The sequence below is a fragment of the Chlorobiota bacterium genome, assembly GCA_016710285.1.
Lineage (GTDB): Bacteria > Bacteroidota > Ignavibacteria > OLB7 > OLB7 > OLB7.
Genome location: JADJXR010000001.1, coordinates 1,730,143 through 1,787,813, shown reverse-complemented (window position 1 = coordinate 1,787,813; position 57,671 = coordinate 1,730,143). Strand labels below are relative to the sequence as shown.

The window sequence follows — 57,671 nt, the reverse complement described above, 5'->3', positions numbered from 1 at the left end:
TTCGGCGGTGTGTTCCTCCACGTTATTCAGAACGCGGAGCAGGTGGGAGAAAAGAAGGGAAAGGGCAGCAACGCCCGCAGCGGTAAGCAGCGCGGCAAGGATGTTCAGCCCCAGCACTTGGCGCACCGGAAGGATGGCGGTGAAGAGCTTCCCCAGCAGGATAATCGTTGGATAGCCCGTTGGATGGGGAACGCCAAGCGTGGCCGCCGCCGCCGCCATTTCCCCCTTGTCCACAAACCCGAACGTGAGGTTCATGGTAAGCAGATAAAGGGCCAACGAAAGCACCGCAGCAACAGACGCAACAAGGCGTGGGGAGGGGTGGGTAGCCGAAGGGGAAAAGGAAAAACCAGCAGTTGTTGGAAGCATTCTGCGTAATGGTTGAAGGCTTGTGCGCCGGTGCCAAGCAAGGCAGGATTGGGCGGCGGCTGCCGGGAAATGCTCCGGCAGAAACCGCCCCACGGCAACGCCGCAAAAGTTAGCAATTTTACTTCCAAAGAGTTTGCTGCCGGGTCCAGCAAAAACGCCACGACCATTGCCGGCCCCAATTCCACTATCAGAATTATCAATTTGCTTGATACGCCCCCTATCCTGATGTTTGCGGTGCGGCTGGCGTACTGGCTCCTTTGCGTGCCTTCCTCATCAACGTCGCGCAACCGCAATCTTGAACGCTTATAACTTCTCAACACGGAGCAGGAACAATGGAACAGAACGGCGATTCCAAAAAACTGACCACGGCCAGCGGCAGGCCTTACGTGGAACACGAAAACAGCATGACCGCCGGACCACGCGGCCCCATCTTGATCCAGGATTATATCCTCCATGAAAAGATGGCCCACTTCAACCGCGAGCGAATCCCGGAACGGGTGGTCCACGCAAAAGGGTCCGGAGCCTACGGGACCTTCACCGTTACCAACGACATCAGCCAGTACACCCGCGCCAAGCTCTTTAATCAAATCGGGAAGCAGACCCGCGTCTTCCTCCGATTCTCCACCGTGGGTGGCGAAAAAGGGAGCGCCGATGCCGAACGGGACCCACGCGGTTTTGCCCTGAAGTTTTACACCGAAGATGGCAACTGGGACCTTGTTGGGAACAACACCCCGGTGTTTTTCATCAAGGACCCCAAGAAGTTCAGCGACTTCATCCACACCCAAAAACGGGATCCACACACCAACTGCAAAAGCCCCACAATGGTGTGGGATTTCTGGAGCTTGAACCCCGAAAGCCTTCACCAGGTGATGATCCTGATGTCCGACCGCGGAACCCCGCTGACCCACCGCCACATGAACGGATACGGGAGCCACACCTTCTCGATGATTAACGATAAGAACGAGCGGTTCTACGTGAAATTCCACTTCAAGACAATGCAGGGAATCAAGAACTTCCTGGATGCCGAAGCGGTGGAGATGAAAGGGAAGGACCCGGACCACGCCCAGCGCGATTTGGTGGCTTCAATCGCCGCGGGCGACTTCCCGAAGTGGGCGCTGAAAATCCAAGTGATGCCCGAGGCCGATGCCAAGAATTACCGCTGGAACCCGTTCGACCTCACCAAAGTCTGGCCACATGGCGACTACCCGCTGATAGATGTTGGCGTGCTGGAGCTAAACGAGAATCCCGACAACTACTTTGCGCACGTTGAGCAATCGGCGTTTGCGCCGGCGCACATTGTGGACGGCATTGGATACTCGCCCGATAAAATGCTGCAAGGCCGCTTGCTCAGCTATCCCGATGCGCACCGCTACCGCCTGGGGACCAACTACGAGCAGATTCCGGTGAACCGCTGCCCGTTTGCCGTCAACAACTACGAGCGCGACGGCTACATGCGCGTTGATGGAAACGGCGGAGCAAGCCCGAACTACTGGCCGAACAGCTTCGACAACATCACCATTGACCCAAGCTACAAGGAGCCACCGATGGAGCTTGACGGCCTTATCGCCGACTGGTACGACCGCAACGCGCCCGGCGAGGACGACCATTACACCCAACCCGGGAACCTGTTCCGGCTGATGGATGAGCAGAACCAGCGGAACACCATCAGCAACATCGTTGGGGCAATGAGCGGGATTGAAGGGCCGAAGCGCGACCAGATTATCCACCGCCAACTGTGCCACTTCTTCCGCGCCGATGTGGGCTTGGGGATGGGCGTTGCCGCAGGGCTTGGGGTGGACGTTAGCGCGTTTGCGGAGATGATGCCGGCACAGCCAGCGTAATCGCTCAACAGATTTTTTTTGAGAGTTGTGGAACAGGGAAGCCCCAATGCTGGGCTTCCCTGTTGTATTTTGGCCGCCGGTTTGTTGGAACGGGCCATGCACGCACCGCCCTTCGGCAACCGCCACGCACGCACACACACGCACAACAGTAAGGACAAGGCCACAATGAATTATCCGCTGAAACTCTCGTTCAAGATCGTCGCGCTGTCGCAGAAGATGAGCGTTACCGATGCGACCGGAGCATTGGTCTGCTTCGTAAAACAGAAAGCCTTCAAGCTGAAGGAAGCCGTCACGGTTTTTGCCGACGAAGCGATGACCGAGCCGCTGTACAAAATCAACGCCGACCGCGTGTTCGATTGGTCCGCCAAGTATCACTTCACCAATGCCGACGGAACAGCCATTGGCTTTATCCAACGCGAGGGGCGCAAGTCACTTTGGAAAGCCTCCTACAAAATCAACGATGGCACCGCCGAGGTGATGAGCATCAAGGAGGAGAATCCGTGGGCGAAATTCTTCGACGCGTTGTTGGGTGAGCTTCCGATCATCGGGATCTTCACCGGGTATCTGTTCCATCCATCCTACCTTCTTTCCCGCACCGATGGCACCGAGCTGGTTCGGATCACGAAGCAACCGGCTTTCTTCGAAGGGAAATTCAACATCGAAAAACTGGCCGACATGACCCCCGAGGAGGAGCTTCGATCCTTGCTTGGCTTGATGATGATGGTGCTGGTTGAGCGTTCGCGCGGGTAATCCCGGAACGGCAGGAATATCGAAAGCAAACCATGGCGGAAGGGTGATGGATTCTTCATTGAGCCATCACCCTTTTTCCAACCTGATAGGCAGGTATCGGGCAATCACATAACAGAGAGCGAGTTGGAAGAATGCGAGAATTGTTCAAGCGAATTCAAAGGGCCGGCATCGGGATTGAGCACGCCTGCGAGGTTGGGGTCTATTTGCCGGAATCATCGAACATCCTGGAGTTTCTGCAGCTTGGGATACGGGGCACCTTGGTGGAGGCAAACCCGGAGGTGGTGGAGAAGATTCATCTCTATTTCGCGGGGCGGGCGGACGTTCGGATTTACCCCTACGCCGTGTGGGATAGCGATGGTGAGATCACCCTTGCCCGTGCGAAATCCTCAACCTTTGTGGCCGCGCTTGGCAGCAGCCCCGCGCTGAAAAACGACAACTACACCATTGCCGAGAACAACAGCTTCACCGTTCAGTGCCGAACCTTCTCGCGGATTGACGATGGCACGATTGACCTGCTAAGCATTGATATCGAAGGTGCCGATTGGTACGTGCTGAAGCATCTGGTTAGCAGGCCCAAAGTGATCTCGGTGGAAACGCATGGCAAGTACTACGTCAACCCATTTCTTGATTCCATCACCAGTTGGATGGAGCGCGAAGGCTACGTTGCTTGGTACAAGGATGGAAGCGACACCATCTACGTGCGCAAAGGCTTGATAACGCTGCGGCTAACCGACCGACTGGCGTTGCGCAGCCGGAACCTGCGCCTTGCAATGCGGCGCGCCAAAGGGAAGTTGAAGCGGCTGGCTCGATTCTGAAAGCAAGCAGCCAGCGGAAGCCCCGGCACGCAGATGGAGGGTTCGCAACAATCCGAGTGGAGTAAAAAAAAGCCGGGGCGATTGCAATCGCCCCGGCAACGTCTTCTGCTGAAGATACTTTCCCACCAGCTTCGCAGCCGATAGGGATTATTTCTTCTTTGCAGCTGGTTTTGCGGCTGGCTTGGTAGCCGTCTTCGCAGCAGGCTTTGCTGCGGATTTGGCTGCCGGAGCAGCGGCTTTCTTGGCTGGGGCCGCAGCCTTCTTGGCTGGTGCTGCCTTTGCTGGTGCTGCCTTTGCTGGTGCAGCAGCTTTCTTGGCTGGTGCTGCCTTTGCCGGAGCCGCAGCCTTCTTTGCTGGTGCTGCCTTTGCTGGTGCAGCAGCTTTCTTGGCTGGTGCTGCCTTTGCCGGAGCCGCAGCTTTCTTCGCTGGTGCTGCCTTTGCTGGTGCAGCAGCTTTCTTGGCTGGTGCTGCCTTTGCCGGAGCCGCAGCTTTCTTCACTGGTGCTGCCTTTGCTGGAGCAGCCTTCTTCGCCGGAGCTGCTTTCGCTGGTGCGGCAGCCTTCTTGGCTGGTGCTGCTTTCTTTGTTACTGCGGCAGCAGCTTTCGCATCCATTCCCGTTGACTTGATGTCGGTACGGCGAGCGGAAGCGGTTCCTTTTTTTGCAGCGGCTTTCTTCGCTGGTGCTGCCTTTGCTGGGGCCGCAGCTTTCTTGGCTGGTGCAGCAGCCTTCTTCGCCGGTGCAGCAGCTTTCTTGGCTGGCGCTGCCTTTGCTGGTGCAGCAGCCTTCTTCGCCGGTGCAGCAGCTTTCTTGGCTGGTGCTGCCTTTGCCGGAGCAGCAGCTTTCTTGGCTGGTGCTGCCTTTGCTGGTGCAGCAGCCTTCTTCGCTGGTGCAGCGGCTTTCTTGGCTGGCGCAGCCTTTGCCGGAGCAGCAGCTTTCTTGGCTGGTGCTGCCTTTGCTGGTGCAGCAGCTTTCTTCGCCGGTGCAGCAGCTTTCTTGGCTGCTGGTTTTGCAGCAGCCGCTGGCGCAGCAGGTTTCGCTGCTGCTTTCTTAGTTGTGGCCATAATGGTCTCCAGAAAAATGGTTATGAATCCCTTACTTGATCGTGCCAACGGCCTTGGGCCGACCAAGCCTTATCCACGAATAGCTTATCCCGGTTAGCCCCTGCGTTGCCGCAGAAGGTTGGGGCATAAGCTGTTGTAGCCATTGAGAATAATGGGGTTATTGCTTCGCGTCGTTTTCGGTTGATTTCCATTCATCATAAAGCCGACGCAGGAGCTGGACATCTTCCCATGTGGAGCGTTTCCACTGTGGGTTGCGAAGCAGTGCCGCTGGGTGATACGTCACCACCATAGTGATACCGAAATAGTCATGAACGCTGCCACGCAATTCTTTCATCGTGGCCTTCCGATTCAATAGCGACAGGGCTGCGGTAAGCCCCACCGCCAGAATAAATTTGGGCTTGATTAAATCAAGTTGCTTGTACAAGTATGGGATGCACTGCTCAACCTCGGTCCGCTCCGGCGTGCGGTTTCCCGGCGGGCGGCTTTTGATGATGTTCGCGATATAGACATCATCGCGGCTGAAGTTGATCGCCGCCAGAATCTTGGTAAGCAGTTGCCCCGCCGCGCCAACAAATGGTTCCCCCGAAGCATCTTCGTCGGCACCGGGTGCCTCGCCAATCACCACAACATCGGCGTTTGGGTTCCCCGTGCCGAACACCAGCTTGTTCCGCGTTTTGCCAAGCGGACATTTCTGGCAGCCGCAGATCATTTGCTTCATCAAATCAAGGGATGGAGCATGAACCCATTCCTCGTTCACCGCTGCAAGCTGTTCCGCAAATCGCGATGCCGGCAATCCAGCTTCTTCGGGTTGCACCGCACTGCCGGATGCTTCGGCCACTGCTTGGCCACGCTTGCCACGGATGATGTCGCCAAACAACGCATCCTGCTGCTTGGCAAACTGCCGCACCTCTTCTTTCAATGATTGGTGCTTCATGGAGTAGCCGCGCCAGTAGTGGATCGTGCGGGAAGCAGTTCGGTGGCCGCGTCAAGGATTGCGGCGGCGCACTGGCGCTTGCTCATCATCGGCAGCGGCTGCTGGGTTCCGCGCCCCACAATCGTAATCCGGTTGGTGTCGGCCCCGAACCCTGCATTGGCTTCGGTGGCTGGGTTGGCAACCACCAAATCGCAGTTCTTCTCAACCAGTTTTGCTTGCGCCGATTCTATCAATCCCTCGGTCTCCAACGCAAAACCAACCAGCACCTGCGCGGCGTGCTTCCGTTCGCCAACCGAGCGAAGGATGTCGCGCGTTGGGCGGAGTTGGATTTGCATTTCCGCTTCGCTCATCTGGCGGCGTTTCAGTTTCTGCTGGGCGGTTTGTGTGGGGGTGAAATCGGCAACCGCTGCGGCGGCAATGATGATGTCGGCATCGTCGCTGCAAGCATCAACGGCAACGGCCATCTGGTCCGCCGTGATAACGTGAACAACGTCCACCCCCACCGGCTGCGGAAGGGATGTTGGCCCGCTAATCAAGGTGACGTGCGCGCCCCGGTCCCGCGCTTCCTCGGCCAGCGCGTATCCCATTTTTCCCGAGGAGTGGTTGGCGATAAATCGAACTGGGTCAATCGGCTCATGCGTGGGTCCGGCGGTGATCAGCACCCGCCGCGACTGCAAGGAGGAGGAGCGCGCAAAGTATGCGGCGATGTGGTCGGCAATCTCTGTCGGCTCGGCCATTCTTCCCGGTCCGGTCAGCCCGCTTGCAAGCTCACCTTCCCCAACCGGGATCACCTCAACACCAAAGGAGCGCAAGGTTTCAAGGTTGCGGTGGAGCGCGGGATACTGGTACATGTCGGTGTCCATTGCCGGGGCAACAAACAGCTTGCCACGCAGCGCGGTGGCGATTACTGTCAGTGCGTTGTCGCTGATTCCAGCAGCCAACTTGGCGATGGTGGAGGCGGTGGCAGGGGCAATCACCATGGCATCGGCCCACAGCCCCCAATCAATGTGCCAAGAACCGCTTGCTGGCTCGGTGCCAGGTGCTGGGAACATGTTCAGTGCAACGGGATATTTGGCAAGTGAGGCGAAGGTGAGGGGGGCGATGAAGTGAGAGGCGGCGGGGGTCATCGCGACCCTGATAGTGGTGCCGCGTCCAACAAGCTCTCGCGCAAGGACTGCTGCTTTGTATGCTGCGATGCTGCCAGTTACCCCGATGATAATGTTCTTTCCGATCAGAGTTTTAACCTCATGGTATGAACGAATTGGCGCGAAGATATGAAAAGGAAAAACGTGATTGTATGATAACTCCGTTTGCGAGCATAAATTTTTTTGAGCACTCCCTTCGGAAGCTGCCTATCGGCACCCATTGCCGACGCTGTTGCCTGCTTCAATCTGCCCGCTTTGGGCTGCTGCGTGTGGACCAAAAAGCAACGAGCGGAAGCATCAACCCTATGGCTGATACTCCCGCTCTTCTACCAGGAAGGGAGACCGCTCGCTCCTGTGATTTGCAGGAAGATAGATGCACGACCTTCCCGCACAACTCTATGCTGTGATTGCTCCGATTCGATGCTTAGTGAACAACAATTGTCAGCGTGGCCGTGTTGTTCGATTCCACTGATTCATCCACTCCATTGGGGTCGTCAACGTTGAAGGTGAAGGTGTTGGGGCCGGTGCTTAACTCAACATCGCTGCTGACCACGCCAACGCCTCCGGCCGGTAACGACAGCGATGATGGAGTAAGCGGATAGCTTGGCGACATGGCGTTTGTGAACACCCCGCTGCTGTTGGCAACGCACAGTATCTCCCAGCGAATTTGGAAGATGTACTTCCCTCCCGATTCCCCTTTTGCTTCCGAGCGATCAACGTGGATGGTTGTGCCAGGGCGGCCCGGGCGTGCGTAGTTGTCGTGCCCCATCACATAAACTTTGCGAACCAACAGGTCCGGCTTCAGCGCGGGCAACTTCACTTCGGGGCGGCTGGTGCCAAGCGTGGTTTGTGCGTGGGCTGCTGCGCCAAGCGTAAGCGTGGCAGCAAGAATCATCAGTCCTTTTTTCATCATGTTCTTCGTACGGTTCTTCGTCGTGTTCATTGGTCTGTTCCTTGTTCAGTGTTGTGTTTGCGGGTGGTGGCAATCGGGGGGCGTGGCCGCCCCCCGTGGTGCCTTTCAAGTGGCGATGCGTTCCTCCTCCAATACGCTGTTCGCCGTTTTCTTTTTATCAGTCTTTTTCCCCAATCATCTCTATCCTCGCGGCTGCTCCCCAACACTCTGCCAACTCACTTTCGTGTGGTGGTGGTGTGTGTGTGTGGTGTTTTTCTGGTTGATTACGGGACAACGCTTAGCGTGAAGTCGCAGCGGTTGTTCCCTTCGTTGGTCTCGGCAACTGCGGCTCCGCTATCCAGAATGATGGTGATGGTGTGAATGCCTGGCGATGCGTAAATCTTTGCTTTGATTGGAACCATCGCCCCTGCCGGAACCATGATAGATGCTGGTGTCACCGGTGCCGGCGCGCCATCAATCAAAATTTGATTGACGAACACAGCCGTGTTGATTGCACCGGTGTTCCGCACGTTCACGTTCACGGTGTAGCCGTAGCGTGGCGGGCCGGCCAACATTCCGTCGGCATCGGCAATCCGCATGTTTACATCGGTTCCGCAGCCAACCGTGCGCAGCGATGCCGGCACGCCCGCGATTGATACTCTTCCAAAGTTGATTTCCGGTTGGGCATACGTTGCGGCCGTTACGGCCACCATTGCTACCACTACCATTGCCAGTGTTGTCATCAGCTTTTTCATTGGTCTTCTCCTGTTCATTCGGTTATTGTGTGTTTGTTGGTTTGTGCGATTCCTCTCTCCGTTGTTTCCTTTCATCTTCTCCGCTCTCGCGTTAATCACAATGCAAACTTGCACCCCTTCGGCAGGGGAATGCCAGCCCGTTTGTGGCAACGGCAGGAACAAGCAAGGGAACGGTGCGGCCCACGAAGGGAACGGTGGGAAGGGAACAGAAGAGAAGGATGGGAACGATGCAAAACTGCTCTTCCGTGGTTGCCGATTTGGGTTCCAATTATCGGAACACCAAGCAGCCACGGAAGAGCAGTGAAAAAAAAGCAGGAATGGCGAAGCGGAGATCGGCTGTTAGTATTTCACCGAGCAACCGTACGGCTGGGTGACGCTAACGCTCACCGGCTGGCCGCCCATGGATTCATCCAACGCTTGGCCAACGTAGTTGGTGGCTTTGGGAACATCCTCAGGGTCCGCCGAACGAATGTTGTCAATGGCTCCTTGATAGATGATGGTTTGGTCCGGAGCAATCACGAACATATGCGGCGTGGTGCGTGCGCCGTACATCTTTCCAACAGATCCATCTTCATCAATCAGCACCGCTGTTGGCAGTGCCCCTTTCTCCTTCATCTGCTCCATTGCTTGTTCCGGCGTTGAGTGCCCTTGCTTCCCCGGGGCCGATGAAATCACCGAAAGCCATATCACCCCTTTCTCCGTGTACTTCTTCTGAAGCGTCTGCATGTTCTTGCTGTTGTAATGTTTCTGCACGAACGGGCAGCCGTGGTTCAGCCATTCAATCACCACATACTTGCCGGCGTAATCGCTCAGTTTATGGGCGCGGCCTTGCGCGTCAACAAGGGTGAAATCTTGCGCTTTGGGGTTGGGATTTTCTGGCGATCCATCGGCCCAAGCATTGCCGATTGGAAGCGTCAACACCGCGCACAACGCCAGTGCCAGTAAGGGGAGAAACGTCCGCTTGTTCATGGTTGTTTTGGGAAGTGATTGTTGAATGTTGGATTCCTGTTTTTACTCACTCCGCCGCCAAAAGCGGAAGATCAAGATCAAGGGATTGATGCTTCGTGATCGCCAGCACGCCGCGCAGCCGCGTGACATCGGCGTTGGGGAATGGGGAGGCAGGGAGCATCACCACAAGCGTCCCGTTCTGCACGGTTGCCGGTTGCTGTCCGGAGTGGTCAATCACCCCTTCCTCTGCTGCGAAAAACCACACGTCGCCGAGGTTGGCCGGCACCGGAACAACAAGCCGAATCCCTTGCGCGGTTCGCTGCGCGCTTGCGCCCTTCAATGCTTCGCCGCTTGTTGGGACCTGTTGCTCATTCTCCTGGAACTGCTGGCTCCACTCCGTTTCCATGCTGGTGCTTGCCACATCTATCGCCACGCTTAGATCCGCTTTACCGGGGATGCAAACATCTTGGCATGCAAGCAGCGTGATGGCGGCCCCAATGGTAATTGTTGGAGTGGTGATGGTGGCTGGGGGGGTAAGGGTGGCCATCAACAGCACGTGGCCATCGTAGCCGTAGCAGACTTCGGGAGGATCCCCAAACAGGTGCGGCTGCGGCCATTCAAGATCGCTGATAGTGTAGCCTTCCGGGAGCTTCCAATCAACGGTGGTGGCCAAGCCCGCATCGCCAGGATTTTTCCAATAGATATGCCAGCTTGAGTCCATCTGCAACCGCACGGCAATCCGGAACGGTTCGCCGGGCTGCAGTGCCGTTTGCTGCGTCACAATCTCGGCATCAATATGCTTGGCAATGCGCGCCACCTTCCCGCCAGCAAGCAGCGGCATGGGAAGAAGAAACGCCAGCAGAAGGAGAGGGACAAGTTGGAGCATGGAAGGAATCGGCATGGATAGTTTTTTGGATGGAACGAAGGCACCATGATGACGAACCGCGCCGATTCCGAAGTGTACGGTTCCTCCTTGCTTTCTTCCCAGCTATCCATCTTCCACGCGCTTGTACAACCACCACTGCGGGGCCACTGGTTTCAGCATCACAACGTTGTGGTTCCAGACGTTCGGCAAGGCGTGGGGGGTGGCCGCGTGCAGGTATCCGTACGAGCTTTCCCCCACCATTCCCCCCACAAAGAAGAGGACCTCAGGATAAGCACTGTCGCGCTCAATCTTTTGGATACCCGCTTGCTCCCGTAGCTCCTGGACCGCGGCGCGGTTCAGGCGGTACATCATCAGTTCTTGCGGGGTGATGTCGTCGTCAAGTTCGCGGTACTCATCAATCGTGCTGAAGTCAAAATCGCGCAGGGCGAAGCTGTCCCATTGCTGGCTTTTGGCCAGGCGTTCGGCAACGGTGGTTGCTGCGGCAAGGTGGTCCCGCAGAAGCTCGGCAAGGATGTGGTCGGGAAGGAGCAAGCGAAGAAGGTCATCGCGAAGGACGCGGTCGTAATCGGAGCGGACATCGAACTTGCGGATGGATTCCTCAATCTGGCGGCGTTGCGAAAGGGTGGGGAATCGTGCAATCCTCTCAATCTTCCAGATAGAATCGCAGACGCAGGTGAAGTAGATATTCTCCGCCCCTTCCCACGACTCCACCGTCACCCACGCTGCCACCCGAATAACTCCATTTCCCGATGGAAGATGGATCAGCGAATCAAGGGTCATCCGGGCATCATAAAACCCCGTCCCTTTGAACCGCACCGGGCTTGTTCGGGCCAACGCTCCCGCCAGCCGTGGGCGGAACGCGGAGCGGTTGATGCTGTCGGACGGGGAAGCCGTTTGGGTGATGAAAACGCGCAGGAGTTCCTCCAGCGATGCGCTTGCGGGAAGCTCCTGGGCAAGGGCCCCGCGCCCGCCGAAGCAGAGCATGATGACCCAGATGGTATGGAAAGAAGAATAGCGCACAGGTGTTGTATGTTTGCGGCATCCACGAAGGGTGAGGCTTGGCAACGCACATCTTTGCTGCCCAGTTGCCACGCCCGGGCAAGATACGGCGGGTTCCGGTGGAATTCCTTCTTTTCTGCATCGTGCTTCTTCCCGATTGTGCGCCAGCAACCAACCATCCCACAAGGTTCAATGAAAGCCTTTAGCACTCTGCTTCGCACCACACTTCTTGCGCCGCCAATTGCCGCAGCAACGTTTGTGCTGGCTTGGTTTGCGCGCCAACCATTTGGCGGAGTTGGCGAATCGTTCAGCCTGTTGTTGGGGGTGCTGATTGTGGCCAGTGCCGCCAATGTGATGCTGACGTTGTTGTTGCTGCTGCTGGGCGAAACCGCACGGCGGCTAATCCCAACCATGGCCAGCCACACCACGTGGCGCGCGTTGTTGTTTGGGGTTGCCGGGGGCGCGGTTGCTGCGGGAATAGCCATGCTGCTGCTGTGGTGGCTCCCTTCTGGAAGCCAAGTTTTCAGCGTAGCAATGCTAAGCGGCGTAGTTGGCGGAATCGTCACGGGATTGGTGGTGGAGTCAATGCTGCACTCCAGATAAAGGAAGAGCGGGCAAAAAATCACCCCGCCAACTCACCCAAATAGGTGAGCCACACAGCAGGCAGTCATCATAGATTGCACAGCAGTTGCCGGTGGCGTGCTGTTGGCAAAACCGCCGAACAATAAAATTCGTAGCCAAGAACAATCTGGCAAACAATTCTGCAATTTGCAGTGCCTGTTCAATAACCAACCAAATTCCTACACAGTATGAACCGTATCAACAAAACTTCCCGCATCGCAATGGCGATGATGGCAACCGCGCTCACCATTGGCGTTGTGGGTTGCGAAGACGACACCACCGAGCCAACCTCGCTGGCAAAAACAATCATGGGCGACACCGCCGACGTTGGTAACGGCAAAGCGATGTCGTGGCTGAAGCTGGACGATGCTGGCAAGCCGACCTCGATTGGAGTCACCTTCACCGAGGCCGCAATGGAGGGTCTTCCAACAAACCCATTCCCCCCAACTGAGTGGGTCCTGACGCTCCCTGCCGAAGCATCCGCCACGGCTTACAACCACCTTGGGGTTGATTGGAACGCGCAGGGGCACGAGCCAATGAACATCTACACCATTCCTCACTTCGACATTCACTTCTACCAGATCACCCCAGCCGAGCGTGCGATGATTACCCCGGCCGACAGCCTTACGGGCTACATCCAACCCGGTGCCGACTACATTGCCAAGGATTACATCCTGCCCCCAGGAATCGTCCCCGGAATGGGTTTCCACGCGGTTGACACCACGGCCCATGAGCTTCACGGAACTACGTTCAACAAAACAATGATCTACGGCTACTTCAAAGGCAATTTGATCTTTACCGAGCCAATGATCACCCGTGATTACTTGCTTACGAAACCCGATTTCTCCGAGAGCCTAAAACTTCCGGCGAAGTACCCGGTAACCGGCAAATACTACGCCACCAAGTACAGCATCAAATACGATGCCGCCAAGAAGGAATACACCGTCTCCCTTGATGGCTTGACGATGCGGTAATCCACCAAGAAGCTCGGGGATACGAACATCCAACAGCGGCGCACCAGCAACGGTGCGCCGCTCTTTTTTTTACCCCCTTCTCCCTGTGAGTAATTCCTGCGTAGTTAATGAGTACTGCCAGCCCCTTTGATTGGCGATACGTTTGCCTGCGTCAACAAGGCTTCCCTGCCAATGGCAGTAGCGCGCACGCCGCCAAGCAGCCGAAGCCACAAGCGAACAACGCAACAAAGCAGAACAGGGGGGGACACCATGAAAATCGAACGAGCAAAAAGGATTGCGGCGGGGGCGTTGCTGGTTATCGGGATGCTGGCCGCAGCAAGCGGCGCACACGCCCAGCGGATCGCTTGGGATGTGATGGGGGCAGGCGGCAGCGTTGGCAGCGGGAACGGAACCCATGCTGTTTCGGCCACCGTTGGCCAGCCGATTATTGGCCCAACCGCCGGCAACCTGAACACCATTCAACAAGGCTTCTGGCTTCCACTTAGCCGCACTTCTTCGGCAGAGGAGCAACCAAGAAGCCAAACCACCGCGATGCTGGCCAACTACCCAAACCCATTCGCCAGCACAACCACCATCAGCTTCCGCCTGCCAGCTTCCGGCACGGTGCGGCTGCGGGTGCTGGACCTTATGGGACGCGAAGTCCAAACCATTGCCGATAACCAAGCAATGGAGGCAGGAGATCATACCATCACGTGGGATGCCCACAACGCTGCCAACCAACCCGTAGCAGCCGGACACTACCTGTGCCAACTTGAATTCCAACCCACTGCATCGCTTACCGGAGGACCAACCCGGTGGACCAGAATGATGCAGGTGAGGGAGTGAGATAGAAGGCAGGGAAGAACAGAACGCCGGTGGCCATAATCAACAGTCCTTACTCCTGTAGGAGGAAGGATGGGATAGCTATTGCCTGCATCCGGCACTTTTGACGCACGACAATTCCAACAACAGACTTCATCAACAACAACTTTAACGAACACAGCCATGAACCGCTTCACAGGACGTTTCCGTGGCGTTCGCAGGATACTTTCAACAACAGCCGTATTCCTGCTTGGGGCCAGCATTGCCTTCTCCCAAACGCCAACCACCATCACCTATCAAGGGCTTGTCACCGATAACGCCGGGTCCGCTCCGGTCCCCGATGGCAGCTACCAGCTGACCTTCCGCCTGTACAATGCTCCAACCGGTGGCACGCCGCTTTGGCAGGAGATCCAAACAACTCCAATCGCCCGAGGATTGTTCAACGTCTATCTCGGGTCGGTAACTCCGTTTGCCACGGCCAATCTTCAGTTCAACCAGCAGCTTTATCTGGGGGTGACGATCAACAATGGGACCGAGCTGCCACGAACCCAGCTGGCAAAAGTCCCCTTCGCCTTCCACGCCGATAACGCCGCCACTGCCGACCTGGCAACCACCGTCGTTGATGGCGCGATCACCGTCACCAAACTTGCCGATGGCGCCGTCACCGCTCCCAAAATTGCCATCGGAGCCATCACCACCGATAAAATCGCCGCCGGCGCAATCAGCAGCTCCAACCTTGCTGATGGGTCCATCACCCTCAACAAAATCAGCAACGCCGGCGCGGCCAATGGCCAGACCATCATCAACAACAACGGCAAACTTGAATGGGGCAACCCCGCCGGCGGAACCAACGATGGCGACATCACCGCCGTCACCGCCGGACCCGGGCTGCAAGGGGGCGGGTTCAGCGGACACGTCGCCCTTGAGGTTGCCCCGCGCGGCATCGTCAACAGCATGATTGCCGACAACGCCATTTCCACCAGCAAACTGGGCGACCGTGCGGTCACTCGCGACAAACTTGCCTTCAACTCCGTTGGCTGGAGCCAGTTGGATGATGATGCTGTGGATGGAAAGAAAATCTTAGATATGAGCATCGGACACCTGGACCTTGGCCTGACCGTGGTTCACACCGAGAACATCGCCGACGAAGCCGTCACCACCGGGAAGATCAGCAAACTGGGGGCGCAGAACGGGCAGGTGCTTTCGATGAAGAACGGGGCCATTGTCTGGGATTTCCCGACGCTTGGGAACGTGGCGGGTGGAGATTTAACGGGGAGCTATCCGAACCCACTGATCGCCCCGGGAGCCGTCAACAGCGCGAAGATTGCCGACGGGTCCATCAGCACTGCCGACATCGCCAACGGCGCGGTGAATAGCGCGAAGATTCTTGATGGAACAATCACCCTTGCCGACCTTGCGTTTGCAAGCCTTCCGCCAAGCGGACCTGCTGGCGGGGATTTGACGGGGACATATCCGGCTCCAACCGTGGCGGCCAACGCAATCACCAGCGCGAAGATTGCCGACGGCGCGGTTGCCAACGCGGACCTTGCCGACAACTCCGTCACCGGCGCGAAGATTGCCGATGGCGCGGTGGCATCGGTTGACATCGCCGATGGGACGATCACGCAACTTGATCTTGGCGCGAACTCCGTGGGGGCAACGCAGGTGGTTGATGGCTCGCTGAGCGGAGCCGACGTTGCCGATGGAAGCCTGAGCGGGGCCGACATTCAAGACGGCTCGGTTGGCCTTGCCGACCACGCCGCGAACTCCGTCAACAGCGCGACGATTGTTGACAACAGCGTGACCAGTGGGGACATCGCCGACGGCACGATCGTTACGGCAGACATTGCGCCGGGAGTAATCCCAACGACGCTTCCGCCGAGCGGTCCTGCCGGAGGCGACCTCACTGGAACGTACCCGAACCCGTCGGTGGCAGCCAACGCCATCACCAGCGCGAAGATTGCCGACGGCGCGGTTGCCAGCGCGGACATTGCCGACAACTCGGTGACGGGCGCGGATGTTCAGGATGGAAGCCTGACGGGGGTGGATATTCAAGATGGGAGCGTGAGCGGGGTGGATGTTGCCGATGGCACGATCGGGACCGCGGACGTTGCCGACGCAGCGATCACCAGCGGGAAGATTTTGGATGGCGCGGTTGCCAACGCGGATCTTGCCGACGATGCGGTCACCGCCAGCAAGATTGCGGCCAACGCCGTGAACGCCAGCGAGATTGGGTCCGACGCGGTCGGGACCAGCGAGCTTGCGCCGAACGCCGTCACCACCGCAGAGATTCTGGACAACACGATCACCACTGCGGATCTTGCCTTCACGAGCCTGCCGCCGAACGGGCCGGCCGGTGGGGATTTGACGGGAACGTATCCGAACCCGGCGATTGCCGATGGAGCAGTCACGGGGGCAAAGATTGCCGACGGGGCGATCTCGGCAGCGGACCTTGCCGATGGCTCGATCACCGGAGCAAAAATCGCCGACGGAACCTTGACCGCCGCCGACTTAGCCGACAACTCCGTCACCAGTGCGAAGATCGCTGACGGTGCCGTTGGAACTTCCGACCTTGCCGACAACTCCGTCACCAGTGCGAAGATCGCCGATGGTGCTGTTGGAACTTCCGACCTTGCTGACAACTCCGTCACCAGCGCGAAGATCGCTGACGGTGCTGTTGGAACTTCAGACCTTGCCGACAACTCCGTGACCAGCGCGAAGATTCTGGACGGAACCATCACCGCTGCGGACATTGCCGCCGGGGTGATCCCAACAACTCTTCCACCAAGCGGGCCGGCTGGCGGTGATCTTACTGGTAGCTATCCCAACCCAACCATCACCAACAACGCCGTCACCAGCGCGAAGATTCTGGACAACACCATCACCACGGCGGACCTTGCCTTCACGAGCCTTCCGCCAAACGGGCCGGCCGGGGGTGATCTTACTGGCAGTTATCCAAACCCAACCATCACCAACAACGCCGTCACCAGCGCGAAGATCGCTGACGGTGCTGTGGGAACTTCCGACCTTGCTGACAACTCTGTGACGAGTGCGAAGATCGCTGACGGTGCCGTTGGAACTTCCGACCTTGCCGACAACTCCGTCACCAGCGCGAAGATCGCCGACGGTGCTGTTGGAACTTCCGACCTTGCTGACAACTCCGTCACCAGCGCGAAGATCGCTGATGGTGCCGTTGGAACTTCCGACCTTGCTGACAACTCTGTGACGAGCGCGAAGATTCTGGACGGAACCATCACCGCTGCCGACATTGCCGCCGGGGTGATCCCAACAACTCTTCCACCAAGTGGACCGGCTGGCGGTGATCTTACTGGCAGTTATCCAAACCCAACCATCACCAACAACGCCGTCACCAGCGCGAAGATCGCCGACGGTGCTGTTGGAACTTCCGACCTTGCTGACAACTCTGTGACGAGCGCGAAGATTCTGGACGGAACCATCACCGCTGCCGACATTGCCGCCGGGGTGATCCCAACAGCTCTTCCACTAAGTGCGGTGGCTGGCGGTGATCTTACTGGCAGTTATCCAAACCCAACCATCACCAACAACGCCGTCACCAGCGCGAAGATCGCCGACGGTGCTGTTGGAACTTCCGACCTTGCTGACAACTCTGTGACGAGCGCGAAGATTCTGGACAACACGATCACCACCGCGGACCTTGCGTTCACAAGCCTGCCGCCGAACGGGCCGGCAGGGGGTGATCTTACTGGCAGCTATCCGAGCCCAACCATCACCAACAACGCCGTCACCAGCGCGAAAATCGCTGATGGCGAGGTGGGGAATGCGAACTTGCTAACCTTGCTGTTTCATCGGGAAAGATGATCGGCACCGGCTCGACTGCGGGTGATGTTTTAACCAGCACCGGCCCGGCAACCGCCCCAACGTGGCAGCCGCTTGGCGCAACCTTCTGGCGCACCGACGGCAACAGCGGGCTTGTTGACGGAACGAACTTCATGGGGACCACCGACAACGTGGCGGTGGATTTCCGGGTGAACAACCAGCGCGCATTGCGGCTTGAGCCAAACGCCACCAGCCCGAACATCATCGGCGGGTTTAGCGGGAACGGCGTTACTACTGGTGTGGTAGGTGGGGTCATTGCTGGCGGTGGGACTATTAGTACTGTAAACACCATAACAGATGACTATGGTGTGGTGGGTGGCGGTGCGAACAACCGTGCAGGAGATGATGCAGGCACAACATCAGATCACGGGTATGCGACCGTGGGTGGAGGGCTGACGAACACCGCATCAGGCTCTAGTGCAACGGTGGCTGGAGGGCAGGAGAACACCGCATCGGGGGATTATTCAACGGTGGCTGGAGGATATTTGAACGGAGCATCAGGCTATAGTTCAACGGTGGGTGGAGGGCTGACGAACACCGCATCAGAGATATATTCAACGGTGGCTGGAGGGCAGGAGAATACAGCATCGGAGCAGTATTCAACGGTGAGTGGAGGATATCAGAACGCCGCATCAGGCTTTAGTGCAACGGTGGCTGGAGGATATCAGAGCGAAGCATCAGGGGCGTATTCAACGGTGGCTGGAGGGCGGATAAACACTGCATTCGTAGAGTATTCAACGGTGGGTGGAGGATCTCTGAACGAAGCATCAGGGGCGTATTCAACGGTGGGTGGAGGGCAGGAGAATACAGCATCAGGCTCTAGTGCAACGGTGGGTGGAGGATATTTGAACGGAGCATCAGGCTCTAGGGCAACAGTGGGTGGAGGGCAGGAGAACACCGCATCGGTGGATTATGCAACGGTGGGTGGAGGATATTTGAACGGAGCATCAGGCTCTAGGGCAACAGTGGGTGGAGGGCAGGAGAATACAGCATCGGGGGATTTTTCAACGGTGGGTGGAGGGCAGGAGAACACCGCATCGGGATCACACAGCGTTATCGGTGGCGGTGAGCTGAACGAAGCCATAGATCAGTACTCAGTGATTGTGGGCGGCACGCTGAATTACGTGGAAGATGCTGGCACCGTTGTTGGCGGTCAAGAGAACGTTGCCACCTCCAACGATGGTGGCTCCGGAGCCTTCTACAGCTTTGTTGGCAGTGGCTTCCAGAACAGCGCAACCGGCAACAGAACAGGGGTGATGGTTGGCAGGGGAAACAGCGTAACCGGAACCAATGGAGCGATTGGAGGCGGCAATGAAAACACCATTGATAACTCCACAGACGCAATGATCGGCGCGGGGCTACGCGACAGCATCCTTGTTGCTCCGCAGAGCTTTATCGGCGGTGGCTCGCGCAACAAAATCGGTGGCGGACCCGGTGGGTTCACCAATGTTAGCCATGGGTTTATTGGCGGTGGCGAGAACAACAAAATCCAATCGGGATTTTTTGCAGGCGCCCACAACTCCATTGTTGGCGGCGAGGGGAACACCCTGTTTGGCGACCACAGCGTCATTGCCGGCGGAAGCAACAACACGAACAGTGGTGGCGGCAGCGGCCTTTTCTTTGGTGCCGGAAGCAACAACAACTCCGTTTCGGGCGGTTCCGACCATGCCATTGTTGCGGGATCAGGGAACCAAATTGGAGGGTCGGCAAGCGTGGCGCGGGGATTTGTTGGCGCGGGCCAGAACAACCGATTGCTGCGTGGGGCCAACAGCTTTATCGGCGCAGGTCTTAACGACTCACTCAGTGGCGACAACTCATTTCTTGGCGGCGGCGAAGGGAACCGCGTTGGCGGCGGTAGCGGCGGTGGCGGATTGCCAACGCACGCAGTGATTGTTGGCGGACGCAACAACAAAATCAACGGCGGATTTTTCAGCGGAGGTGAGTTCAGCATCATCGGTGGGGGAGAAGGGAATGAGCTGGTGACCGACCACGTGGTGATTGTTGGCGGATTCCAAAATCGCGCATTTGGTTCGCACAATGCGATTGTGGGAGGAACGGAGAACAGGATTGGCACAACTGTGGGGACGGCACTCGAAGGTTTCATCGGTGGTGGCTCGCAGAACCACATCGTCGCAAATGCCGATAACAGCGTCATCGGCGGTGGTGATCTTGACACCATCAATGGCGATAACGCCTTCATCGGCGGCGGCTTCCGGAATTTTTCCAGCAGCACCTTCAGCGTTATCGGCGGCGGGAACAGCAACCGTGCCACGGGCACCGGAAGCGCGATTCTTGGCGGACAAAACAACCGCGCAACCGGAACCAGCTCCGTGGTGGTTGGTGGCAACACCGACTCGGCCACAGCAACCGAAGCGTTTGTTGGCGGCGGATTGCGGAACACCGCAAGCGCGGCGCAATCGGTGGTGGTTGGTGGATCCGATAACAAAGCCACGTCAGCGAACTCGGGGGTGTTTGGTGGCGCAAACAACCGCGTGGCCAACACGTTTGCAACCATCGGCGGCGGCCAGAACAATCTGATTGACGCCACCGAAGGAGTGATTGGCGGAGGCTCGGGGAATCATATCCGTTTTAGCAGCGGGCGCGGGGTGATTGCCGGCGGATTGAACGACTCCATCAATGGTTCCTTCGGCGCAATCGGCGGCGGCGAACGGAACTTTGTGAACGGGACGGCATCGGCAATCCCCGGCGGGCGATACCTGGAGGTTGGCGACAACTCCTTTGGCTTCAACGGCTCGACAACGAACACTATGGTTGATGTTTCGGGCCAAGATACCATCGGGATATTCAACGATGTTGATTTGGCAATCGGCAACACCGACGGCCACGCGCAGGTGCTCCGCTTTTACGAGGATAACACCAGCTTCACCTACACCGGTACCAACTTCACGGGGCTGCGTTCGGCAGCCACAACCGCAGCGAACACCATCTACACCCTTCCCGATGCTGCGCCAGCATCGAATGGGCAGATGTTAGTGAGCACCACCGGCGGCGCGATGTCGTGGGGAAATAAAACCACGAAGACTACCGTGACCAAAGATGTTGCCTCGGTTGCTGCTGGCGCATCATCGGTCGAGACGTTCACGGTAACGGGTGCAGGCACAACCGGCGCGGTAAGCATCTCGCCACAAAACGCGTTAGCGGATGGATTGATTATCAGCTACGCGCGGGTTTCGGCAGCCGGCACTGTTGAAGTGAAGTTCCGCAACGAAAGCGGCGCGGCGATTGACCCGGCCTCGATGGACTGGTACATCTCCGTTGTGGAGTAATCCAGCGGAATAACTCAGCGGAATAACCCAGTGGAGTAATCCACCGGAAACTTCGGAAACGAACAGTGGGGCATTTCGGCGCATGGCAACACTGTGAAGCGGGCGCCGATTGAAGAAGGGGAACAAACGCAATCGGCACGTGGGGAAACCTTCGTGCCGATTGTGCTGTTTTTGTGCTGGCCATTCTCTTCAACTCAATTAGGTTATGGCAATGGATAAGACACTTGCCGAACTGCAATCAAGGCTGGAGACAGCACAAAGCCCACAGGAGCAAGTTGGCATTCGCAACCAGATTGCCCAAGCCGCCAAGCGGAAGGCCCCGCAGCAAATGTTGGAGTTCTGCGAGCAAACGCGGCTGATTGCCCGCCGCCACAACTACACCCGTGGCGAAGCCGACACCCTGCTGCTGATTGCTATGATGCTTGCACGGCTTACGCGCTTGCAGGAAGCCCTTGCCGCAATTCTGGAATCGCAAAGCCTGTATGCAGGGCTTGGGGAGATGCTGGGGCAGGCATCAACCTGCCAGATCATGGGGAATATCTACGGCGAAATGGGGCGATACCATCAAGCAATCTCAGCGTTAGAGCAAGGGTTGGAGTGCTGCGACCGGTGCGCAAGGCAAACGGAGCACGTGGCGGAAACGCGAGCGTTGATCGCTGCCGAAATCGCTTGGGTAAGCCTGATGATGAAGGAATACGCAAAAGCCATTGAATTTGCCGAGCAAGCAAAGGAGCTTTACCACAACGTTGCGGCCCACACCGATGAACACCGCATGATGACGATTATCGGAACAGCATACCAGGAGATGGGGCGTGTTGCCGAAGCGTTCGAGTGGTTCCGCCGTGGCGAAGCATTTGCCGAACGCCATAACGATGCCGAATGCACAGCAATCAGCGTTGCAAACATGGGCTACCTGATGCAATTGATGGGGAATTACGACGAAGCCTTAGCATTGCTGATAAAAGCCCACACATTGCTGCACCAAGTGGGGGTGGTAAATAATGAGATCGCCACGCTGGACATGATTGCCACGCTTTACTCCATTATTGGCAACCACGAAAGCGCCTTGCAGCATTACCACAACGCCCTACAGCTAAGCAGAACCACCGGAAGCCTGTACCACCAAGCCGCGTTGCTGAATAACGTTGGCGAATTATACATCACCTTGCAGAGGCACGACGAAGCCATGGATGTCTTGAATCAAGGGTTGAGCATTGCCCAGAAGCAGGGGTACGGCGTGATCTGCGCCGGATTGCGCCGAAATATCGGGGCGATTCGCAAACAGCAAGGGGACATGGCTGAAGCACTTCGTTGGTCCCGCGAAGCATTGCAAGAAATACGTGGCTATCATGTTTGGAAAGAAGAGGTGAACGCGCTGTATGCCGTTGGTTCCCTTTTAATTGAAGCAGGGGAATTTGCCGAAGCGATCGCCACGCTGCAGCAAGCATTAACCCTGATAGAATCGGCGAACTCCATCAGTCATGAACTTAGGGCAAAGCTCCATAAAGCCATAAGCGATGCCCACAAGCAGCAAGGTGAGTTTGATTTGGCATATCACCATTATGTGAGCTACCATCAGGCGCAATCTGGCATGGCGGCTGCCGAGCACGATCGCAACCGCCAGATGCTGATGATGCAATTTGACCTTCGCCAAACCCGTAACGATGCCGAGGTGTACCGCCTGCGAAGCGAGCAATTAGAGCGATTAATGCAGCACCGCCGTGCCGAGTTAAGCGCGCTGGCATTGCAGCTGGTGCAGAAATCCGAATTTCTCCATTCCTTCCGTGAGCAAATTCGGAGCATTATTCTTGCTGATGATGCGGCATTGCGGGAGCGCGTGGTAGAGTTATCGCAGCTATTGGATAGCCAAAATTCCACCAGCGATGAGTGGGAATTATTTGAGAAGCAAATGAACGAGTCGCAAGGCTCGTTCATGCAAGCGGTAACAGCACAATGCCCACGATTAACCCCAACGGAATTGCGTGTTTGTTTTTTAATCAGGATTGGGTTATCAACAAAGGAAATTGCCAGCCTGTGCAACGTCACCGAACGGGATATCGAATCGCACCGGCGAAATATCCGCCGGAAGTTGGAGCTGCCCGCCCACAAAACATTGATAGAATACCTTGATGACATTGCCATCCGAACAGTGAAAACAATACTGCGAAGCGAGGACCCCACCGTAACCGCTCGGTTAAAAGAACGATTTCCAGCACTGAGCGGGAAAGAATTAAAGATTTGCGTTCTTCTGCGAAGCGGATATTCCACAAAGGAGATAGCGGGAATTTTATCAACGTCGGAGCGCACAGTGGAAAATCACCGTTATCACATTCGCCAGAAATTAGGGTTGTCCCCAGAAATTAATTTGGGGACATTTTTTGCAGGGATATAATCAACAAAAGAAACGGGCTGACTTCCAGCGGAAGCCAGCCCGTTTGTTGTTGTTGTTTTGTTGTCTGCGAAGCCGATAATGGATTTACCGCACCACCGACAATTTGCTGCTGTAGGCCTTCCCGTTAGCAAGCATCCGAACAACGTACGCGCCGTTGTTCATGTTGTCCAACGGCAGAGCAACAGTGTAGTTACCGGGGATAAATTTATCATCCACAAGGCGTGCCACATGGTCGCCGCTTACGCTGTACAGATCAATGCTTACGTGTGCTGGCTCGGTCAGCGAGTATGGCAAACGGGCATCATTGCTTACCACTGGGTTTGGCGTGGTTTCGCCAAGCCCTTGGCTGGTTGCATCCTTGCCCAGAACATACTGAACCCCTGATGCAGAGAGATCAACAGTGCCGACCCAGGTCATATCAAAGTTCACCATCGAAGGCTTGCCATTCCGGCTAAGACGTGAGTACACGCTAAACACGCGATCCGTATCGTTCTCAGAAAACATGGCTACGCCAAATGCTTTGTACTGGTCAATTGGGTTGGAGCGTGTGTCAACTAACTCTCCTGTTGCTTGGTTAGTTGTTAATACTCCCGACCTCCATTCCTCATAGCCAATAATCCCTTGATATTCGCGCGGGCTGTTTTGCTCAATGCTGGTTAATGGCGTAGCAAAATCGTTGACGTACATCAACAATGCTGATTCGTCAGCAGTAAACTCCAACGGCTGCTCGAATTCCACAGTAAGCCCTGCAATTCCGCCTTGCCCTGTGATAGTGCTCTTTAAAGTCTGGCCATCAACTTCCACCTCATAGACTTTCAAGGGGTCTAGGGAGCTACGCATTGCCCGGAAACCACTTTGACGATATGCGGAGCTGGTATAATCCACATTTAATTTGTGGACGGATAGGACACCAATGTTCAGCTGATCCGCAGGTGTAGTGTTATTTGGGTTATGGTAGATCAATGCACGGACGGCATTCAGGGTCCATCCCCGCGCGCCTTTGAATTGCTCAATGTAAGCTTGGTCATCGGTGATAACGTTGGTATCACCATACCGCTTGGTTTTGCCTTCGGACGTATAGTATTGGTCGTAAAAACTATACAAGTATTTCATGGGAAATATCTGGCCAACACCACGCTGAATAGCTTGCCCCCCGCCTTGGATAGAATAAGCAAATGGCACTTCAAAGTCATTGCGGTTCGTGTCAACACGGAACCCTTCATCATTGATGGCTGAGCGCTCAATAATCTGCGAATTAAACACGTATTCCTTTTCCTCAGATACGCGCCATTCAGGGCGGGCAATTACCGGAGGAATTGTTTTGTTGACGATCGGGATCTCAATCGTAGGTGCTTTTGTGGAGATGTCGAGCTGCTGCGCTGTTGCAGCCGAGCCAGCAGCCAGTGCAGCTGTGGCAAGAAGTAGGAATCGTCTCATGGTACTTCCCTTGGTTTTAGGTTGGTTTGAACAGGTTTATGTTTATGAGGATGCAGTTGCTTGTTGATTGACTCTACAGAATTCGCAAGAGTTACAGCTGGATTTTTGGGCGGTTATTGCACCGCAACAGCTGTTTGCGTAATGCTTCTACGATTATTGTGCTTATCAATAACTGTTAGTCGGCAGAGATATATCCCTGAGGCTAACCCCTCTTTTTTTAATTCAATTGTGTGATCTCCACCCAGATTATTATTCGTATAAGACCGCGCCACGCGACCCAGATGGTCAATAATATCAACTTCTACCGCTGCCGCTTCGATCGGTACTGAATAACGAACCGTTGTGTTATTCATGAATGGATTTGGCTCAATACTTAGATGCATTGCCGATAATTCCCATGCTGTTGGTGCGGCTGCGCTGTTTGTCTTCTGGCCATACAGTTTTATCTGTTTTGTTCCAGCACCACCACTATTCAGCACCCGAATCACCGCCGAATCCATCCCTTCTGCCGAAGGGCGATACACCACCGTGAACTGCAGGCTGTCCCCACCAAGAATTAGGTAGGGATATTTTACTGCGGGCGATACTCGGAAAGCGGATGCCCCGGATCCGGTAATCGAAAGGTTATTCACCCGCACGGTGTCCAGCAATGTGGCGTTGCGCACAACAATGGTTTTCGTCACTGCCGTGTCACCCAATCCAGCAATGAAATTTGCCTCGGTTGGGGTTATCACTGCCGGGCGCACGCCGAACCCCGTTGCCGTGAAGGATGTTGTGAAACTCCCCCCCTTTCCCCGCTGGTACTGCAATGCCACAAGCGCGCCAATGGTTCCATAAACGGAAGGCCGGCAAGTGACAATGACTCCGATCGAGTCCCCGGGCGGCACTGTTGCCGGGAAAGAACTACCCAACAACTCAGCGGAGAAATCGGCGGCATACGTTCCATGGAGACTGATGGCCGCCACCGTTAAGTCGGAGGAGTCAAGGTTCTGCACCCACGTCGTGTCGCGTAGCGGCTCGAACCGAAAACCGGAATCTATGGCGACCACGGCCTGGGTTGGGCGCATCAACATCCGCAGCCGCATTTTGGGGTCGCCAATCACTACCTGCCGCCATGCAAGCCACGGCGATGCGGCCCAATAACTTTCGGCCATGTTGAACCCGCTGGTGTAGCGGTCGAACAAGATATGCGGGCGGGCCATCACTTCCAGATATGGTTCGTCGGTGTAGCCTTTGATTCCGCAAACCCCTTCGGCAATCCAATCGGCAATCAGCGATTGCCCATATCCTGTTCCTGGCTTAAACGAACGCCCCCCGGTCGAAACGTAGGTTTCGGCGATTGATCCATTCAGCCACGTGTTCCCGGGCTTTGCCTTCTCGCCGCCACCGCTGTGGCCGTCGTTGCTTCCCCACGATGCGTACCCGATAACGTTCTGCTGGCCATGCAGATATACCGTGTCGTTGTTCCGAACCACCGTTTGCCCTTTTGCTTGCAGCAGCGTATCGCTCCAACGCATCCAATCGTTCCCAACTTTATACCCGCCTCCGTCCCGCCACGGGTCAATATCAAGCACCCAGTTTCCTTCCCCCAACAACGCCGGTTCTTCCGCACGTTGGATATAGGATTTGACTTGCTCCACCGTGTAGGCATCCAGCCGCGTGACCAAGTACATCGGCAAGCTGACTGGGTCGCGCTTGAAGTGCTGGGTGGAACCGTAGTATCGTGAGATAGGGATGTTGAGGTTGATTTTCACCGCCAACATCGCCGAGGAATCTTTCCCGTTGATTAAGGCCAAGCAATCTTCAAAGGAGCATTGCCCACCTTGGACGTACGCTTTTAGCACCACCGAATCCACATAGTCCCACACCGAAGTCCGAATCCGCAGCGGGCAACCCTTTGTGGTGACAATGTAGTTGATGGAATTCACCACGTTCTGCTTCTGCATCCACTCCTGAATCTGCCATTTCAATGGGATGAATGTTGCCGAGTCCATCGTCTCGGAAGTGTCAACATTGATGCGGCAGATGTTCCGCTCAGGGATGTTGCGCCGCGCCGCAAAGTATGCCCCAATCTCGCGCGAGCTCCAGCTCCGCTCGTTGATGACCAGCATCACGTCATCATAACTCTCGGCCGTTTGTTGGGCAACGGCCGGAAGCGTGATAATGGCGATTAGAACTGCATAGAGAAGGTAGGTCATCGCATAGACTCTCAGGAAAGATGCGTTCTTGGGCACAGCACCCATGCTTCTTACAAGACACCGAACAGGGGAAAAGTTCTCACCCCCCATTGAGATTTTTTTCAGCAAGAGCAGATGGAATGCGGCAACGGTTGCAAGCAACTCTATCAAAGTAGGTACGCCGGAAGGACGCGGCGAAGATAGCGCGAAATTCATTTCATAGGAAAGAGTTTTTCCTTGCGGGGAGCATCTTGTTGATCAGTCCTTTGGGAGGGCCTTACACCCCGCGCCTATCTGGCTCCCAGATAAACTTGTGCATTTGCAGCTGGAACCGCACGTTCAGCCCGTCGGCAAGGATCCATTCAACAAGGCGCACCGGCTCGATGCTGGAAAACACTGGCGAGATCAGCACGGCCCCCACACGCTCGGGCAAACGATGCTGGACGATAAGCTCCCGTGCCCACTCATAATCACGGCGCGAAGCGCAAACGAATTTGACTTCATCCTGCTTTGTGAGCAAAGGGATGTTCTCCAGGCGGTTCCGCTTCGCCATGCCGGAGTCGGGCGTTTTCAGGTCCATGATGCGGATAACGCGGGGGTCGCACAACCCAATGTCCATGTGCCCTCCGGTTTCCACCGCGACGGTGTAGCCTTCGTCCAGAAACTGCGCCATCAGCGGGTGCACCTCCGACTGCTCCAACGGCTCCCCCCCGGTGAACTCCACAAACTGAGCAGGGTGGCGTTGGACCTCCGCCCGTATCTCCTCAAAACTCATCCACGTTCCGCCTGTGCGGTGGTCCAAAGCGTAGGGGGTGTCGCAGTAGCTGCACCGAAGCCCGCAGCCGTGAAGCCGCACAAACACGCAGGGCAACCCAGCGCGGGTTCCTTCGCCTTGGATGGAGAAGAAGACCTCGCTGACTTTCAGCATTCCGGGTGCGATTGGGCGGATCATTGTGGTTAGAACTGCTCCAGCAATCGGATGTCGTTTTCGTACAACAGCCGCAGGTCGTTCAGGCCAATTTTCAGCATCAAGGTCCGCTCGATGCCCATCCCGAAAGCGTAGCCGCTGTAGATTTCGGGATCAATCCCGCAGTTGCGGAGCACGTTGGGGTGGACCATTCCGCAGCCCAGAATCTCTAGCCATCCGCTCTCCTTGCAAATCCGGCATCCCTTCCCTTTGCAAAGGAAGCAGGTGATATCTAACTCCGCCGAAGGCTCGGTGAACGGGAAGAAGGAGGAGCGGAAGCGGATGTTGACATCGTTGCCATAGTAAGCGCGTGCGAACTCGCAGACGGTTCCTTTCAGCTGCGCCATCGTCACCCCTTTATCAATGTAAAGGCCTTCCACTTGGTAGAACTCGGCGCCAGCGCGTGCGGTTATCGCCTCGTTGCGGTACACCCGGCCCGGCATAATGCAGCGGATCGGGGGCTTCTGCGATTGCATCACCCGGATTTGCACCGGCGAGGTGTGGGTTCGCAGCAGCACATCGGCGCGGTCCTCGGCTTCCACAAAGAACGTGTCCTGCATATCGCGTGCGGGGTGGTCGGGGGGGAAGTTTAGGGCCTCGAAGTTGTGGTAATCATCCTCAATATCTGGGCCGCTGGCAATGCTGAATCCCATGCGGGTGAAGATTTCTTCCATTCGTGCTTTTGCCCGCATCAGCGGATGCTCGTGGCCGTGGTAGAAGGTTCGGCTGGGCAAGGTGACATCGGCGCGTGGGTTGCTTGGTGCGTCGGGCGATGCGTCGGCGTAGCGTGCTTCGGCATCGGCAAAGGCCGCTTCGGCAGCGGTGCGAAGCTCGTTCAATGCTTGCCCAACTTCCCGCTTTTGCTCCTTTGGAACTTCCCGCAGCCGGTCGAACAGCCCGGCGATTGTTCCTTTGCGAACAAGGTGCTTCAGGCGGAAGGCTTCGGCATCGGTTGCCGAGGCAATGGCTGCGCAGTCGGATTCAATCTGCAGGCGAAGTTGGGCAATGGCTTCAAGCATACGGCGTTGGAAGTAAAAGAACGGAAGAGTGGGACGTTGCGTATCGGCTGGGGAAGGAACTTCCCCCTTGCAAGCGGTCGCATGATAAACAACAAATCCCCTTTTTCGCAACTATGCGGAAAAGGGGATTGCTGATTTTGCTGGTGGCCGCGCGTGGTTTTCCGCTTAGGAGTTGACGTGCGCCACAATCTGCTTGAACATCTCCGGCTGGTTCATGGCGATTTCTGCCAACACCTTCCGGTTGATTCCAAGCCCTTTTTTGTTCAAGCCATCAATAAGGCGGCTGTAGGTGGTGCCGTTCAGGCGTGCAGCAGCGTTAATGCGCACAATCCAGAGGCGGCGATAGTTCCGCTTTTTCAGGCGGCGGTCGCGATAGGCATGGGTAAGCCCTTTCTCGACGTGGTTTTTGGCAATGGTCCAGACCGCCGAGCGGTCGCCCCAATACCCTTTGGCTAATTCAAGCACGCGCCGGCGGCGTTCCCGCGAGGCGACTTTGTTTTTTGAACGTGGCATGGTTAGGCTTTACAGATTTTGTGTTGATAAGATGGACGCAGGCAAGTATCTGTCCGGTGTTCCGGTGTCCGCGCTGTGTGGGCGGGCACTGTGCCATGCGTGTGGTTTTGAAGCTGGCGCGGGCGTAAGAAGCTGGCCAGAATTACATACCAAGCATATGCTTGATGCGCGGTTCATCAACCGCACCAACCATTTGGGCTTTGCGAAGCTGGCGCAAACGCTTTGGTGCTTTTTTGGTGAGGATGTGGCTGCGGTTGGCGCTTTCGCGCTTTAGCCGCCCCGACCCCGTCACCTTGAAGCGTTTTGCCGCCCCGCGGTTGGTTTTCATTTTGGGCATTGTGTGTTCCTCCCTGTATGAACGTAACGTTGAAAATAGGACGAGAGAGCTTAGGCCGTGGCCTTTTTCTTCTTGCTATCTGGAGCAAGGGTCATCCACATGTTTCGTCCTTCCATGCGGATCGGTTGTTCCACTTTGGCATCATCGGCCAAAGCGTCAATAATTCCCTGTAACAGGTCGCGCCCAATTTGCTGGTGCGTCACTTCGCGCCCTTTGAACACCACCACAAACTTCACCTTGTTCCCTTCCTGCAAGAACTCACGGGCATGGCGGGTTTTGAAGTCAACGTCGTGGGTGTCGGTGCGGGGATGCAGCCGAACTTCCTTCAGTTGCTGGACCTGCTGGTTTTTTCGCTGAACTTTGTCGCGCTTCTGCTGCTCGTAGCGGAGCTTGCCGTAATCCACAATTTTGCACACTGGTGGATCGGCGTTTGGGGCAATCTCCACAAGGTCAAGCTCCCGCTCCATTGCAAGCTGCATGGCTTCGCGCGGGTGCATCAATCCTAACTGATCCCCGTTGTCATCAATGACACGAACCAGCGGAGCGCGAATCTCGCGATTGACACGAAGTTGGCCTTCACGCACGGGACGGCCCTGTTGAAATCTTCCTATTGCGGTACCTTTTTTGAGTTGGTAAATCATGACCCAGCCAACAGAGGCTGGGAAAAGAACTTGCAAAGGTACGGCAGGGCACGCTATTCGGCCAACAGGATTATGGGGCTTGTGTATGTGAAAACGTAAATTCTTGGCGGATCAGGCCGCGCTTCTGTTGTGGTATCTTTGCCACCATGACCGCTCCCGCCATGCTGAAACTGCACGCCCCGGCAAAAATCAACTTGGGGCTGGAAATCCTTCGCCGCCGCCCCGATGGCTACCACGACCTGAACACCACCTTCGCTTCGCTGGCGTTGTTCGACACCGTAATCCTTACCCTCCGCTCCGATGACAAGCTCACCCTTCAGATTGCTGGCAACGACGCGCTGTCGGCGGGCCAGGACAACCTTTGCCTGAAAGCCGCGCTGCTGCTGCGGCAAGCCGCCAACACGCCGATGCTGGGCATGGATATCCACCTAACAAAACGGATACCTACCGGAGGGGGATTGGGGGGCGGAAGTGCCGATGCGGCGGCGGTCTTGATTGGCGCGGCGCACCTCTGGAAGCAAAACATCTCGCCGGAGACGCTCCATCGCCTAGGGCTGATGCTGGGAAGCGATGTCCCATTTTTTTTAGAGGGAGGCGTGGCCCACGCAACGGGGCGGGGGGAGGTGCTTCTCCCTGATTCCATCACGCTGCCGTGGTGGGTCCTGCTGGTGAACCCGGGGATTCATGTGCCAACTCCGTGGGCGTTCCGCGCGGTCAACCGAACAACGGAACGGGCGGCCACCAACATCATGGCGTTGCTTCGGGATGGGGTGGCCAACCCGGTGATTCTTCGCGACCGAATGGTGAATGATTTTGAGGAAATTGTGATGTTGGAACACCCAGCAATCGGCCAAATCAAAGCGGAGCTGTACGCCGCCGGCGCAGCATTTGCCTTGATGAGCGGCAGCGGATCCACGCTGTTCGGGCTGTTCCCAACCCAGGAAGCTGCCAACGCTGCCAGCACCCACTTTCTGGAATATTGGACCGCTGTTGTGCGGTTTCACCGTGGCGGAATCGTGGTGGAGGAAGGATGAGCCAAGCAATCCCAAGGATCAAAAGCTCAAAAAAAATTCAAAAAATAAGGACAGGGAGGTTCGCTCAAACCAATCCATGCGATGAACCTCCCTGTCCCCGGACCGCATTGTCGTAACCGGCCAGTGGGGAAACCCAGGCCGATAATTTGCTGCTGTTACTTTTGCTTCACCACCCAGACGTCACTGTATCCGGCTCGCTCGGCTGCGGCAATCGCCTCCTTCTTGCTTCCCGCAAACTCAAACCGAACCCGATGCAGTGCGGTGGAATGGTTATCGGCCTCCATTACCGAGACTGTTGTGATCCCAGTCTTCCGCAGTTTTCGCGCAATTCGCTTTGCTTCCACCGGGTCGGGGGTTGCGCGAACCTGCACCACCACCATCGAAGCACCCGTTGATGATTCCGCCACCACCGGCGTTGTGTCGGCCGCTGGCTTCTGGGGCGGTTGCGATTCTGCACGAGGTTCAGCCACCACCGGAGCTTCCGTTGGGCGCACCGGAGCCGTGGCTACCGTTGCCGCAACGGTGTCGTTTGCCACGCTTCCCCCCGCTTCTGATGAAGCCAGAGTTCCGGTGTCGCTGCTTCGTACTTCAATGGCTGCCGTTTGCCCAAGCTGGGGCGGCGGCGTGGTTGGTTGAAGAGTTGAGGGAGCCGCCACAGCCGGGGGTACAGCCCGTGATGCTGTTTCGGCCCCCTCTTGACGATGCGCAAACCATGTGGAAAGAAGATCGGCACCTCCGGCATAAAGGCCCAACCCGGTCAGTGCTCCCAACGCAACAACGGTGGAAAGAGCCACCTTCCCGATCCGTTTCCGTTCCCGTTTTGGGCGGCCAATAAATAGCGATTCTTGCTTTTTTTCGCCGATAGCAGTCTTTGCTTGCTCAACCGGGGTGAGCGGTTGATACCCCTGTTGTGCGGCTGTTGGGAACGGAGTGGTTATCTCTTGATGCCCATTTTTGGCTGTTTTCTCAACCACATCGGCGGTGGCCTGCGCCACAATGTGGTCCTCGGCACGGCGAAATTGCGACGGGTCAATCGTGCGCGGAGTGGCTACGGAGGTGGCCACAGATGCAGGCTCAGATGGAAGTTCAGATAGCGATTCCGCTGCGGCCAAATGTTCCAGTGGTTCGCTGCTCAGCGTTGGCGGCGCGACCGGCTGGGGCAAAGCCTCGGCGAGCGGTGCCACTTGAACCATTGGTTCAACTGCGTGCTGGATAGGCTCCAACGCCACCTCTTCCTCCGCCACAATTTCCTCTATCACGATTTCCGATGTTGGAGGCATATCAGCAGAAACTTCGCTGGCGACCTCGGTTGCAGTTTTTTCAAACACCACCGTTGCCACTAGTTCCGGAGCAGAAACTGGCGGATCCGCTGGCGGATTTACCACAGCCATTTCTTGGCGACGGGATGGTTGGAGCGGTGTTCCTAAATCGGGGAAAGGAATGCTTTCCCGTTGCAGGCTTGGACCTTCGGCAACGCGTGGTTTTGCTGGATTATCGTCGGAAAGCTCGGCAATCTGTTCATCGGTCATCCGTGCGGACCAGTCAATCCGCGCTTCGTTGCCAGCTTTGGCCGCGTCCATCATCCGGCGGACTTGCTCCGCATCGCGGGTCATCGAGGAGTTCGCACGCACGCCGTTCATCGGTTTTGTTGAAAATGGGGAAGGTTTTTCAGTTGCCGGGGAGTCCTCCTCGGTGATCCGAAAGAAGGATTCTCGCCGACGCATTCCGTAGTTGTAAGCCTCTGCTGACATACGCGCCTCAATCGCTATGACGGTGTGCGGTTATTGTAACGCTGGTTGTTCCTCTGATGCCGTCATTGCTCCGTGTAGCGGAGCAAGTTTCCCATTCTGTCGTCAGGGTGAGCTTATCTGAAGGAAAACATACAGAGAATTCGCGTAAATAGCAAGAGCTTCAACACATAAATCTACTTACCGAAGATTTTACTTTAAGTCAACAACATGAAAAACGACCAGATTTTGCAAATAGAGGCGGTAGCCTATCCACCCCTACAAGGCTGCAAAAAACGTAGAAAGGTTGCTGTTCGCCGGAAGGTTGAGTTTCTTTCGGATGTGGTATCGGTGGTTTTCGACCGTGCGGTCGCTGACTGAGAGAAGCTGGGTGATCTCCTTTGTGGTCAGCCCTGCCTTCAAAAGCGTGCAAATTTTCAATTCTTTGGAGGATAGGCTGGGGTATTGCTGCGATAACCGCTCGGTGAACTCTTGATCCCTGAGGGTGGCGCGGTCGTTCTCGGCCGCCCGAAACTCCTCCTGATTCAGGAAAGCGGAAAGCGATTCGCTGGGGGCCAGCGATAATTTTTTCCGAAGGTTGTAGCGGTGGCTTTCCACATCCCGAACCGAAACGCCAAGAATGTTGGCAATATCCTTGGAGGCCATCTCCATTTTTAGCAAGGCACAGACTTGCAGTTCGGTTGGCGTTAGCACCGGGTAACGTTCGGCCAGGCGGCGCAAGAAGCTCTGGTCGGTCTGGCGCATGGTTTCCTTGAACAGGGTCCAGCCGGAATCGGCGGCGGATTCGGCGATAAGCTCTTCCAGAAGCATACCAAGCTGGGCCGGAACCTCTGCTGCCGGGAATTTCTGGATAACCTGGCGCAACCGCCCTGATAGCGATTCCAGCAGCTCTTGCTTGTGGATCAGGCTAAGGGCAATGGAGGATAGTTCGTTGGTTTTGTACTCCACCACCATCTGCAACTGCTCGCTTTTCAGCCTGTAGATTTCCCGCTCCTGTTGGGCACGCTCCACATCGTACCGCATTTGCAATTCGGCCAGGGCTTTCTGTTTCTGGTGGCTCCCAATTTCCTGTTGCAGTTGTGCTTGCTCGGTGCGGTAACGGTAGGCACTGGGGAAATCTTCCTGCTGGCCGCAAGCATCGGCAAGGTGGCCGCAAATGGCAAGAAGAACGTCCTGAAAATTATGCCGCCGTGCTGCCCGTTCCGCTCGCTCCAGCTGGCCACGTGCTTGGGCAATTTCCCCCATCTCCAGCAACAGCGTTCCCAAATGATGGAGCGTGTCAACGTAGGTTTCGGGGTCGCCAATCTGCCGCGCCATCTCCTTTGCTTGCTCAAACTGCGAAAACGCCACCTCGTTTCTCCCAATAGCGCGGTTGACGATCCCCAGCGTGCCAATCGCCTTTGCTTCCCCCATCGTATCCTGCAGCATTGTGAACACTTGCAGTGACTCGGTGGCGGCCCGCATGGCTTCTTCGTATTGCCCTTGCTCCAAGTAGATCCGCGCCATGCTCTGTAATGCTTTTGCGGTGGAGGAAGGATTGGTGTGGGTAGGTTCAATGCCCAACTGTTCTTGGTAATGCTTCAGCGCGTTGTCGTAATCGCCAATGTTCACATACATACTGGCGATGTTATGCAACGCTATCCCGATGCCGCGCTGATTATTGCTTGTTCGGTACACCTGAAGGCTTTGAAGGTATGCCTCCAATGCTTTCCCGAACTCACCGATAATGCTGTAGCAGATACCAAGTGAATTGCTGTTTGCAGCAACGCCCCGTATCAGGCCAATGGCTCGGCTAAGCTCTAGCCCTTGCAGAAAGTAGTCAATGGCACGAAGGGTCTCCCCTTGCAGCCGATGAACCATTCCCAGCCCTTGTATGGCCAGAACTTGTGCCTCTTTATTATCGGTTTCGCGGGCGTAACGCAGCAGATCGGTGTAGGCCTCGGAGCCTTCGTGGAATTGCACAAGCTGAGTGTGAAGCATCGCTTTGCAACGAAGCAAAGGGGGAATCGCTGCACGGTCGCGGGCAATCCATGCCTCGGCAAGAAGGGCGTCGGCGATGGCAAGCATTGGCTGGGGGATTGTGGGTCCCATGCTCTCCAGCTGCTGTATCAGCACCTGCGCTTTGGCGTGAAGCGTCGGCTGCGATTGCAGTTGATCCCGGAGTTGATCCTGGAACTGGATCTGCAATTGTTCAATGGAGTCTCTTTCCATCAGAATTCCCCTTCAATCGCGGGTTGCAACAAACGAGGCTCAACTCAATCTACCCCACCGCAGCAGTGATAGCTCGGCGATAAAACCTGGCCCCAGGGCGCACAAAATCCCATACTCCTGCTGCTGGATTGCTCCCTGCAACGTATGGTCTTCCACTGCAACGCTTGGCCATTGATTCGGGGTTTCTGAATTTAGAACCAAATGTACACGCTACGATTTCTTGAGGTCCCCGATGCCGAGCTTGTTGCCGATTACCAACGGCGTAATCGGCATTTCCACCGTCCGTGGTCCCCGGTTCCACCCCCCGATTATTTCACCGCCGAGTTCCACCGCCAGATGTTGCAGCAAACCGTGGAACGGCGCGAACGCGAGGAGGAATTCCGGTTCGGCATCTTCACCGACCACCCCACTCCGCTGCTGATTGGCCGCATCAACCTTGTGGCGATTGAACGCGGGGCATTCCAAAACGGAAGGCTTGGCTACTCCATGGATGCCAAACACCGCAACGCCGGGGTGATGACCACCATGCTGAAAAACGTGATGGGCTTTGGCTTCGGCTACTTACGGCTGCACCGGATTGAAGCGAACATCATGCCACGCAACGAAGCCTCGCGGCGGGTCCTGCAGAAATGTGGATTCCGGCATATCGGCTACTCGCCAAAAATGCTCCTGATTAATGGCCAGTGGGAGGACCATGAGATGTATATGGCCCTTGCCGAGGACCTTCGCACCGATCAGGAAGAAGGGATCGCTGCTGGATTGCAGCCATTCCTTCCGCTGGTTGATCGGTAGGGTGTCTGTCCGCTTGCCCCGCTTCCGGTTATCGGCCTACCGTGCGTTGCAACTCCAAGAAGAATCCATTCATTCCTTGAATCTGATCCTCCCCGTTCATCGGTTGGTCGGGGATGTTTTCCGGGTCCCAGTTTGGGTTGAAGCTGACGGCAAGGTCGGCATAGCGGCGGGCAAGGTCGGCGTGCCCCCGGGCGCGTTCGTAGATGAACCTTGCCAGCGCGCTTCGGGCGTACAGCTCGTAGGCTTTGGCGGTGTAGCTGTCAATCCGCCCCTCCCAATGCTTGAACCGGTAGTTCGGGAATTCCTGCGGCAGATACGTGGTGTCGGGCATCAAACGGAGCGCAAGGTAGTAGGGGACGTGCCGCCACCGCGCGCTGATGTCGGTGCGAACCTCACCCGTAACCAGCACCGGGCGGTGAGGGATGCTTTTCTCGATCATCGCGCTCAGCAATCCGGCGTAAGCGGCTTCAATTTCTGCCGGGTTGTATTTTTCGTCAGCCTCGAACTGCCGGAGTGGTTTTATGAACCTGTCAACCTCTGGCTGAACCATCTTCATAAACTCTGGATGGTTATGCTGAAGCTGCTTGATATACCAGGACCGCCGCAGAAGCTCAGGGTCAATCACCAACACATCGGGGCGGACGTTTTCCACGCTTTGCAGGTAGAAGCTGCCGGCCACCCAAAAATCCCACTGCTGCGAAAGGATCAGCGCATTTTTCGGGAGCGTGTTCAGCATGTTGAACGTCATATCCTCCACAATGGTGTTCCCCCGTTCATCGCTTTGGTGGAAGTTCGTGGCGATGGTGATTGCCACCAACAGCCCCCCCAACGGAAGCAGCACCCGATTCCCCAATACCTCCCGCAACGCCAATACTCCCCCAAGCAGCAGAATCCCAACCCCGAACGTTGCCGCCATGTAGTAGGGGCCAATCTCCATAATCTCATAACCGCTGGACCAAATCAGGCAAACCCCGAACAGCAACACCGCCAACGCCACCACCGGCGCGCCACGGCGTGCAAGATACCACCCGCCAATCGTGGCAAGGATGATGTATGCCACGGACCATGCCATTGGATTGTTTACTTGCGCGGGCGGGCCAGCGATTGTTGGCAGCATGGTGGCCGTGGCCACCAGAGTGCAAAGGCCAGCAATCGCCAACGCCAGCCCAACCCAACGGGCATCCCGTTTTCCCCACCAGTAGGCTCCAAGCGCGGCAACCAGCAGCCCCACGTATCCAAGCTCTGCCGGAAGATTCCCCAAGTACACCATGGATTGTTGATGCCAGATAACGGGGTCCTTGCTGAACATCCAAATCTGGTATTGGTGGCCGGTGACATGCCGGAAAAACATCTGGGCCGTTACCGGATTGCCCCAGTTGAACATTGGCTCCATCGAGGCACGCAATGGAAGCCAGAGATATGGCAGAAGCCCGATGAGAAACCCCGGAACCAACAGCACCAACCGGTGGAACGTGGCCACCGAAAATCCAAACCGAGCAAAGAACAACGCCAGCAACGCGGGGGCAAGCAACACCGTGGTCAGGTGGTTGGTGAAGCTAAGGCCAACGGCAACGGAGAACGCCCAGCTACGGCGGCTGAAGGCAATGGGCGCATCGGCGGCGGCCTGCGATTCCTCATGATCCAGGTATCGGAAGAAAAACAGCACAATGGTTGGCAGCATCAGCGCGTGCAGCGAATAGACCTCGAACCCATTCCCCTGATTCCACCATGTGGCGGTAAGCCCCGTTAGCAGCGCGGCGCATCCGGCCAGCAATCCCACAAAAGGGTCCCCCGGCGTGGCGGCTTCGGCTGCTGTTGTGGTGGCGGCCAAGTTGGCATCAACACCACTGCTCCGTTTTGCGGATTTCTCCCGCTTCTCGCTTCGTTTGCTGCGGCGTTGTTCCGTGGGGGGCGCGGTGATTCCGGCAGCGTGGTGGTTTGCGGCCATGCTGGCATTGGTTGCCAGATAGTGAAACAGCAGCGTCATCACGCCGCTGCCGGCGGCGGTAAGCAGTGCCGAAAGGATGTTCAACGCCAACGCCTCGCGCACGGGAATCAACTGGGTGAACAGGTACCCAAGCACCATCAGCGTTGGATAGCCCGTTGGGTGGGTAATCCCTAACGTGCTGGCAACGGCCGCCATTTCCCCCTTGTCCACAAACCCAAACGAAGGGTTCAGCGTGAGCAGGTACAGCGTGAAGGTGATGGCCGCAACCACCGCAGCAACGCTGGTTGGGCGCAGCAGCCGTTGCGATAGCGTGACTTCAGGGATTGGTGGGGATTGATGACCAGACATTGCTCTCTGCGGATATGCGATTGTGAACACACACACGGAATGGTGTTGGATACGGCCCGAACAGAAGCGGCCAACAGCGGTCGCAGGGCCCCCTCACTCCATCCTCACTCTGCTCCTGTTCGTTTCCCAAAAAGATAACCAGAAACGCGCCTGCTATGCGGGCCAGCCTTCCGGCAATTGAGATTCTATCAGGGTGGCGGATTGGTGGTCGCCGGCGGTGCGAAGGCGTTCCAGCAGTTGCTGGGTGGCGTGGCGAAACTCTTGCTCCCACTGGCTGCGCAGGTTCTGGAACAGCTCATCATCCATGCCAGCGAACGGCGCGCCCTGGGCAGCGGCTTGCAGCAACGGAGTTAGCGATTGGCGTGCTTCGGTCAGCGCGCCGCGCCGGGTTAGCTGGGCAACCCGCTGCAAGGCTTGCTGCGATTCCAGAAGGTCCACCGCCACCGCGGAAAGATTCAGCTGCGGGGTTTCGCCATCGGTAGCGATTGCTTGCTGGCCAATGGCTTCGCGCAAGCGGAGTATCCCCATGTTCATCCCGCGCCGTGCTTTGTCGGGCGATTCGGCAACCGATGCCCCCGAAGCAATCTCGATGAAGCGATTCCGCGACAACGGATTTTTCAGCATCTGATCGGCCACCAACAGGGAAAGGATGATCTGGTTCCGCGTGCCGCGCAACCGCTGCGCCGCCCCGTTTGGATGCTGAACCGTGATGGGCCCAAACATCCCAATCCGCAGTTTGGGAACCTCCATCCTGGCCGAAGCTTCGGCAATCGTGGCGGGCGTTTTCGGTTCCGATTGCTCCCCGGCCATTCCAGGTTGGCGAAGCCGCACGTACCGTTGTTCGATGCCAGCCACCACCGGCGGAAGGCCGTTTTCCTTCCCCCACCGAAGCGCGTTTGCAATCCCCGTTTCCATTGCTTCAATCAGCGGGGCGGTGTCATCCATCAACTCCATCTCTATCAATAATTCCCCCAGCGAGCAAGCGGCGTGAATAGCAAGGATGGTGTATCGCCGAAGAATAGGGGAGGAGAGGAGATTGAGCAGCTGCTGCGCCCCCTCCGGCGCAATCGGGGTGCCGCACCGCCACCAACGCCGGAACCAACGGAGCAAAGTTGGCATCGGGATCATCGGGTCCATTGTCCGGGATGGAGAGTTCAACCCCCTGAAGCCCACGGATTGCTTCGGCTGGATTGCTGGACCAGCACGCCAAAAGAAGTTGCTGCATCCGCGCTATCTGGTTCGGCTGAAGCTGGAATTTATCCAACAACCGCACAGCCGTTTCCGCTTGGCCGCAGATCAGCGCGCAGGCCGTGAGATGTTCCCCCATGTGTTGCTGGTGCTGGGGTCGCGACGCAGGGGGAATCGCCGCAAAGACTTCATCCGCGTACCGCAGCACCTGCTCCAGTGGCTGGCCCACCAGCATCAAGCACTGGCAGCGGTAATGCTGCGCCGAGTAGATGGTGCGGAGCAACCCCAGGTCGCGAAGAATGGGGAGCTGGCGGTCAACTTCGGCAATGGCACGCTGAGCCGCGCCGGTTTCGGCATGGAACGCAATGGTGCGCAGAGATGCGCGGGGATTATCAATCCCGGCTTCCTCCAATTGCAGCAGCAGCGTGCGCCGCGCCGCCAACTCATCCGGCGTGCTGAACGCCAACAAAAGGTGGTGGCCAACATTCTGCAGCCAAGCGGTGTGGGCTGCGGTGGCGTTCCCTTGCTCGGCCATCACCCGCCCGATTGATTGCTCAACATACCGCAGGTCCTGGATATGCAGGCCATGGATGTACGCCATGGAAGCCACGATTCGCAGAAACCCGGCATACTCACGGCTGCCGCGAAGCTCGGGATGCTGCTCCACCATTGCTTCCACCGCGTTGATAATTTCTGGGCACTCATCCCTGCGAAACCGCGCCGAAGATTTGAACAGATGGAGGTAGCCGGAGATTCGGAACCGGCGCAAATGGTCGGCGATTGGTTCGGCGGCCATTGCCACAAGCTGCTCCGCCTGCTGGCGGAACTCTATCGTGTTATCGCTCCGGCCATTGATGCCAAGTTTAGCGGAAAGGACGCTCAAGGCAGCCCAACGCTGGACCTCTGGCTCGCGAAGCATCGGGGCGTTGTCGGCAATCTGCTGCGCGGCCCGTAGCGGGATTGGGGCAAGCTCCCAATCGCTGGTGTTATCAATTCTTGTGGCCGTCACCAGAAGCTCGTAAATCAAGGCTTGCGCCTGGGCAACGGAGTCCATCTCCACCGAAGGAGACTCGGCAAGAAGGCGGTACGGAAGGACGGAGTAGATGGGGGGTTGCGCGGCAACAACCCGCGCCAATCCCGAAGGGTCCACCGTGGCGGAATCGAACAACGTCCGGTGAAGCAGCGTGTGGGTGAAGGCCAGCGGAAGGCTTGCTGCCGCATCGCCGCGCAATGGATGAACAGCGGTTCCAGAGCGAACCAAAATCCCTTTGAACAGGAGTGCGGTGATTACCTTCCCCGTGCCAGGCAGCAGCTGCTCGGCAGCTTCCGGGCTGAACACCTCACCCAGGGTGGATAGGGCCTGCGCAACGGCGCGTTCAGTATCGCTCAAATGCGCCGCCATTCCTTCCGACAGCTGATGCGCGCTTCGTTCGGCCAGCGATGCAAGGGCATCAAGGGGGATTGTTGCTTGCCACCCATTGGCACCCGGCCCAATAGCCCCGGCGTTCAACGCCCCCTGCAGAGCCGAGCGGAAGGCCAACGGATTCCCCAGCGTGGCGTTGGCAAGGGTTGCAACAAGGTCATCGGAAGGGGCGTTGCCGAACAGTTCGCCCCACAACTGCTTGATGTCGTCGTGGCGAAGATCCTGCAGGCGAAGCTCGCCAACCAGATAGGCTTCCATCGCGCCGCGCGCGGTAAGCTCCGCCGGGCGCGAGGCCGCAAGCAGCGATAGCGGTTCATCGGCAACGGCATCCACCAACATTCCGAACTCGCGGAGGGTTGCGCCGTTCAGCAGGTGCAGGTCTTCCACCACCAGCAGGGTTCGCCGCAGGGCGCACAGTTTCCGCAACGCTCCAATCACAGCGGGGAGGGTTTGGCCAATTGGTCCCCCCAGCAACCGCAGGGCCGCCGCGGAACCGTTCATCGAAAGGGCCAGCAACGGGGCGATGGATGCCGACCCGTCGGCCCGAAGCCGAAGGTGAAGCACCAGCCCCGCTTGCTGCTCGATGTGTGGGATCAGTTCCTCCACCATCCGGCTTTTGCCGCTTCCGGCCTCCCCAATCAGCAGCAGCGCACGCAGCCCAAACGGATCTTCATCCCCATTCCAAAATTCAAGAATGCGCTGGCGTTCCCGCTCCCGTCCGATAAACGGGAGCAAGCCATGGTTCAGGAAGTCAACGGTACTTGGGCGCATGGGAATGGAGAGAAGCGAAGTTCAAGCAACAGGGTTCTTGGCACGGAAATTAGCGTTCTGCCCCGTTGCAGCAATCTGGTGGGGGGGCTATTTTGGGATAACGATCAGTGATTGCCCATTGCCGATAAGCACAACCGACTATCTCTATGCAGCATACCATCGCCGAGCCAACGCTTCTGTTCAGCACAATGGAACAGATTAGTCCAAACTATGCTTCTTCCGCAGATGTCGCCATTATGCACGGTGATGCCATGAACACGTTGCCCACCATTCCTGATGAAGAGGTACAGCTGATTATCACCTCCCCTCCGTACAACATTGGCAAGGCCTATGAAAAGGCCACGGATCTGGAAGATTATTTATCAGCACTTGAGCCGATCATCGAGCATTTAGTACGGGTACTTTCTCCGAATGGATCGCTATGCTGGCAAGTAGGCAATTATGTGGAAGATGCGGAGGTGTTCCCGCTGGATATTTATTACTATCCAATATTTAAAAAACATGGGTTGAAATTGCGGAACAGGATCATCTGGCATTTTGAGCATGGCCTTCATGCTTCAAAACGATTATCAGGCCGATATGAGACGATGCTCTGGTTTACTAAAACCGAGAATTACACGTTCAATTTGGATCCAATTCGCATTCCGTCGAAGTACCCTGGGAAACGGCATTTCAAGGGGGAGAAACGGGGGCAGCCCTCCGGTAATCCGCTTGGGAAAAATCCAAGCGACATTTGGCATATCGTCCTTCAGGATTGGGAAACAGCATTGTGGAATATCCCAAACGTTAAAGCCAATCACCCAGAAAAAACAATCCATCCTTGCCAATTTCCAATTGAATTAGTGGAACGTTGTGTTTTAGCATTAACCAATGAGCACGATCTGGTTCTTGACCCTTTTTCGGGAGTTGGATCCGCATTGCTTGCAGCATTAAAACATAATCGGCGTGCCGTTGGTTGCGAAAAAGAAACGGAGTATGTGGAGATTGCTCACCAACGGATCCAAGACCTTTATTCCGGAGTGTTAGGATATCGCCCTCTTGGCAAGCCAGTATTTCAACCTACGGGGCGCGAGAAGGTAAGCCAAATCCCAACGGAGTGGAAAAACGGAGCTTTAGAATTATGAGAATTGCCGGTATCTACTCGTTCAATAACGGCCAACAAGAAGTGCAAGGATCTTACCCTGAATTGATGGGTGAAATTCGCCAAGTCATCCGCTCAATAGACGCTTCTCGGTATCGAACAAAAAAAAGTCGAGAAAAAACGATGCTGGGGAAAATGCTTTTTTCTCCTGTGGAAATTAACAATGCGTTCAAGTCCGCTTTTGCTACGATTGGAGGTTGGCATCCTGTTAGGGTGCCATGCTCGTACCCACAAGAATATTACGTGAGTGAGTATGCGCCAAAGGCCTTACACAAAGGGGCTTTCCGGGAGATGGATTTTGTGAAGGATGATTTAGGGGTAGAAGTTCAATTCGGCAAATATGCTTTTATGGTGTACAATGTCTGCGCCAAAATGACAATCTTCCGCAACCTTGGCCACATCCGCTGCGGCGTTGAGGTTGTTCCCGTTAAAGCCTTTGCGGATGCGATGTCATCAGGGGTCTCGTACTTTGAACAGTTCGTTTGGGATTTGGAACATCGTGGGGTCTCCAACATTGACATCCCCGTGCTCATTCTCGGCATTGATGAATAGCCCCCCCGAAAAAATTCATCCACCATCCCCCCCCCCTTCGCAAAAGGTTCGTGGGCAAATAAACAGGGGAGCCTCTCCTGAATGGAAAGGCCCCCCGTGGGTGTTAGGATTGTGCGTTGTTTGGCGGCTTTAGCGGGCCACCGTCAGCTTCGTTGCGCTTACTCCATTGCTGGTGCGGAGCGTGACGACGTACATCCCCGAAGCCACGCCAGCAAGGTCAATCGCGGTGCTGTTCGCGCCAGCAACGGTGCTGATTGTTTGCTCCATCACCACGCGCCCGTCCAGGCTTAGGACCGTTAGGTTGGCGGCGGTTCCGTTGGCCACAAAGCTGAGCCGTGCATTGCCCGTTACCGGGTTCGGCACCACTGCAAGCCGTGCGGTGTTTGCCATCTCGGTCTCCACTCCGCTTGTTCCGCTCTGCTTCATATCCACCGGCAGGTCCACCGCTTTTCCATCTTCCACGTTCACTTCCACATTCTTTGCTCCGTATCCAACGCGGCTGATGGTCAGCTTCATCGTTCCATTTGGCAGGCCGCTAATCTCGAACTCGCCATTCTGGTTGGTGTAGGCTGCGCCAACTGGCTCCCCTTCGGCGGTCTTGGCTGTCACCAACGCGCCGGCGATTGGCTTTGCCCCGCCAAGCTGCGGTCCCTGCTTGATTGTGCGCCCGGCTCCTTCGGCCACTGTTCCGCGGATCCGTCCGGTTCCGTTCTTTTGCGCGGCGGTCAGCAGGGTGATTGTGCGGCCCGATGTGTTGGTGTTCTCATCCACGCTGATGCGCGTTGCTTCGAACCAATCCGATACCGCGTCGGCACCTTCCTTGTAGTAGCCGGGCAGATACCAGTTCAAGGTGTCGTTCGGGCTGTTGGACCACCGGCTGTAGGCCATCAGCACGTAGTCGCCAGTGCTCAAATTGCTGAAGCTGTAGGCCCCGGTTGCGGCATCCGTTTGGGCGGTGCGGGTGCTCCAGTAATTCGCGGTGTTGTTGCTGGCGGCAATGCGGTAGGCCAGCACCGTTGCCGACAATCCGTTGCCGTCGCGATTCTGCACCGTTCCGCTAATGCTGTTGTTGAACACCGGGCGTTTTGGCAACGCAAAGTTGATTGTCCGGTTGGCGGTCAACGTCATGTGGGTGGCTTGGGTGGGGTCGCTGGTGTTGTCGAAGTAGATCGGAATCCAGCGGTCATCCTCCTGCAACCGCTCGGCCATTGCGGCGGCGCGCAGCGTCCAGTTGTAGCGGTCGGAAAGCTGGCTGAAGGAGTACGTGGCCGAGGTCGTCCCCTGCTGCATGGCGTAGTTGGTATAGATGACTGGGTTACGAGCGGCTTGATCCGGAGGAAGCTCGCGGTCGTAGCCAACGGCGGTCAAAATCCCAGCAAGCGCATCGCCGGTTTCCTGGTCCGTCACCGTTCCGGTGATTGAGAAATACCGCTCCGGCACGCGAACTTTCACCGCCATGTTTACCACGTGGGTGTCCTGGCATTCCATGGTTAGCCGCTCTGCCGCATCGCTGGTGGCTGCATCGTTGTACCACTCAGGCACAATGCCCTCCCCCATTGCATCCACCACATAAACGCCTGCATCTACAGGAAGTGAGTACACACCATTGATAACGCTATCGTAACCTCTCATGGCAAATTGGCCACTGCCCAGAACCTCGTAAGCACGCACCACCACTGGGGTTTGCAGCGTGTTCCCTTGCTCGTCAACGATTCGTCCGGTAATCACTCCATTCAATGCACAGCTGCGAATGCTGATGGTTAAGTAGAGCACGGAGTACACCGTTTCTTGGTCTTGCAAGTATGCTTTAATAGCCAAGTTTGCCTGTCCATATTTTCCTTTTCCAGTTGGGGTCCAAGAAATAACGCCTGTTGCAGAATCAATCGTGGCGTTCACTGCATCCCCCAAAGTGTCGGGGGTGTTTGCCCCACCGGACGCATAGATCACACGATACCGCACGGTCCCGCTGTTGCTTGCGGTTGCGTCCACATCGTACGTGAAGAGCTGGCCAACAATGGCATTGGCCCTAACCTGGTAGCCATTGGCGATGGTGATTGTTGGCGGTGCCGGGCGGGCGCTTGCCGTGGCCCAGTTGCTGGCCGCACTTGTGGCACCGTTTGCGCCATAGGCCACAACGTAGTAGGTGTAGCTCCCTTCCGATACCTGATCCACATGGCGGAAGAATCCTCCATTTGCGTTTGCACTGTCGCCTGCATCGGCGTAGGCAAGGGTGGCAACAAGCTCAAAATCCAATCCGCCGGTGTTGCTGGAATCAACCCCTTCGGCCCGATAAATCTTGAACCCGTCGGGGAGCGCACTCATCCCCCCTTGGTTTTGCCGGAACCATCCCCACGTTAGGTAAACGTTGTAGCCACCACTGGTTGGGCTAACCTCGGCCGAAAGCCGTTGCGGCGTGCTGAAGGGGGATTGCGCAAAGGCCGCGGCACCCGCCACAACCATCACGGCCATCAACGCCAACGCACGCTGCCAGAGTGTTCTGCTGTTGGTACGCATCATCATTGCTCCATCCTAAAGGTTAAGTATGTGAAGTTTATCAATCGGGTAGTTGCTATCTGTCGGAAATCGGTGAGAAGGGGGAAGGGAACTGGCGATCGGGGAAAGAAGAGAGTTCATCTTCTTTGCCATTGCCCATTCGGTATCTATCTCACCATTGTGTTCTCACCATTGTGTTCTCACCATTAGACCTCTTTCAAAAGTCTAGATTACGGGTTATGTTTGGGGTCAACCAATATAAGGAAGAAGGATGCGCTACGCAGAGATTTGTGATCGTTCACCGGAACAATTTCGACGCTTAACGGGTGTGTTGCCGACAACCTTCGAGGCAATGCTCAAGGTCATTCGTGCAGCACGGCGAGAGTTTGGTCGCCCACCGAAACTGGTGTTGGCCGATCAGCTGTTGTTGACGCTGCTGTATTGGCGTGAGTATCGAGCGCAATATCACCTTGCAGCGGATTTTGGGATCAGCGAACCGACCTGCAGCCGGATCATTCGGCGAGTGGAGGATGAACTCACCCAGAGCAAAGAGTTTCAATTGCCGCAGCGTCCGCAGCCGCGAGGCGGGGACATAGAATTTGCCGTGATCGTGATCGATGCGACAGAAAGCCCGATTGAACGGCCAAAAAAAAGCAAAGGGAGTACTACAGCGGGAAGCGTGGATGCCACACAATCAAGACGCAGGTAGCCATGGCGTTGGGAAGTCGTCGGATCCTCAAGACAGAGTTTGGGGTTGGAAGCCAGCATGATTTCTCGTTATTGAAGCAGTGTGTGGGTCGGGGGTATAAGCGATTGTTGGGGAGTGGGAGTTGTTGGATGGCGGATTTGGGATATCTGGGGTTATCGAAGATCCAGAGCAACGTATGGTTGCCGCACAAGCGGCGGAAGGGGGTAGCATTAGGGGATTGGGAGAAGGAGGAGAATCGTGAGCATTCGCGGAAGCGGATCGTGATTGAGCATGTGTTTGGTCGGTTAAAGGTGTTCAAGATCATAGCGGAGAAGTATCGAAATCGTCGCAAGCGATTTGATGTGAGATTCAACCTCATCGCCGCCATCCATAATTTTGAACTCCCTTGAAAACTACTTTTGAAAGAGGTCTATTGTGTTCCGCCTCACCAAGGGCCTGCAGTGCCGTGACCCGATCGATTTTGATAGCACTGCAAACCCTGGTGGGCGAAGGTCGCGGAAGCATCGCGCTGGTTATCGCGGCTTTGTTGGCTGGCTCACGTCAATCCGGATTCCAACGTTGATGGAGTCCGGTTTTTTGGCTGCTGGCGGCGTTGCCGAAACGCTTGCGGCGGAAGCCGATTCTGCGGGGCTGGAAATCGCAGCTGGGTCATTGCTTCGCCTTTTCTCCGTTGTTACTGTTCGCTCAACTCTGCCCGGGGCGCGCTGTGTTGCCGCCGAGGCATCGGGCGAATTCCCAACACTGCTCTGCGGCTGAACGGGCTTCGCGGGAAGCGCGCCCGGGTCCGTTGCAACGGGCCTGGTTGCGGTGGCGTTTGGCATTGCTTGTTGCACCCCCGCGTTCGGCTGCGGTGCGGTTGCTGGCGGGGCTTGCAGTGCCGGTGCGGGCTTGCCCGCCGCGCCGATGCCGGTAGTGCTTTCCCACGGCTGAAGGATCACAGTCCCAATCGCAAGAATGCCAGCAATGATTGCCGTCACGGCAGGGTGGGTGGCCACCGCACCGGCCACCCGCTCCATCAACGTTCCCGCCTGCGGAGCGGCCGTTTCCATGGCCGGGGTTGGCGTGGCCGCTGCCAACGTGGCGGCAACGCGATTCCGCAACGCGGCATGGCCAGCGGTTAATCCGTCGCGATCCTTCCGCACCGCGGTTTCCACCAACCGGTGCGCCTTCAGCTCCTGGCGCAGCTCGGGGTTCACCGCAGCGTTGATGAAGAACGCCTCCTCCTCGGCTTGGGTCATCTGGCCATTCATGTAGCGTTCAATCAGCCTATCTCTATCGGCGCGTATCATTGTTCTTCCTCCTGAGTTCCTTCGGTCTGGGTTCCTTCGGCTGGGCCGTGTGGATTGTTGGTGCGGTTGCGGTTGTTCATCCAAGCATCATCTATCTCAATCATTGCGGCAACCAGCCGCGCCAACTGGGACCGCGCCCTCCACGCTCGTGTCCGCACCGCCCCCACCTGCTCGCCCAGCATCTCGGCAATCTCCTCGAAGCTGTAGCCGCTGTAGGCGTGAAGGATCAGGACCTCACGTTGTTGAATTGGCAATCGGGGAAGCGCCTGCACCACAAGCTCCTCGTGCTGGCTCATCTCACGGATGTTGGTGGTGGGGTGGGAATGCTCCGGAAGCACCTCCAACGAAGCATGGTTTTTTGCATCGCGAACATTGTTCAAGCAAAGGTTGCGGGCGATTCGGTACAGCAAGGGGAGCACCGGCGCTTGCTGCTCGGTCCCGCGAAGGCGTATCACCCGTTCCCAGATGTCGTGCACCAAATCTTCGGCGCGTTCGTGGTTGTGCACGAACTTCATGCAGTACAGGTACAAGCGGTGGGTGTGGCGGTCGAAGATCTGCATGAACGCAGAATCGTCCCCCCGCAAGAATCGCTGGAACAGTGTCTGATCCTCGCTGCTTGCTTCGGTTGCCGCACCTCCGCTGGGGGTAGCGGGGCGTTTTCTCACCATGATATCGGTCTGCTGTTCGGTCATCGCTGAATGCTTCTTGAAGGGGATAACACCGGTGAGAAAGAAACATCACACGGCGGAAAAAATTTCTTCCGTTGGGGCGTGGCGGGGCTGTTACTTTCGCGGATAGCCAGTGTCATGGGGTGAGTCGTTCCTGCCGATGCAGGCCATTTTTTTCCACACGACTCCTGCCGGTCGAAGCCTATGTCAAACCCGACGTTCCCGACCAACCAGCCGCTACAGGCACTTGGCGATGCTGAGCTGTTTGCGCAGTTCATTGCCCATCACGATGAAGCATTCACCGCACTCTATCACCGGTACGCGGCGCGATTGCTTGGCTACATCCACTCTATTTTGGGGGAGGCAGAGCTTGCCTGCGATGACATTTTCCAAGAAGCGTTCTTGCGGCTGTTCCGCGAGCGGGTTCACTACCAAATGCCGAACCCGCCGGACCCCATTCGGAACGTGGGCGGATGGCTGTTTCGGGTTGCCAGGAACCTTGCGCTGAACCACCTTCGCGCCCGCCGCTACCTTGCCGAGCTTGACACCTCGTTCGACGAACGCCTTCTTGTCCCGATTGAAGAATCGTTCCCAACATTGTTCGGCGACCATACCGACGACGCCATGCTTCTGGAAGCCGTGGATGCCGTGGTGAAAACCCTTCCAACCAACTTGCGCGAAGCCTTTGTGCTGCGGGAAATCAACGGGCTAAGCTACCAGGAGGCCGCAAGCCTTATGGGCTGCACCCAGGAAGCCGCACGCATGCGGCTAAGCCGCGCACGAAGCGCGATACGCCACGCACTGCAACCCCTGCTTGATGCGGAGTTGCGGGCTGGAGAAGAGAAAGAACGATAGCCGTAACCACGGGCCAACGCACGCTGCGGCCCATTGGCTTCCCGACATCTGCTACAAGCAACAGCGCACATTGAATCCGAACCTTGACGATACCATCTCCCGCTACCTTGATGGCGAGCTACCCCCGGCCCAGCAGGCCTGGCTTACCCGTGCAATGGCGGAATCGCCGGAGGTTGCGGCGCGGGTGAACCAAGCGGTGCTGGCGGCGCGGACCGCACGCCGCACCCCAACGTTGCACCACCCCCCAGCCCACGTTACGCACGCCCTGTTCCAGCAGCTTGCCGCCGAAGGCCTGCACACCCCTGCGGCAGCAATTCTTCCGCCACCAACGCTGCCAATGCGCCGCCACGGCATCCCCTACCTTCGCACCGCAACGCTGGTGGCGGTGGTGGCGATGCTTGCAGCGGTGGTGATTGGCGATGGTTCGTTCACCAACGCACCCCGCCGCAGCCCCGAACTTGCCGTGGCGATTGCGCCAACTCCATTCGCCGGCCAGCATCCAACAAACATTGCTTCTCCACTTCCGCCACGGCAGTTGCGGGGGGAACGGAGGGGAAAGATTTTGCAGCGTTCAGCCAACGTGGCGAAGGATTTTGCCGATGGAGCCGCGCCCGCCAACGCGCCAACCGTTCAGCAGCCGAACCAAGAAGCAGCAATCGGAAGCGATGGCAACAAGGAGAGCATTGGTCAAGGATTAGAAGGGAATATGGCTTCGGTGATGAAGCAAGAAAACCACGTGGCGCACCAACCTGAGCTTCCCCCGCAGCAGGCCGTTAGCGAAGGGATGGGAACAGCGGAAGCAACCGATGCGGCGGGCCTAAGCATCTCGGCATCCAGTGGGGTTGCGTATCTGCTGAAAGGGGCTGGGTCCACGCGGCAGGAGACGGCAATCAAAGTGACGCTGGCGTTCAACAGTGGCCATGCGGTTTCGGTGGTGGGTGGTTACTCACCCAGGCTTCGCGGGGTGGACGACGCGCTTGCGGCGAAATCGGAATTGCAGCCAACATCAACGAACTCATCCACCGATTTCAACGAATCGGGAAACACCGGCGGGTTGCAGCGGAGCGATAAATCCACGGTTGCCGCCGAACTTCCCGAACGTGCCGAACCGTGGTTGGGCGTTGGCTACAACTACGCCGTCGCGCTCCACCGTGATATTCAGGTTGCGCCAGGAATTGTGGCGGGTGCCGGGGCCACATCGTGGCGGGTGGGGGCCGAACTTCCGGTGCGCTACCGGTTGGTGAAAGAGGTATCGGTGGAGCTTGTTGCGGCGGCAAACTATGTTCGCCCCTACCCCGAACAACGTGGTGGGTTCGACTTCACCGACGACGCGAACCACTACCATTACTACAGCACGCCATCGCAAGCAGCATTCACCGCGATTGGGGTCCGGCTGGGGGTGGCGGTGGCGTTGCCAACAGGGGATTAGGGAGGGCAGCCTCATCGGGATTGAAACGCAAACGCCTCTGTGATCTTTCCATCACAGAGGCGTTTGTGTTTATCCTTTTGTGGCCTGCTGCAGGCAGAACTCTTTGATTGCTGCCAAGCATCGCCGCGCTTTCGTGGCGGTCTTCATGTCCTTTCTGTAATCGGCATATCGAGCGGTCATGCAGTTATCGTACAAGCTGCTGTAGTTGCTTAGAATGGCTGCGCACCTATCGCGAACCAGCATCCCACGAATTGCGTGGTTAGATTTTTTCAGCCCATAGCTGGTGTTGTAGAAGTCAGTATAGGATTCAAGGCTATGAACCTCTATTTCTTTTTCGCCATCCTTCACCACGCAGGGGAACAGATAATCCTCAATCCAATGAATAGCCGAATAAAAAGCAGTGGTGACAACCCAATCGCTGAACCCGCCATGCTTGGCTAAGTAATCACATACCTGCTCATTGTGAAGCGCATGGCCTTGCTTCGTGTAACCGGAAGCGGGGTCATCCAAACCTAAGGGTGTATCCATCGCTGTAGAGTGCCTGATGATTAATATGCTCCGGCGTGGCTACCGGCAGAAAATTAACCGAGGGCTGAAACCACTCCTGCTCATACCGTGCGATTGCTTCCCAAACCACCCCATAGACAGCATCAAAATCATCCCGCACAAAATCATCCTCCCGAACCGGTATCAGGATGCGGAACTCGCTAAGGCTTGCGATGTTCAGCAATGGTTGTTCGTGAACAATCTTCTTCCCATCCAAGCACGCAAGCACTTCACGGGTAATCGCCGCCGCCAACGCAGAATTTTCCTTCAATGTCTTCTTGATTAAAACCGAAACTTCCTGGCGTTCTTTAATCCTTCCGGTATTCACGCCCGCTTTGTACGCATCAATAATGCGATCGGCAACCGCATTCTGATCCTCCATCACCTTGCTTGCAGCATCCAGCGATAACCAATCCCAAGCAGGGGAGGCAATGGTTGAAATTCTTTCCATAAAACAACCTTGAATTAGCGTTAATCTCACCATCAAATTAGCCTCTGCATGGTTGTGTGGCAACAACTATTCTGGGCGTGTTTCACAGTGCCAACAGTGCATCTGGGAAGCAAGGTGTTGGATTGTTTGCTTAATCATTGGGAATCAAAATGGCGTTACGCGCCTTTGTTTATCCTTCAACCCTCACTTTCCCTTTCCCCTTTTCTCTGCTCCTTCGTAGCTTCGCCGCTGGCCGTGGGTGGCCAACTCACTTTTCCCTTCTGGTGACTATGATCGTGCGGATTCTTCGGCGGTTCCCTTCCCTTCTGTTGGTGGCCACGCTGGCGTTTGCCGGGTGCGTCACCACTGCCCGTTTCAGCGAGCGCGGCCGGCTGGAGTGCCCCGTCCCTCCGGTGATCTGCCAGCCCGGCACGTTTGACCAAACCATTCTTGACACCAGCAGCAGCCCGCTGATCCGCACCCGCCATTACCTTTCCATTGCCCGCGTCAACGGCTTGAATACTGAGGTGGATGAGTTCGGCGTGGCCTTCCCCAACGGCGGCGATGGCCGCACCGCGCTGGCAACCACGCGCAACAACCGCGCAACCGACCGCCGCGACCACCTTCTGAACGCCACCTTCTCCACCATTACCAGCGCGACGGTCGGGACCAACGTCCCGGTTGCCAATGGCTTTGGGTCCGTGGGTCGCGGCGTGGAGTCGCAAGGGACCTTGCACCTTGCGGCGCGGCAGGAAGGGACGGCAGCAGCCACATCACCAGCATCCGTTGTTGGCGATTATGACCTGTTCACCGCCCCCATGCGCGACCCCGCGGCGGCATCGCGCAACCCTATTTCCGCCGTGGTAAGCTGGGACGCGCAACCGGCACTGGCCCCCGATGGCCGCACCCTCTATTTTGCCAGCACCCGCCCGGGTGGATATGGCGGTTCGGACCTTTGGGTAAGCTGGATGGAAAGCAACGGGAGCTGGAGCGAACCAAAAAACCTTGGCCCGGGAATCAACACCCCGTGCGACGAGCTTTCCCCCTGGGTTAGCGGCAAAGGGGAATGGCTGTACTTCGCCTCGATGGGCCACGAAACCGTTGGCGGCTACGACCTGTTCCGCGCCCCAATCAGCAACAACCAGATAGGGGGCGTACAGAATCTTGGCAAGCCAATCAACACCCCACGCGACGAGATTTTCCCTTCGGCTCCGTTCGCTGCGGACCCCGACACGCTGCTTTACTACAGCTCCGATCAAGATGGTTCGCGCCAGTTCGATGTGTACGTCCTGCACAAACGCAAACGGCTGGTGAAAGGGGAGATTGCCGAAGGCCTTCCCCCAAAACTGGTCCGCCTAAAAGGAACCGTGGAAACCGAGGAAGGCACGCCGGTGGATAGCGCGCTGGTCCAGCTTGAGGAACGGAACCCGCCAAAACGGAAAGACTCCACCCGCAGCGGAAACGATGGCGGCTACGAATTCCAGATTGAGCAAGGGAAGGAGTACGTGCTGACCGCCGGAACCGACAGCACACTGTTTGGCCAGCAGGAGGTCCACGTCCCCGCCAACAGCGATAGCACCGTTGTGGTCCGGAACGTGGTGATCCCCGACACCGTCACCTTCCGGGTGAACTTCCCTTTCAACAACGCAACCGATCCCTACGAATTCACCCTTGATGACCGCGGGCTTCCCAGCAACGAGCGATGGTTGGAGATGATTGACCGCGCCGCAGGCTTCCTGCGAACCATCACCGCCCCCGGGGCCAAGATTGAAATCGTGGGGCATACGGACCCCGTCGGCTCCGACGCATTCAACATTGACCTGGGGCGGCGGCGGGCCGAGTTTATCCGCCGCGAGTTTATCAAGCGGGGCGTTCCCGAGCGGCTGCTGACGGTCCGAACCGAAGGGGAACGCAGCCCATTGCCGCAACGCGCCAACGAACATCAGGACCAATATCACGCACGGTTGCGCCGTGTGGAGTTGATTAGGAAATAGGGGGGGGGACGGGGATTGATCCCCGTTCCAACTCAGTCGGGACGCACGCAACTACGGAGTACGAACTTTTCTTGCAACCAACAACCTTATGCTACAACACGATCATCGCCGCTTGCTGCAACCATTGTTGCTGATGCTGGTTGCGATTGCCATTGGCGGATGCTACACCGTCACGCGGGTGGAGCGGGAAAAATACACCGTCACCCAGCGCGACACCACGGTTCGCGAAAGCGCGCAGAATGTGCCAGGGGAGCGGGAAAACGGGACGGTCTATCCATCGTCGCGGCAAGTGGAGATCACCCGAACGTACGTTCAGCGGGACTCGACGGTGGAACGCTACTACCCAGCATTCCTACGCTACGGGGGGATCGAGGCCGCCAGTTTTATCGGCACCGGCGGAAGCACCGATGGCGGGGGAATGGGGCTGTTTGGATTGTACGACCTGTTCACCATAAAACGCCCCAGCGACACCAAAATCTTCACCGGCCAGATGTACCGCATTATGCCCTACGAGTGGCGGCTGCGCTGGTTCGACGATGCCGAAAACTGGACGTTCGGGGTTTCGGCGGTGGAGATTTTCGTCAATAACCGCGACAGCAGTGCCGAAAGCGATCCGGGCGAGCGATTGGTAGGAATCGCCAGCCCATACTTCCGCAAACGGTTCTTCCTGCGCGACCAACCGCCGTACGTGATGGTGGTTCCGTTCATTGGCTTTGGGTTGGTACCGTCGCAGTATATCAACCTTGGAGCAACGTTCGATGTTGGGTCCTTTGGCGGATTCAATCTGCGGGCCTATGCCGGATACATCAGTGGGACCTCGGCAATGCTGAAAAGCGATGACGACCCCCAGAATGCCGATTTCAGCACCACCTTCCCCTACTTTGGCCTTGGCGTTTCGGCCTTGGATTTTGTGAACAAAACGGAGGAGCTGTTCATTGAATGGAAGGACCACAAGCACAACGCCATCGAGGTCAGCGCGGTGAATTTCGACATGGTCTATTCCACCAACACCGACGCGGGATCGTGGTTCAACCCGGGGACCGGATCGGCAAGCAACGTCTATCCCACAGGGTTCATGCTGAAAGTTGGTTCGGCCAACTACCCGCTTCCGTTCGCCGATGGAAATGTGTTTGTGGGGACCTCACTCTTCAATGCCATGGTGATCTCCAAAGATGAAATCGCCCTCGGCTGGCTTCCGCTGCGCGCCGGCTACCGGATGAACCTGATGAACAACGACCTTACGCTGGAACCCTACGCCGAAGTGATGTATCACCCCAAAACCACGCTCCACCTTGCCGCACGCCTTTCGGTGAAGCTGCCGGAATGGACCATGCCACTTCTCAACTTCCCCATTCCCATGCGGATTAACGCCATTGCTGGCTTCGTTGACGGAAGCGCAAACAGCGACGTTGTCACCGGGTTCGAGGACCTGATCGCCCCCAAAGATTTCTCCACAACCTATGTGGGCTTCGGGATCGGGATTGGGGACGGGTTGTTCACCATGGATCAAGTGAGGAAATGGTGGTAGCAATGATGAAATTCCGCTGGCTGCTTCCGCTGCTTCTGCTGGCCGGTCCCACCGGCTGCAAGGTGGCGAACCTTCCCACCACCATTGGCCGCGATTACGAGCGGGTAGATATCACCATGGGGGACGACATCTACACAGGGCGCATCCTTTCCAATCGTGAGGATGTTGAGGTGACGAAGAACGGAATCCTGCTGAAGCCTGGTGCCCGATTCGCAATCAAGACGTTGGAGGTGACGGAGTTCGTTGGGCAGTTCGACGTAAACATTCTGGAGGGCCAGGGGCTGACGGCCTACATCCGAACCGTCCCTTACCGGTTCGACTCCACCCACGGCATTGCCTTCCGCTACGCGGTGGATGGATGCCAGCTTCGCTACCCCGACGGGCGCACCATCCCGCTGGAGTACAACGCCGAAACCGAGACCGGAACCATCAGCCTGTACAACGAAGCCGCACGGCTTGCCGTTTCCGTCAACTGCCAACAGATTTACGAGGACGACACCGACCTTCCCGGGACTGAGTATGTGATCTTCGAGCCGCTTCCCGGAAGCACGGTGGAGCTTCGGCACGTAGCATATTTCAACACCGACACGGAGTAACACGGGGCGCAATGGCAGCACGCATTTTCATCACCGGGGGAACGGGCTACATTGGCAGCCGATTGATTCCGGCATTGGTCCAGCGGGGCCACAGCGTGCGTGCGTTGGTGCGGGAATCGGCAATCGGGAAGCTGGCCAGCGGAGCCACGCCGGTGGTTGGAAACGCGCTGGACCCAGGAACGTTTTCCGGCGCAATCGCCGCCGATGAGACCGTCATCCATCTGGTTGGAACGCCGCATCCGGGGCCCGGGAAAGGGGAGGAATTCAAGCGGGTTGATCTGGCATCCATCCATGCCTCGGTACGCGTTGCGGCGGCGGCTGGGGTTCCCCATTTTATCTACCTGAGCGTTGGCCAGCCCGCCCCGGTGATGCACGATTACATTGCCGTCCGCGCCGAAGGGGAGCGGCTGATTCAGGAAGCGGGCCTGACGGCGACCATCCTTCGCCCGTGGTACGTGCTTGGCCCGGGCCACCGCTGGCCGGTCCTTCTGAAACCGATCTACGCCGTTGCTTCCCTGATCCCCGCGCTCCGCCCGGGCGCGCAGCGGCTTGCGCTGGTGACGCTGCCGCAAATGGTCCGCGGGATCATCCACGCCGTGGAAAACCCACCCGCCCCGGGCCGCACCGAAGTAGTGGATGCCACAGCAATCAAACACCGGGCAGGGGAATAGGGGAGCGAGGTAACCGCAAACAGAGGTAGCCGAAGGTCTTTAGCCTTCGGCGTTATCTTTGGTCTTGGCAGGCTAAAGACCTGCCGCTACCCCGACTTCGTCGGGATTGATGGATGCGCGACTCCCCCTCTCGGGAGGGGGCAGGGGGTGGGTTGGGGACACCCGCGAACCAAGCATCCATTCCCGAATCTCAGGATCAGCAAGCCTCGGTGGCCAACGGAAACCGCCGCCGCGTGTTCGGCCGTTCCCCCGAACCCACCCCGCCCTGTCGGGCACCCCTCCGTTGGAGGGGAATGCTTCGGGAGGGTTTGCGGAAAGGTTGGAAGAAGGGGAATCGTGGGTGGACGGAATGATTCGGAGACAACAGGCCATGAGCGACACGACATCGAACCTTCTTTCTGCTCCTGAAGACTATGCCGACTGGCTGGCAAGCATCAAAAGCCGTGTGGTTGCCGCACGCAGCCGCGCTGCGTTGGCGGTCAATGCCGAACTGATACAGCTGTATCACGACATCGGCAGCGACATTCTTCGGCATCAGGCCCGCAACGGCTGGGGGAGCAAGGTCATCACCCGGATTGCCAACGACCTGAAGGCCGCCTTCCCCGACATGAAAGGCTTTTCCCCGCGCAACGTGAAGTATATGCGCTATTTCGCCAAGCACTGTCCAGATGGGCGATTTGGGCAGCAGCCTGCTGCCCAATTACCCTGGTTCCACATCGTTACCTTGCTCACCAAAGCCGAACCGCAAGATCGCGAGTGGTATGCGGTATGCGCCGCCACCGAAGGCTGGTCGCGGCTTACTCTGGAACGCAATTTGGAGAGCGGCCTGCGCCACCGGCAAGGCGCGGCCATCACGAACTTCCCGTTGCGCCTTCCCCAACCAGACTCCG

Annotated in this window: 51 protein-coding genes (2 of these 51 only partly in view); 26 read left to right on the top strand and 25 right to left on the bottom strand. The window is 57.0% G+C overall.

Annotation, left to right across the window (positions count from 1 at the left end; genetic code table 11):
• Positions 1–366 carry the 5' end (the start) of a DUF2723 domain-containing protein gene (locus IPM61_06355; protein MBK8910934.1) on the bottom strand. Its footprint begins 1,602 nt before the window's first position, so the window shows 366 of its 1,968 coding nt (coding positions 1–366); the start codon lies at positions 364–366; the stop codon falls past the left edge of the window.
• Between the two features lie 69 nt (positions 367–435).
• Between IPM61_06355 and IPM61_06350 the strand changes: the two genes are divergently transcribed.
• From IPM61_06350 to IPM61_06325, 6 genes are all read left to right on the top strand, one after another.
• Positions 436–675, top strand: coding sequence for a hypothetical protein (locus IPM61_06350; GenBank protein MBK8910933.1), 240 nt, complete (start codon positions 436–438; stop codon positions 673–675).
• Positions 676–698: 23 nt separating this feature from the next.
• The gene (locus IPM61_06345) at positions 699–2,207 is read left to right on the top strand and encodes a catalase (GenBank protein MBK8910932.1); all 1,509 of its coding nucleotides are present in this window, start codon (positions 699–701) and stop codon (positions 2,205–2,207) included.
• Between the two features lie 165 nt (positions 2,208–2,372).
• Entirely contained in the window at positions 2,373–2,957 is a 585-nt protein-coding gene (locus IPM61_06340; protein MBK8910931.1) for a hypothetical protein, read from the top strand.
• Positions 2,958–3,088: 131 nt separating this feature from the next.
• Positions 3,089–3,772 (top strand): FkbM family methyltransferase, encoded by a 684-nt coding sequence (locus IPM61_06335; GenBank protein ID MBK8910930.1) that lies wholly within the window; start codon positions 3,089–3,091, stop codon positions 3,770–3,772.
• 206 nt (positions 3,773–3,978) lie between these two features.
• A complete protein-coding gene (locus tag IPM61_06330) occupies positions 3,979–4,398 on the top strand; it encodes a hypothetical protein (GenBank protein ID MBK8910929.1) in 420 nt (139 codons plus the stop codon).
• Between the two features lie 54 nt (positions 4,399–4,452).
• Entirely contained in the window at positions 4,453–4,824 is a 372-nt protein-coding gene (locus IPM61_06325) for a hypothetical protein (GenBank protein ID MBK8910928.1), read from the top strand.
• Between the two features lie 167 nt (positions 4,825–4,991).
• Here the strand turns inward: IPM61_06325 and IPM61_06320 are convergent, their stop codons facing one another.
• The 4 genes from IPM61_06320 to IPM61_06305 all read right to left on the bottom strand — a co-directional run bounded on the left by IPM61_06320 (position 4,992) and on the right by IPM61_06305 (position 8,560).
• Positions 4,992–5,768: a uracil-DNA glycosylase gene (locus IPM61_06320; protein MBK8910927.1), complete on the bottom strand. Its 777-nt coding sequence runs from the start codon at positions 5,766–5,768 to the stop codon at positions 4,992–4,994.
• The gene (coaBC, locus tag IPM61_06315; GenBank protein MBK8910926.1) at positions 5,765–7,003 is read right to left on the bottom strand and encodes a bifunctional phosphopantothenoylcysteine decarboxylase/phosphopantothenate--cysteine ligase CoaBC; all 1,239 of its coding nucleotides are present in this window, start codon (positions 7,001–7,003) and stop codon (positions 5,765–5,767) included. Before coaBC ends, IPM61_06320 begins: the two co-directional genes overlap by 4 nt.
• Positions 7,004–7,337: 334 nt before the next feature.
• Positions 7,338–7,856: a hypothetical protein gene (locus IPM61_06310; GenBank protein ID MBK8910925.1), complete on the bottom strand. Its 519-nt coding sequence runs from the start codon at positions 7,854–7,856 to the stop codon at positions 7,338–7,340.
• A 233-nt stretch (positions 7,857–8,089) separates the two neighbouring features.
• On the bottom strand, positions 8,090–8,560 hold the full coding sequence (locus tag IPM61_06305; protein ID MBK8910924.1) for a hypothetical protein: 471 nt from the start codon (positions 8,558–8,560) through the stop codon (positions 8,090–8,092).
• A 100-nt stretch (positions 8,561–8,660) separates the two neighbouring features.
• Between IPM61_06305 and IPM61_06300 the strand changes: the two genes are divergently transcribed.
• Positions 8,661–8,864, top strand: a complete 204-nt coding sequence (locus IPM61_06300; GenBank protein ID MBK8910923.1) for a hypothetical protein — start codon at positions 8,661–8,663, stop codon at positions 8,862–8,864.
• 35 nt (positions 8,865–8,899) lie between these two features.
• On the opposite strand, the gene IPM61_06295 is transcribed toward IPM61_06300, so the two are convergent.
• The 3 genes from IPM61_06295 to IPM61_06285 all read right to left on the bottom strand — a co-directional run bounded on the left by IPM61_06295 (position 8,900) and on the right by IPM61_06285 (position 11,414).
• On the bottom strand, positions 8,900–9,529 hold the full coding sequence (locus IPM61_06295; GenBank protein ID MBK8910922.1) for a thioredoxin family protein: 630 nt from the start codon (positions 9,527–9,529) through the stop codon (positions 8,900–8,902).
• A gap of 46 nt (positions 9,530–9,575) precedes the next feature.
• A complete protein-coding gene (locus IPM61_06290) occupies positions 9,576–10,394 on the bottom strand; it encodes a hypothetical protein (protein MBK8910921.1) in 819 nt (272 codons plus the stop codon).
• A 102-nt stretch (positions 10,395–10,496) separates the two neighbouring features.
• The gene (locus IPM61_06285; GenBank protein ID MBK8910920.1) at positions 10,497–11,414 is read right to left on the bottom strand and encodes a hypothetical protein; all 918 of its coding nucleotides are present in this window, start codon (positions 11,412–11,414) and stop codon (positions 10,497–10,499) included.
• Between the two features lie 171 nt (positions 11,415–11,585).
• Here IPM61_06285 and IPM61_06280 point away from each other — a divergent pair, with 171 nt between their 5' ends.
• The 6 genes from IPM61_06280 (at position 11,586) to IPM61_06255 (ending at position 23,326) form a co-directional block, all read left to right on the top strand.
• The gene (locus IPM61_06280; protein MBK8910919.1) at positions 11,586–11,996 is read left to right on the top strand and encodes a hypothetical protein; all 411 of its coding nucleotides are present in this window, start codon (positions 11,586–11,588) and stop codon (positions 11,994–11,996) included.
• Between the two features lie 206 nt (positions 11,997–12,202).
• Positions 12,203–12,988 (top strand): DUF5602 domain-containing protein, encoded by a 786-nt coding sequence (locus tag IPM61_06275; GenBank protein ID MBK8910918.1) that lies wholly within the window; start codon positions 12,203–12,205, stop codon positions 12,986–12,988.
• Positions 12,989–13,237: 249 nt separating this feature from the next.
• A complete protein-coding gene (locus tag IPM61_06270; protein MBK8910917.1) occupies positions 13,238–13,813 on the top strand; it encodes a hypothetical protein in 576 nt (191 codons plus the stop codon).
• Positions 13,814–13,972: 159 nt separating this feature from the next.
• The gene (locus tag IPM61_06265; protein ID MBK8910916.1) at positions 13,973–17,629 is read left to right on the top strand and encodes a hypothetical protein; all 3,657 of its coding nucleotides are present in this window, start codon (positions 13,973–13,975) and stop codon (positions 17,627–17,629) included.
• Complete coding sequence (locus IPM61_06260) at positions 17,626–20,934, top strand: hypothetical protein (GenBank protein ID MBK8910915.1); 3,309 nt, start codon at positions 17,626–17,628, stop codon at positions 20,932–20,934. Before IPM61_06265 ends, IPM61_06260 begins: the two co-directional genes overlap by 4 nt.
• A 211-nt stretch (positions 20,935–21,145) precedes the next feature.
• Positions 21,146–23,326, top strand: a complete 2,181-nt coding sequence (locus IPM61_06255) for a tetratricopeptide repeat protein (GenBank protein MBK8910914.1) — start codon at positions 21,146–21,148, stop codon at positions 23,324–23,326.
• Between the two features lie 84 nt (positions 23,327–23,410).
• Here IPM61_06255 and IPM61_06250 read toward each other — a convergent pair whose 3' ends face one another.
• The 7 genes from IPM61_06250 to IPM61_06220 form a co-directional block, all read right to left on the bottom strand.
• Positions 23,411–24,763, bottom strand: a complete 1,353-nt coding sequence (locus IPM61_06250) for a T9SS type A sorting domain-containing protein (protein ID MBK8910913.1) — start codon at positions 24,761–24,763, stop codon at positions 23,411–23,413.
• Between the two features lie 113 nt (positions 24,764–24,876).
• Positions 24,877–26,961 carry a TIGR03790 family protein gene (locus IPM61_06245; GenBank protein MBK8910912.1) on the bottom strand — a complete coding sequence of 695 codons (2,085 nt, stop codon included), beginning with the start codon at positions 26,959–26,961 and terminating at the stop codon, positions 24,877–24,879.
• Between the two features lie 256 nt (positions 26,962–27,217).
• Complete coding sequence (locus IPM61_06240; GenBank protein MBK8910911.1) at positions 27,218–27,868, bottom strand: radical SAM protein; 651 nt, start codon at positions 27,866–27,868, stop codon at positions 27,218–27,220.
• 29 nt (positions 27,869–27,897) lie between these two features.
• Positions 27,898–28,926, bottom strand: a complete 1,029-nt coding sequence (pheS, locus tag IPM61_06235; GenBank protein MBK8910910.1) for a phenylalanine--tRNA ligase subunit alpha — start codon at positions 28,924–28,926, stop codon at positions 27,898–27,900.
• 165 nt (positions 28,927–29,091) lie between these two features.
• Entirely contained in the window at positions 29,092–29,439 is a 348-nt protein-coding gene (gene rplT / locus IPM61_06230) for a 50S ribosomal protein L20 (GenBank protein MBK8910909.1), read from the bottom strand.
• Positions 29,440–29,581: 142 nt separating this feature from the next.
• Positions 29,582–29,776 (bottom strand): 50S ribosomal protein L35, encoded by a 195-nt coding sequence (gene rpmI, locus IPM61_06225; GenBank protein MBK8910908.1) that lies wholly within the window; start codon positions 29,774–29,776, stop codon positions 29,582–29,584.
• Between the two features lie 50 nt (positions 29,777–29,826).
• Positions 29,827–30,417, bottom strand: a complete 591-nt coding sequence (locus tag IPM61_06220) for a translation initiation factor IF-3 (protein MBK8910907.1) — start codon at positions 30,415–30,417, stop codon at positions 29,827–29,829.
• A gap of 146 nt (positions 30,418–30,563) precedes the next feature.
• On the opposite strand from IPM61_06220, the gene ispE reads away from it, so the two are divergent.
• Positions 30,564–31,451: a 4-(cytidine 5'-diphospho)-2-C-methyl-D-erythritol kinase gene (gene ispE / locus IPM61_06215; GenBank protein MBK8910906.1), complete on the top strand. Its 888-nt coding sequence runs from the start codon at positions 30,564–30,566 to the stop codon at positions 31,449–31,451.
• Positions 31,452–31,606: 155 nt separating this feature from the next.
• Here ispE and IPM61_06210 read toward each other — a convergent pair whose 3' ends face one another.
• Both IPM61_06210 and IPM61_06205 read right to left on the bottom strand, forming a co-directional pair.
• On the bottom strand, positions 31,607–33,175 hold the full coding sequence (locus IPM61_06210) for an SPOR domain-containing protein (GenBank protein MBK8910905.1): 1,569 nt from the start codon (positions 33,173–33,175) through the stop codon (positions 31,607–31,609).
• Between the two features lie 282 nt (positions 33,176–33,457).
• A complete protein-coding gene (locus IPM61_06205; protein ID MBK8910904.1) occupies positions 33,458–35,410 on the bottom strand; it encodes a tetratricopeptide repeat protein in 1,953 nt (650 codons plus the stop codon).
• Between the two features lie 201 nt (positions 35,411–35,611).
• Between IPM61_06205 and IPM61_06200 the strand changes: the two genes are divergently transcribed.
• Positions 35,612–36,202, top strand: coding sequence for a GNAT family N-acetyltransferase (locus tag IPM61_06200; protein ID MBK8910903.1), 591 nt, complete (start codon positions 35,612–35,614; stop codon positions 36,200–36,202).
• A 28-nt stretch (positions 36,203–36,230) separates the two neighbouring features.
• On the opposite strand, the gene IPM61_06195 is transcribed toward IPM61_06200, so the two are convergent.
• The 3 genes from IPM61_06195 to IPM61_06185 form a co-directional block, all read right to left on the bottom strand.
• A complete protein-coding gene (locus IPM61_06195) occupies positions 36,231–38,498 on the bottom strand; it encodes a DUF2723 domain-containing protein (protein MBK8910902.1) in 2,268 nt (755 codons plus the stop codon).
• A gap of 153 nt (positions 38,499–38,651) precedes the next feature.
• Positions 38,652–39,443 (bottom strand): hypothetical protein, encoded by a 792-nt coding sequence (locus IPM61_06190; GenBank protein ID MBK8910901.1) that lies wholly within the window; start codon positions 39,441–39,443, stop codon positions 38,652–38,654.
• The gene (locus IPM61_06185; protein ID MBK8910900.1) at positions 39,436–41,880 is read right to left on the bottom strand and encodes an AAA family ATPase; all 2,445 of its coding nucleotides are present in this window, start codon (positions 41,878–41,880) and stop codon (positions 39,436–39,438) included. Before IPM61_06185 ends, IPM61_06190 begins: the two co-directional genes overlap by 8 nt.
• A gap of 188 nt (positions 41,881–42,068) precedes the next feature.
• Here IPM61_06185 and IPM61_06180 point away from each other — a divergent pair, with 188 nt between their 5' ends.
• Positions 42,069–43,004, top strand: coding sequence for a site-specific DNA-methyltransferase (locus IPM61_06180; GenBank protein MBK8910899.1), 936 nt, complete (start codon positions 42,069–42,071; stop codon positions 43,002–43,004).
• The gene (locus tag IPM61_06175) at positions 43,001–43,573 is read left to right on the top strand and encodes a restriction endonuclease (protein MBK8910898.1); all 573 of its coding nucleotides are present in this window, start codon (positions 43,001–43,003) and stop codon (positions 43,571–43,573) included. The genes IPM61_06180 and IPM61_06175 overlap by 4 nt, the downstream gene beginning before the upstream one ends.
• 129 nt (positions 43,574–43,702) lie before the next feature.
• On the opposite strand, the gene IPM61_06170 is transcribed toward IPM61_06175, so the two are convergent.
• The gene (locus tag IPM61_06170; protein MBK8910897.1) at positions 43,703–46,093 is read right to left on the bottom strand and encodes a carboxypeptidase regulatory-like domain-containing protein; all 2,391 of its coding nucleotides are present in this window, start codon (positions 46,091–46,093) and stop codon (positions 43,703–43,705) included.
• A 244-nt stretch (positions 46,094–46,337) separates the two neighbouring features.
• Here IPM61_06170 and IPM61_06165 point away from each other — a divergent pair, with 244 nt between their 5' ends.
• Entirely contained in the window at positions 46,338–46,775 is a 438-nt protein-coding gene (locus tag IPM61_06165; protein ID MBK8910896.1) for a transposase family protein, read from the top strand.
• A complete protein-coding gene (locus IPM61_06160; GenBank protein MBK8910895.1) occupies positions 46,760–47,164 on the top strand; it encodes a transposase in 405 nt (134 codons plus the stop codon). Before IPM61_06165 ends, IPM61_06160 begins: the two co-directional genes overlap by 16 nt.
• A 123-nt stretch (positions 47,165–47,287) precedes the next feature.
• Here the strand turns inward: IPM61_06160 and IPM61_06155 are convergent, their stop codons facing one another.
• Entirely contained in the window at positions 47,288–48,064 is a 777-nt protein-coding gene (locus IPM61_06155; protein MBK8910894.1) for a hypothetical protein, read from the bottom strand.
• Positions 48,061–48,756, bottom strand: coding sequence for an RNA polymerase sigma factor (locus tag IPM61_06150; protein MBK8910893.1), 696 nt, complete (start codon positions 48,754–48,756; stop codon positions 48,061–48,063). Before IPM61_06150 ends, IPM61_06155 begins: the two co-directional genes overlap by 4 nt.
• A gap of 180 nt (positions 48,757–48,936) precedes the next feature.
• Here IPM61_06150 and IPM61_06145 point away from each other — a divergent pair, with 180 nt between their 5' ends.
• Positions 48,937–49,587 (top strand): RNA polymerase sigma factor, encoded by a 651-nt coding sequence (locus IPM61_06145; GenBank protein ID MBK8910892.1) that lies wholly within the window; start codon positions 48,937–48,939, stop codon positions 49,585–49,587.
• 70 nt (positions 49,588–49,657) lie between these two features.
• Complete coding sequence (locus IPM61_06140; protein ID MBK8910891.1) at positions 49,658–51,016, top strand: hypothetical protein; 1,359 nt, start codon at positions 49,658–49,660, stop codon at positions 51,014–51,016.
• Positions 51,017–51,085: 69 nt separating this feature from the next.
• Here the strand turns inward: IPM61_06140 and IPM61_06135 are convergent, their stop codons facing one another.
• Both IPM61_06135 and IPM61_06130 read right to left on the bottom strand, forming a co-directional pair.
• Entirely contained in the window at positions 51,086–51,544 is a 459-nt protein-coding gene (locus IPM61_06135; protein ID MBK8910890.1) for a hypothetical protein, read from the bottom strand.
• On the bottom strand, positions 51,519–52,013 hold the full coding sequence (locus IPM61_06130) for a hypothetical protein (GenBank protein MBK8910889.1): 495 nt from the start codon (positions 52,011–52,013) through the stop codon (positions 51,519–51,521). Before IPM61_06130 ends, IPM61_06135 begins: the two co-directional genes overlap by 26 nt.
• 263 nt (positions 52,014–52,276) lie before the next feature.
• Here IPM61_06130 and IPM61_06125 point away from each other — a divergent pair, with 263 nt between their 5' ends.
• The 5 genes from IPM61_06125 to IPM61_06105 form a co-directional block, all read left to right on the top strand.
• Positions 52,277–53,986 (top strand): PD40 domain-containing protein, encoded by a 1,710-nt coding sequence (locus IPM61_06125; GenBank protein MBK8910888.1) that lies wholly within the window; start codon positions 52,277–52,279, stop codon positions 53,984–53,986.
• 88 nt (positions 53,987–54,074) lie between these two features.
• The gene (locus IPM61_06120) at positions 54,075–55,514 is read left to right on the top strand and encodes a hypothetical protein (protein ID MBK8910887.1); all 1,440 of its coding nucleotides are present in this window, start codon (positions 54,075–54,077) and stop codon (positions 55,512–55,514) included.
• A gap of 5 nt (positions 55,515–55,519) precedes the next feature.
• On the top strand, positions 55,520–56,110 hold the full coding sequence (locus tag IPM61_06115) for a hypothetical protein (GenBank protein ID MBK8910886.1): 591 nt from the start codon (positions 55,520–55,522) through the stop codon (positions 56,108–56,110).
• 11 nt (positions 56,111–56,121) lie between these two features.
• Positions 56,122–56,781 carry an NAD(P)H-binding protein gene (locus IPM61_06110; GenBank protein MBK8910885.1) on the top strand — a complete coding sequence of 220 codons (660 nt, stop codon included), beginning with the start codon at positions 56,122–56,124 and terminating at the stop codon, positions 56,779–56,781.
• 370 nt (positions 56,782–57,151) lie between these two features.
• On the top strand, positions 57,152–57,671 hold the 5' portion of the coding sequence (locus tag IPM61_06105; GenBank protein MBK8910884.1) for a DUF1016 family protein. Its footprint extends 539 nt past the window's final position; only the first 520 of its 1,059 coding nucleotides appear in the window; the start codon lies at positions 57,152–57,154; its stop codon lies beyond the right edge, outside the window.

What these genes read in the sequence shown, in the direction of transcription:
- IPM61_06350 (MBK8910933.1), top strand. Translation starts at nt 436, where the DNA reads ATGCTCCGGCAGAAACCGCCCCACGGCAACGCCGCAAAAGTTAGCAAT.
- IPM61_06345 (MBK8910932.1), top strand. Translation starts at nt 699, where the DNA reads ATGGAACAGAACGGCGATTCCAAAAAACTGACCACGGCCAGCGGCAGG.
- IPM61_06340 (MBK8910931.1), top strand. Translation starts at nt 2,373, where the DNA reads ATGAATTATCCGCTGAAACTCTCGTTCAAGATCGTCGCGCTGTCGCAG.
- IPM61_06335 (MBK8910930.1), top strand. Translation starts at nt 3,089, where the DNA reads ATGCGAGAATTGTTCAAGCGAATTCAAAGGGCCGGCATCGGGATTGAG.
- IPM61_06320 (MBK8910927.1), bottom strand. Translation starts at nt 5,768, where the DNA reads ATGAAGCACCAATCATTGAAAGAAGAGGTGCGGCAGTTTGCCAAGCAG.
- IPM61_06310 (MBK8910925.1), bottom strand. Translation starts at nt 7,856, where the DNA reads ATGAACACGACGAAGAACCGTACGAAGAACATGATGAAAAAAGGACTG.
- IPM61_06305 (MBK8910924.1), bottom strand. Translation starts at nt 8,560, where the DNA reads ATGAAAAAGCTGATGACAACACTGGCAATGGTAGTGGTAGCAATGGTG.
- IPM61_06300 (MBK8910923.1), top strand. Translation starts at nt 8,661, where the DNA reads ATGCAAACTTGCACCCCTTCGGCAGGGGAATGCCAGCCCGTTTGTGGC.
- IPM61_06295 (MBK8910922.1), bottom strand. Translation starts at nt 9,529, where the DNA reads ATGAACAAGCGGACGTTTCTCCCCTTACTGGCACTGGCGTTGTGCGCG.
- IPM61_06290 (MBK8910921.1), bottom strand. Translation starts at nt 10,394, where the DNA reads ATGCTCCAACTTGTCCCTCTCCTTCTGCTGGCGTTTCTTCTTCCCATG.
- IPM61_06280 (MBK8910919.1), top strand. Translation starts at nt 11,586, where the DNA reads ATGAAAGCCTTTAGCACTCTGCTTCGCACCACACTTCTTGCGCCGCCA.
- IPM61_06275 (MBK8910918.1), top strand. Translation starts at nt 12,203, where the DNA reads ATGAACCGTATCAACAAAACTTCCCGCATCGCAATGGCGATGATGGCA.
- IPM61_06270 (MBK8910917.1), top strand. Translation starts at nt 13,238, where the DNA reads ATGAAAATCGAACGAGCAAAAAGGATTGCGGCGGGGGCGTTGCTGGTT.
- IPM61_06265 (MBK8910916.1), top strand. Translation starts at nt 13,973, where the DNA reads ATGAACCGCTTCACAGGACGTTTCCGTGGCGTTCGCAGGATACTTTCA.
- IPM61_06260 (MBK8910915.1), top strand. Translation starts at nt 17,626, where the DNA reads ATGATCGGCACCGGCTCGACTGCGGGTGATGTTTTAACCAGCACCGGC.
- IPM61_06255 (MBK8910914.1), top strand. Translation starts at nt 21,146, where the DNA reads ATGGATAAGACACTTGCCGAACTGCAATCAAGGCTGGAGACAGCACAA.
- IPM61_06250 (MBK8910913.1), bottom strand. Translation starts at nt 24,763, where the DNA reads ATGAGACGATTCCTACTTCTTGCCACAGCTGCACTGGCTGCTGGCTCG.
- IPM61_06245 (MBK8910912.1), bottom strand. Translation starts at nt 26,961, where the DNA reads ATGACCTACCTTCTCTATGCAGTTCTAATCGCCATTATCACGCTTCCG.
- IPM61_06240 (MBK8910911.1), bottom strand. Translation starts at nt 27,868, where the DNA reads ATGCTGAAAGTCAGCGAGGTCTTCTTCTCCATCCAAGGCGAAGGAACC.
- pheS (MBK8910910.1), bottom strand. Translation starts at nt 28,926, where the DNA reads ATGCTTGAAGCCATTGCCCAACTTCGCCTGCAGATTGAATCCGACTGC.
- rplT (MBK8910909.1), bottom strand. Translation starts at nt 29,439, where the DNA reads ATGCCACGTTCAAAAAACAAAGTCGCCTCGCGGGAACGCCGCCGGCGC.
- rpmI (MBK8910908.1), bottom strand. Translation starts at nt 29,776, where the DNA reads ATGCCCAAAATGAAAACCAACCGCGGGGCGGCAAAACGCTTCAAGGTG.
- IPM61_06220 (MBK8910907.1), bottom strand. Translation starts at nt 30,417, where the DNA reads ATGATTTACCAACTCAAAAAAGGTACCGCAATAGGAAGATTTCAACAG.
- ispE (MBK8910906.1), top strand. Translation starts at nt 30,564, where the DNA reads ATGACCGCTCCCGCCATGCTGAAACTGCACGCCCCGGCAAAAATCAAC.
- IPM61_06210 (MBK8910905.1), bottom strand. Translation starts at nt 33,175, where the DNA reads ATGCGTCGGCGAGAATCCTTCTTTCGGATCACCGAGGAGGACTCCCCG.
- IPM61_06205 (MBK8910904.1), bottom strand. Translation starts at nt 35,410, where the DNA reads ATGGAAAGAGACTCCATTGAACAATTGCAGATCCAGTTCCAGGATCAA.
- IPM61_06200 (MBK8910903.1), top strand. Translation starts at nt 35,612, where the DNA reads ATGTACACGCTACGATTTCTTGAGGTCCCCGATGCCGAGCTTGTTGCC.
- IPM61_06195 (MBK8910902.1), bottom strand. Translation starts at nt 38,498, where the DNA reads ATGTCTGGTCATCAATCCCCACCAATCCCTGAAGTCACGCTATCGCAA.
- IPM61_06190 (MBK8910901.1), bottom strand. Translation starts at nt 39,443, where the DNA reads ATGGATGACACCGCCCCGCTGATTGAAGCAATGGAAACGGGGATTGCA.
- IPM61_06185 (MBK8910900.1), bottom strand. Translation starts at nt 41,880, where the DNA reads ATGCGCCCAAGTACCGTTGACTTCCTGAACCATGGCTTGCTCCCGTTT.
- IPM61_06180 (MBK8910899.1), top strand. Translation starts at nt 42,069, where the DNA reads ATGGAACAGATTAGTCCAAACTATGCTTCTTCCGCAGATGTCGCCATT.
- IPM61_06175 (MBK8910898.1), top strand. Translation starts at nt 43,001, where the DNA reads ATGAGAATTGCCGGTATCTACTCGTTCAATAACGGCCAACAAGAAGTG.
- IPM61_06170 (MBK8910897.1), bottom strand. Translation starts at nt 46,093, where the DNA reads ATGATGATGCGTACCAACAGCAGAACACTCTGGCAGCGTGCGTTGGCG.
- IPM61_06165 (MBK8910896.1), top strand. Translation starts at nt 46,338, where the DNA reads ATGCGCTACGCAGAGATTTGTGATCGTTCACCGGAACAATTTCGACGC.
- IPM61_06155 (MBK8910894.1), bottom strand. Translation starts at nt 48,064, where the DNA reads ATGATACGCGCCGATAGAGATAGGCTGATTGAACGCTACATGAATGGC.
- IPM61_06150 (MBK8910893.1), bottom strand. Translation starts at nt 48,756, where the DNA reads ATGACCGAACAGCAGACCGATATCATGGTGAGAAAACGCCCCGCTACC.
- IPM61_06145 (MBK8910892.1), top strand. Translation starts at nt 48,937, where the DNA reads ATGTCAAACCCGACGTTCCCGACCAACCAGCCGCTACAGGCACTTGGC.
- IPM61_06135 (MBK8910890.1), bottom strand. Translation starts at nt 51,544, where the DNA reads ATGGATACACCCTTAGGTTTGGATGACCCCGCTTCCGGTTACACGAAG.
- IPM61_06130 (MBK8910889.1), bottom strand. Translation starts at nt 52,013, where the DNA reads ATGGAAAGAATTTCAACCATTGCCTCCCCTGCTTGGGATTGGTTATCG.
- IPM61_06120 (MBK8910887.1), top strand. Translation starts at nt 54,075, where the DNA reads ATGCTACAACACGATCATCGCCGCTTGCTGCAACCATTGTTGCTGATG.
- IPM61_06115 (MBK8910886.1), top strand. Translation starts at nt 55,520, where the DNA reads ATGAAATTCCGCTGGCTGCTTCCGCTGCTTCTGCTGGCCGGTCCCACC.
- IPM61_06110 (MBK8910885.1), top strand. Translation starts at nt 56,122, where the DNA reads ATGGCAGCACGCATTTTCATCACCGGGGGAACGGGCTACATTGGCAGC.